Raw genomic sequence first — 40,493 nt, forward strand, 5'->3', positions numbered from 1 at the left:
TGCCGCTCTGGCGGGTTTGCAGCGTCAACTGGTTACGCGGGCTGGTAAGCCCGCGTAACCCTAATAATTGGCCTCGTAGCCGTTGCCGTCGCCGGTGGGCTCTTCGTAGTAGTCCGAATCGCTCGAATCGCTTGAGTCATCGGAATCGTCAGAGCTGACCGATGAGGTTGCGGTACCGTTTGCGTAATCGTCAGACGTGTTGTTGTTCAGGTCGCCGATCGTAGAGCTGGAACCGTCGGAAAGACCCATGGTGTTGGGACCCTTGGGATCCTTGCCAGCATCGACGCGCTCCATCATTTCCTTGAGCTCGTCCTCGTAGACAAAGACGTAGCTCACACCGTCGATCATGGTGCTGTCGTCGGCGTACGAGGGCAGGTTGGCCGAGTAGATACCGTCGACATCCATACCGCGCATGGCGTTGACCGTAGCCACGATATCCTGAACGCTCATATCGGTTACGAGCATATCGGACAGCGAATTAACCAGGCCAAAGATCTTCGTGGCATCGAAGTTATTGAGAATCTGGTTGGCAAGGGCGCCAAGCACCTGACGCTGGTGGCGCATGCGCGTGTAATCGCCGTCGGCATAGGTGTAGCGGCAGCGGGCATAGGTAAGGGCGGTGGCACCGTCCATATGCTGCTGGCCAGCGGTAATCTTAATATCCAGGTGCTCGGGGTCGTCAACATCATCGGTTGCGTTAATGTCGATACCGCCAACCGAATCAATCAGCGCCTGCATACCGTCGAAGCTGACCTCGGCATAGTGGGAAATCTGAACACCGCACAGCTCGTTGACCGCCTCGACCATGGCCTCGGCGCCGCCAACGGTATGGCAGGCGTTGATCTTCATGGTCTCGCCCTTGTACTCGACCTTGGTGTCGCGCGGAACGGAAATGAGCGTCGCCTGCTTTTGCGTGGGGTCGATGCGTGCCAGGATAATCGAGTCGGCACGATACGTATCCTCGCCCGGACGGCCGTCGGTACCAAGAAGCAGCACGTAGAACGGATCCTTTGCCTCATCGGTGTCAACCAGAACCCGACGCAGATTGTCGGTAATGACATTAGAATCGCCGAGCTTGCCCATAATGGTGGCAAACCACAGGCCGGCAGCGGTAGTGGCACTCAACAGCACGCCAAGCACGACAATGAGCGCGACGTGACGAATCGTGTGGCTACGACGACGTTGGCGAGCGCGCTCGGAATAGCGAGCCACGTTATCGCGACTGTAGATCTTGGCCTGCGCACCAGTTGAGGGTCTTCGGGTGGTGGTATCTGCGAGGGGCTTTTTATTAAACATAGGCAACCTGTATTAGTAGATGACGGGATCGGGGACGGTAGCATGCTCGACATGCGCGCCGAGCGCCTGCAGCTTTTCGACAAACTGCTCGTAGCCGCGCTTGATGTGATGGATAGCCGAAACCTCGGTCGTCCCGTCGGCGATCAAGCCCGCTACGACGAGGGCCGCTCCGCCGCGCAGATCGGGCGAGGTAACCTGTGCACCCGAGAAGCCCTTGACGCCATGAATCATGGCATGATGGCTCTCGATACGAATGTCGGCACCCATGCGCACCAGCTCAGAGGCAAACATAAAGCGATTCTCGAAGATGTTCTCGGTAATAACGGAACTGCCGTCGGCAAGGGCGGAGAGCACCATAATCTGCGCCTGCATGTCGGTCGGGAAACCGGGGAACGGAAGCGTCTGGATGTCGACCGGCTTGATACGCTCGGCACGGTTCACATGGACGCCATCCTCGACGCGCTCGCAGTCGATACCCATGAGCTCCATCTTCTTGAGCACCATGCCCAAATGAATGGGGCAAAAGCCCGTGACATCGACACCGCGATCGTCCGCCATCAACGCACCGGCGACGATAAAGGTACCGGCCTCGATGCGGTCGCCCACCACGCGATGGATAACGGGATGGAGCTCTTCCACGCCTTCGATAGTCACGACGGGCGTACCGGCGCCAACAATCTTGGCGCCCATCTCGTTGAGCATGTTAGCGAGATCGACGATCTCGGGCTCGCGGGCGGCATTGTCGATAACCGTGGTGCCCTGTGCGCGCACAGAGGCCATGATGAGGTTCTCGGTTGCACCGACGCTGGCAAACTCGAGCGTGACGGTGGTACCGCGCAGGCCCTGAGGCGCATTGGCGTTGATATAGCCGTGGGCGGTATCGAACTCAACGCCCAAGGCCTCAAGACCCAAGATATGCATATCGATCTTGCGAGCGCCCAGGTTGCAGCCGCCGGGCATGGCGATCTTGGCGCGATGGAAACGGCCCAGCAGGGGTCCCATCACGGCGGTGGAAGCACGCATCTTGGCAACGAGCTCGTAGGGCGCCTCCCAAGAATCGACCTGGGAGGTATCGATCTCGAGCGTGTGCTCGTCGAGAACATCGATCGTGGCGCCCATACCCTTGAGCACCTTGCCCATCACGTGGACATCGGAAATATCAGGCACGTTCTGCAGCGTCGTCTTGCCCGGCGCCAGAAGCGTTGCCGCCATGAGTTTGAGCGCGGAGTTCTTGGCGCCCGAAACAGGCACGGAACCTCCGATGGCGTGGCCACCCTCAACGCGGATAATATCCAAGGTCTACCCTTTCAAAAAGCATGCCCGGGGTGGCTGGGCCATCCCGGGCATGATGTGTTCGCAAATGGTCGAACGCTAAAACGTTTGACTATTGGGCAAGCTTGAGCTTACACCATGCGATTTCATTATAGAGGTAGGCGCGGCGTGCATCATCCTCCGACAAATTACCCAGCTTCTCTTCAAAACCTTGAATATCAGCTTTAACCTTATCGGCGTCGACGGTCGCCAAATCGCAAGCGCGCTCGGCGAGGACGGTCACGACATCGTCCGCAACCTGGGCATAGCCGCCGGCCACGGCAAACGTGTGGTCGACAGTGCCCATGGCCTTATCGGAAACGCGAACGTAACCGCGGTCGATTGTGCAGATTTCGCTGGAGTGAGCAGGCAGAACGCCAAACTCACCATCCGTGGACGGAATCGACACAAACGCAGCGTCGCCCTCATAGGCGCAGCTCACGGGGCACACGATGCGGATACGCATAACCTACTTCTCCCCCATCTTGCGGGCGCGCTCGCGCACGTCCTCAATCGTGGAAGCATAGCGGAATGCCTGCTCGGGCAGGTCATCGGCCTTGCCGTCAACAATCTCGGCGAAGGAGCGGACGGTATCCTCGACGCGGACGTAGACACCGGGGTTGCCGGTGAACTTCTCGGCGACGTGGAAGGACTGGGAAAGGAACTGCTGGATCTTACGGGCACGGTTGACCGTAAGGCGCTGCTCCTCGGACAGCTCGTCCATACCCAGAATGGCGATGATGTCCTGAAGGTCGGAGTACTCCTGCAGGAGCTCCTGGACCTTGACGGCGACACGGTAGTGCTCCTCGCCGACGATCGAGGGATCGAGAGCGTCGGAGGAAGACGCGAGCGGGTCGATAGCCGGGAACAAACCGAGCGACGAAATGCTACGCGAAAGAACCGTAGTGGCGTCCAGGTGCGTAAACGTCGTGGCAGGCGCCGGGTCGGTCAGGTCGTCTGCAGGGACGTAGACAGCCTGGACGGAGGTAATGGAACCCGTCTTGGTCGAGGTAATGCGCTCCTGGAGGTCACCCATCTCGGTAGCCAGCGTAGGCTGGTAACCGACGGCGGACGGCATACGACCCAGCAGTGCGGAAACCTCGGAACCGGCCTGGGAGAAGCGGAAGATGTTGTCGATGAACAGCAGAACGTCCTGGCCGCGATCGCGGAAGTACTCAGCGGTGGTAAGGCCAGCCAGACCGATGCGCAGACGCGCTCCAGGCGGCTCGTTCATCTGACCATAGACCAAGCAGGTCTTGTCGATAACGCCAGACTCGCTCATCTCGAGATAAAGGTCGGTGCCCTCGCGGGTACGCTCGCCGACGCCGGTGAACACCGAGGTGCCGCCGTGCTCCTGGGCGAGGTTGTTGATGAGCTCCTGAATCAGAACGGTCTTGCCAACGCCGGCGCCGCCGAACAGGCCGGTCTTGCCGCCACGGATGTAGGGCTCGAGCAGGTCGACGGCCTTGATGCCGGTCTCGAAGATCTCGGTCTTGGTGGTGAGCTCGTCAAAGCGGGGCGCTGCATGGTGGATGGGGTAGAACTCCTCCACCTCGGGCATGGGCTTGCCGTCGACGGGCTTGCCCATGACGTTCCAAATGCGACCGAGCGTCTTGGGACCAACGGGCATCTTCATGGGCTCACCGGTATCGGTAGCGATGAGGCCGCGCTGCAGGCCGTCGGTCGAGGACATGGCGACCGTGCGGACGACGCCGCCCGGAAGCTGGCTCTCGACCTCGAGGATCGTGCTCAGATGACCGATCGGGGTCTCGGCCTCGACCGTGAGCGCGTTGTAGATCGGGGGCACCGCGCCGTCAAACTTGACGTCGACGACAGGGCCGATGATACGCACGATGCGACCATCACCGGCAGTCGTCTTCTTGGTGGCTTCCTCGACCGCAAGCTTTACGGTGTTATTAGCCATTACTGTTCCTCCAATGCTGAGGCTCCGCCGACGATCTCGTTAATCTCGGTCGTGATCGAAGCCTGGCGCACGCGACTATACGTGCGGGTAAGGGTCGAGATGATCGCGGTGGCGTTTTCCGTCGCGGAGTGCATGGCCTTGCGGCGTGCACCCTGCTCGGCAGCCGCCGAATCGATCAGGGCCTGGTAGATGACCGTCAGGATATAAGACGGCACAAGCTTGCCGAGAACATGCTCAGGAGAGGGCACGAACTCGAACGTGGACGAGATGCGCTTAGGGGCGTCGGTCTCGTTCTTACGCGGACCGTGGGCCATAGCGATCATCTCGGGGTCGAGCGGCAACAGATGCTCGACGCGAAGCTCCTGATCCACGCGGTTCTTGGCGTGGTGGTAGACAAGCTCGACACGGTCAAGCTCACCGGCACGATACGCATCGCAGATATGAGAGGAAATCATGCGGGCCTGATTGAAATCGGGCTCAGAGGAGTTGCCCTCAAAGTGCATGACAACGTTTGCGCGGTCACGGAAATACGTGGCCGGCTTACGCCCGCACGCGATGATCTCGCACTCGATGCCGTCGTTCGCCCAAGAAGCGGCGAGCTTTTCGGCCGTGCGCTCCACCGTCGTATTGAAACCGCCGGCAAGGCCGCGGTCCGAGGCAATAACGACAATCAGGCCATGCTTGACGCTCTCATGCTTCTGCAGCATGGGATCGGTGCCCGAACAGGAGGCGTCGCCGGCGACCGTCAACATGACGTCGGTCAGCGCCTCCTTATAGGGCTCGGCCTGCTTGGAGCGATCGAGGGCACGACGGATCTTGGCCGTAGAGACCATCTCCATCGTGCGCGTGATCTGCTTGGTCGTGGTAACCGAGGAGATTCGCTTCTTAATGTCGCGAAGGTTGGCCATGGGGCTTAGTTCTCCTCTGATCCAGAAACATCCGAATGGTGCTTGGCCATGAACTGCTGCTTGAAGTCGCCGATGACGCGCAAGAGCTCAGCCTTGGTGTCATCATCGATCTTCTTGGCGCGAACCTTGTCGAGCAGCGAGCCAAAGCCATTGTCCATGTACTCGATGAGCTCGGCACGGAAGGGCAGCACGTCGGCGATCTCCAGGTCATCCAGGAAGCCCTCGTTGCCAGCGAACAGCGTAACGATCTGCTCGCCAACCTCAAACGGCTTGTAACGCGGCTGCTTCAGGAGCTCGGTCATGCGAGCACCATGGGTCAGCTGCTTCTGAGTAGCCTCGTCGAGGTCGGAGCCGAACTGCGTAAAGCCAGCGAGCTCCTGGTACGAAGCGAGGTCCAGACGGAGGTTGCCGGCGACCTGCTTCATGGCCTTGGTCTGCGCATCGCCACCGACGCGGGACACGGAGATGCCCACGTCGACTGCCGGGCGCTGACCCTGGAAGAAGAGCTCGGACTGCAGGTAGATCTGACCATCGGTAATGGAAATGACGTTGGTCGGAATGTAGGCCGAGACGTCGCCGTCCTGGGTCTCGATGATCGGCAGTGCCGTCATGGAGCCGTAACCGTTCTTCTTGGACATCTTGACGGCACGCTCGAGCAGACGAGAGTGCAGGTAGAAGATGTCGCCAGGATAGGCCTCGCGTCCGGGCGGACGATGCAGCGTCAGCGACATCTGACGGTAGGCCACAGCCTGCTTGGACAGGTCGTCGTAGATGACGAGCACGTGGCCGCCGGGGTTGGTCTCGCTGGCGGGCTTGCCGTCCTCGCCGTTGTACATGAAGAACTCGCCGATAGCGGCACCGGCCATAGGCGCGATGTACTGCATAGGGGCGGAATCGGCAGCGGTGGCCGAAACGATGATGGTGTAGTCGAGCGCACCGTGCTGAGCGAGGGTCTCGCGGATGTTGGCAACCGTGGAGGCCTTCTGGCCGATGGCGACATAGATGCAGACCATGCCCTTGCCGCGCTGGTTGAGAATAGCGTCGATGGCGATGGCGGTCTTACCGGTCTTACGGTCGCCGATGATGAGCTCACGCTGACCGCGGCCAATAGGCACCATGGAGTCGATAGCGAGCAGACCGGTCTGAACCGGCTCGCACACCGGGGTACGGTCGATGACGCCGGGGGCCTTGAACTCGATGGGGCGACGGTGCGTAGCGACGATGTCGCCTAGGCCGTCGATGGGCTGGCCGAGCGGATTGACGACGCGGCCGAGCATGGCGCGGCTCACGGGGATATCCATAATGCGGCCAGTGGTGCGGCACTCGTCGCCTTCCTTGATGGAGTCGACGGCACCGAACAGAACGGCGCCGACCTCGTCACGGTCAAGGTTCTGGGCAAGGCCGAAGACGGTCTCACCGGTATCGGAGCTCTTGAACTCCAGAAGCTCGCCTGCCATGGCGCTCTTGAGGCCGGAGACGCGCGCGATGCCGTCGCCTACCTCGTCGACCGTTGAAACCTCATGCGTATCGACCGTCGCGGAGAGGCTCGTGAGCTGCTCCTGCAGTTTCTTGGCGATATCCTGGGCATTGAGGGTTTCGGACATTAGGCTTCACCTCCGTACGAATTAGCAGAGTTTGCGAGGGTCTCCTGCGCGATGCGCAGCTGCGTCTTGACGGAAATATCACGACGCTCGCCGCGGGCCTCGAGCACCAGGCCGCCCACGATAGACGGGTCGACCTGCTCGATAAGGAATACCTTGCGGCCGAAGTCCTGCTCGCATTTCTTAGTGATGGTTTGACGCAGCTCGTCGTCGAGCGGGATCGCCGTGGTGACGGTCACGCCCACTACATCCTCGTCTTCCTCGGCAACATACTTAAAGGCAGCTGCCACCTTGGGAAGAAGGTCGAGCTGGTCGCGCTTGGACATGGTGTCGAGCACGGCGATGATCTCGGGGCTGGCAGAAGCCAAGCGCTCGATCATCTCGAGGTCCTCGAACACATGGTTCTCGGCCTTAGCGGCTTCCAGAAGGGAGCGCGCGTAGGTCTCGAGCACCTTGTCCTGATAGCGGCTAGTCGGCATTCAGGCTACCTGCTTCCTGGATGTAGCGCTCGATGAGCTTCTTCTGCTCGGCATCGTCCTCGAGTGCCTCGCCCACGATCTTGGTGGCGACGGCAACGGACAGGTCGGCGATGGAGCTCGCGGCACCGGCGTAAATGGACTTGCGCTCGTCCTCGACGGTCGTATGGGCCTTGGCGATGATCTCCTCGGCCTCCTTGTGAGCAGCCTCGATGATACGGGCGCGCTCGGACTCGGCGTCCTTACGGGCCTCGAGAACGATGTCGGCAGCCTGACGACGGGCGTCGGTGACGATCGAGTCGGACTCAGCGCGCTTGGCGATAGCCTCCTGCTTGGTCTTCTCGGCCTCGTCGAGGCTCTCCTCGATCTTCTTGCCGCGCTCCTCCATGGTTTTCATGATGCCCGGCAGGGCGACCTTGGCCAGCACGATCCAGATAATCAGGAAGGCGATAAGCGCCGGGATGAACTCCGCCATCTTAGGGATGAGGATGTCCGCACCGGCAGCGCCGTCCTCGGCGAACGCGGAAACCGGCATGAGCAGCGCGGCCGCGGACGCGGAGAGTGCGATCGCGCTCTTCTGGGATGAAAGATTCATACTTGACGCTCCGTGCTATTTAACGATCAGCGCGACAACGAAGCCGATCAGAGCCAGAGCCTCGCCGAAGGCGGAGCCCATAATGAAGACGGTGAACACGCGGCCCTGGACCTCAGGCTGACGGGCCATAGCACCCGTAGCACCCAGAGCAGACAGGCCGATAGCAAGACCAGCGCCGATAACACCGAGACCGTAACCGATAACTCCCACGATTCCTCCTTTGTCGTGCGTGTCTTATTTCACGCAGGATAACCTTTTTATAACTGCCGGGCTCCATGGGTACGGGCACCGGCGGTTTAACGAATTACCTTACCTTTAAGGCGCGAACGGAAGACTACTCCTCCTCCGCGACCTCCTCTGCCTCGGAGACATACACGGCGGTAAGGACCGTGAAGACGTAAGCCTGGATGGCGCCGACCACAAGCTCGATCGCATAGATCAGGATGAGGATGGCAAGCCAGGCCAGCGAAGGCAGGGCGCCAACGGCGTGGGCCGCGGAAACCTGCTGAAGCAGCGGCTGCATGAACATGCTCGCCATGATGGCGAACGAGCCCATGACCACGTGTCCTGCGAACATGTTGCAGAACAGACGGACGGCGAGCGTGATGAGGCGCAGGAAGGTCGAGAAAAGCTCGACGACCCACACGAGCACGTTCATCGGGAAGCTCACGCCCTGCGGGGCGAGGCTCTTGATGTAGCCGATCACGCCGTGAGCCTTGCATCCGTAGTAGATGAAGTACACGAAGGCGAAAATGGCGAGCGCGGCGGTGGAGCCGATTGCGCCGGTGCCGGGCTTCATTCCCGGAATCAGGCCGATCATGTTATTGATCAGGATGAACAGGAAAAGCGAGCACAGGAACGGGAAGTGCTTCTTCCAGTTCTCACCCACGACACCCTTGCCGATATCGTTCTCGACGTACTCGATGATGTACTCGAAACCGTTGACGAAGAAGCCCTTGGGAACCAGGGTCTGCTTCTTCTTGAACACGGCCAGGACGATCAGGAGCACGATCGTGGAGACGATCAGCCAAAACGAGTACTGCGTGATGCCGCAGCTCAGATCGCCCACGACAGGGGTGGAGCTGAACTCGCTGACCAGATGATTAATCTCATCAGGCAGCTTTTCAAAAATTTCCACGACTTACCTTTCGACCTCATGAGGATCTCGCAGCGCCTTGGCGACACGAACCGCGCAGGCGGCCATAAAGGCCACGAAGCCGATCGCCTCGCCCAGGAGGAACATGCGAAATGCCTCTCCGAACAACACAAACACAACCAAGGTAAAGACGAGCAGGGCGATTGCCGAGACCGCCAGACTCACCATACCCTTGAGCATGTCCGCATTCTGTTTATCGTCAAGAACCGGCTTGAGCGTAAAGACAAAGGGAAGGAAGGCAATTGCGCCCGCGATGGCGCCTGCAACGATAGCGAGCAGATCGGCTATCTGAAACACTGGCGTCCTCACTTTCCTTTTTAACGCTTCACAGAACAGTTCCCGCCAAACATTGGTGACTATTGTACGAGCCAATCGCTAAAGTACAACCGAAAAAGCATCGGTTAATACGCACCTGTTCGTTTTCTTAAGACCTTCTTTATGCCGCAGGTACGGTAATACGTTTTTCTCGAACCCTGCAGGGCAAAACGTCCGTTAACAGGAGTGCGCGCGGTCGCCTTTTGTTCGTCCGCGCGCACCGTTTCTTCGTATTTGCAGCCGCGGCCGTTTAGCCCAGCGACTAGAGCGTGCCGTAGATGCGGTCGCCGGCGTCGCCGAGGCCGGGAACGATGTAGGCAGCCTCGTTGAGATGGTCGTCGATGGCGCAGGTATAGATATGCACATCTGGGTCCTTCTCGGTCAGCGACTTGAGGCCCTCGGGGGCCGCGACGATGCACAGCATGCGGATGTCCTTGACACCGCGCTCGCGCAGGTAGCTGATGGCCATCTCGGCCGAACCGCCCGTGGCAAGCATGGGGTCGACGACCAGGCAGATGCGCTGGTCGATATCCTTGGGCATCTTGCAGTAATACTCGTGCGGCTCGTGGGTGACCTCGTCGCGCTCCATGCCGATGTGACCCACGCGAGCGGAGGGCACCAGGTCGAGGATGCCGTCGACCATGCCAAGGCCCGCACGCAGGATGGGCACGATGGCGAGTTTCTTGCCGGCAAGCTGTTTGAACGTGGCGGTAGTGATGGGGGTCTCGACCTCGACGTCTTCCATAGGCAGGTCACGCATGGCCTCGTAGCCGTCAAAAAGCGCGAGTTCGCGCACGAGCTGGCGGAACTGGTTGGTGCCGGTGTTTTTGTCGCGCAGGATCGACAGCTTGTGCTGGACGAGCGGGTGATCGACAAGCGTCACACGGGACGCATCGTAGGTGACGGTCATGGATTGATTGCCCCTTTCGTTGCGGCCGCAAAACGGCCTTGCTGACAAGGCGCGCAGCAATGTTGCCGCCGCACGCCATGCATTAGTTTAGCGGTTTGTTGTATCGAGCAGCCCATCGCAGCCCTACTGTGAGGTGCTGAGCGAGCGCCTGACTGCATCACGCCAGCCCGCAAGGTTTTGCTCGCGGCGCTCGGCGGACATGTGGGGAAGGAAGGTCCTAACGATCTGGGCATTTTGCTCCAGCTCTTCCAGGTCTTCCCAATAGCCGACGGCAAGACCCGCCAAGTACGCGGCACCGATTGCCGTGGTCTCCACCGTCTCGCATTGCAGCACGGGGATATCCAGCAGGTCGGCCTGGAATTGCATGATGAACTCGTTGCGCGAGGCACCGCCATCGACAGACAGGCGCTCAATCGAAAGCCCCACGTCCTGCTCCATGGCGCGCAGCACGTCGTAGCTCTGATATGCCATGGATTCGCAGGCGGCACGTACGATGGTCGCACGGCTCGAGGCGCCGGTCAGACCGCACACGATACCGCGAGCATGCGGGTCCCACCAGGGAGCACCCAAACCCGCAAAGGCGGGAACGAAGTAGCAGCCCTCGTTGTCGCTAATCGAAGCAGCGAGTTGTGCCGACTCGCTCACGCTCGAGATGATGCCCATGTTGTTGCGAAGCCAGTTCATCGTTGAGCCGGCGGCAAAAATAGAGCCCTCGAGCGCATAGCTGACTTTGCCGTCCGCAGCGATACCGATGGTGGAGACCAGGCCATTCTTGGATTCGACGATCTCGTCGCCGGTGTTCATGAGCATAAAGCAACCCGTGCCATAGGTGTTTTTGGTCTGGCCGGGACGGAAACAGCAGTGGCCGAACAGCGACGCCTGTTGGTCACCCGCCACGCCCATGATGGGCGGCATGTTGGTCATGATGTCGCTCGCGACGCGGCCGTAGTCGCCCGAGCTCCAGCGAACCTCGGGCATCATGGAACGTGGAACGTCAAAGAGTGCCAGCAGGTCGTCGTCCCAATCGAGCGTATGGATATTAAAGAGTGCCGTGCGGCTGGCATTGGTGTAGTCGGTGGCAAAGACCTGGCCGCCGGTGAGGTTGTAGATGAGCCAGGTGTCGATGGTGCCAAACATGAGGTCGCCCGCCGCCGCGCTTTCGCGTGCGCCGTCGACGTTGTCGAGAATCCACTGCACCTTGGAGGCCGAGAAATACGGGTCGAGCGTGAGTCCCGTGCGGGAGCGCACCAGCTCCTCGCAACCCTGTTCAACCAACGCGTCGATTGCCGGCGCGGTACGGCGGCACTGCCACACGATGGCGTTATAGATCGGCTGACCGCTCACGCGGTCCCAGACCACCGTGGTCTCGCGCTGGTTGGAGATGCCGATGGCGGCAATGCGGTCGGAGTGGATACCGCTCTTAAACTGGACTTCCATCATGACGGCGATCTGGCTGGCAAGGACCGCCATGGGGTCTTGCTCCACCCAACCGGGACGCGGAAAACTGGTTTTGACGCTGCGACGTGCCTGCGCGACGATGCATCCGTACTCGTCGACGATGGTCGCAAGTACCGAGGTGGTGCCGCAGTCGAGCGCCATGATGTAGGAACCGCCAAAGTTAAACGAGGCATCTTCCATGCCCAGGCTGCCCAGATTCAACGACATCGCTTACACCTTTCTATTGCATCGGGTCGGACAGGACCCGTTCGATCTCTGATGCGGGAAGTGCGCCTTGGCGCAGGATCTGGAGCCCGCCGTGCTGGAACGACACGATGGTCGAGGCGTCGCGACACGGGGTCTCACCGGCGTCGACGGCAACATCGACCCCCTCCAGGATGCGACCCTCGACGGCGGCAAAGCTTGCCGGCGAGGGCGCGCCATGCGTGTTAGCGCTGGTGCAGGCAAGAGGGCTGCCGCAGGCGCGGATGAGCGCCTGCACCACGGGCGAGGCCGAAGCGCGAAGTGCCACCGTGTCGTCGGCGGCGCGCATAAAGGTCGGCACGCAGGGGGCCGCCTTGACCACGATAGTCAGGGCGCCCGGCCAGCATCGTCGGGCAAGCACGCGGGCCTCTTCCGGGATATCCACGCCATAGCGGTCGAGTGCTTCGACGCCATCGACCAGCCAAGCGACGGTTTGCGTGAGTTCACGTTGCTTGAGAGTGAAGATACGGCGATAGCCGGTGCCGAGCGCAGGAACTGCGGCGCCATTGACGGCAGCCTGCGGATCGCGCGGCCACGATGGGAATTCGCTTGTATCTTGGGGCACGGCGTCCGAGAAGGCGTTGACTGCCACGGCGACACCGTAGACGGTCTCGGTCGGGATCAAAGCCAGGCCGCCGCGGCCGAGCACCTCGGCCGTGCGCTCGACGGCAAGCCGATGCGGCTCGCGCGTTCCCTCGTATACCCGATAGACCGTCTGCATGTGTATGCCAGCCCCTTACGCTCTGGTGCAAGTTTGTTTACTGTGGGGCATTCTCGCACGAAACGTTCAACCTATTTGCCCAGAGCGCATGTTGGTTTGGTGAGCGGCTCTAGTAGTCGGTGAAAGTGAGGGGGTTATTGGACTGCGACGAACTTCTTTGGCCTGCCGGCGTGGCGTTCTTGGGCGGCGTAGCGCTCGATGCTGTCTATCGTTATCATCCGACGGCCGTCGACGAGTTCAACATCGAGCTTTCCGGCTTTGACCAGCGCGGTAATCCGCGGAGCGGAGACTTTGAGGTCCAGCGCTGCGTCTTTAAATGTTCGGCACGCCGCTTCCCGAGCGTCCTCGTGGTCGATTTCGACTGAAAGGGCCACGACCTCGGCCGAGCGTTCGTACCCTGCCGGAGTCAAACCGTTGTTGAGGTCGTCGGCCAAAAACGCCATCAGTGCCTCGGTAGCATGGGCAATCGCTTCTTCGCGCGTATCGCCATCGGCAAAGGCGCCGGGAATCTGCGGGAAGCTAGCGCAGTAACCGTCGTCTTCTTTTATGAGAACGCAGTCATAGGTAAATCGCTGCCTCATTTTGCCTCCAACTACCATCCAGCTTGGCGACGAATACTTGCCCACGTGCCCTTCTTTGGTCGATCACCACCAGAGCCGTTCACGGTGACAACACGGTCACCAGAAACATACTTAGCATGACTACCGACTTGCGCGACCTTCACGAATCCATCGTGCTTGAGTAGGGCAATGATTTCCCGAAAGGTAGGAGGTTGCATGGGCCGACCTCTTTCAGCCGTCATAATTATAAACTACTTTATAATTTTTGCTAACCAGTTAATAAATATTACTGGCGTTGCTTGGGCTCGGTGACGATGGCTCGGACAATGCGGGGGCGATCGGTGAGGTCGTGGACGATACGCACGTCCGAAAGGCCTGCTTGACGACAGAGCTCGGCCGCGGCGTCGAGCGCGCCCTCGTAGAGCTCGCAGGCAAACAGGCCGCCGGCACGCAGCATGTAGGGCGCCGCGTTGAGCAGGCGGCGGAAGATATCGAGACCGTCGGCACCGCCCTCGAGCGCCAGATCGGGCTCAAAGTCCTTGACCTCATGCGGCAGCGAGCGCATGACGTCGGTCGGGATGTAAGGTGGGTTGGAGACGAGCACATCAAAGGTGCCCCACTCTTCGCGGGGAATGGAACTCACCAGGTTTGTGAGGCTGAAGGCGACCTCGTCGGACGTGAGGCCAAGCGCATCACGGTTTTTGGTGGCCAGATCGATGGCGCGCGGCTCGATATCGGTAGCAGTGCAGGTAACGTGGCCGCGGCGCTCCCAGGCAAGGGAGAGCGAAATGCAGCCCGTGCCGCAGCCGACCTCGAGAACGCGGGCAGTGCGGGGCTCGGCTGGGGCAGATACGTTGGCCTCGGCGGCATCTTGCGCGGGAGTCGCCTGTTGGTCGTTGTCCTCAATGGCGATGCCGTATTCGTCGAGCTCGGGCTCGGGGGTTTCCATGGCCTCTGCTTCTGCCGCTTCGGCTTCTGCCGCCTGCGCGGCGGCTTCCTCGGCCTCGCGATCGGCCAGTTCCTCGGCATAAGCGCGACTGCCCAGCACATCGCCGCCTAGCGCCGCCTCGTCGGCAGCTGTGAGGTTGGCGGCACGGCGCTCGGCCGTCGCTCGCTCGTCGGCCAATGCGGCCTCGGCTTTGCGTGCCTGCTCGACCTCATCGTTCCAAGGCAGCTCAACACGCTGACGGGCAGCGGCCTCGGGGCTCAGTACCTCGGCATCCAGATAATTGAGGACTTCCTCGACGAGCATCTCGGTCTCGGGGCGCGGAATGAGCACACCGGGGGCGCACGCGACGTCGATCATGCGAAACTGCGTGCTGCCCGTGATGTATTGCAGCGGCTCACCCTTAGCGCGGCGGACAACGGCCGCATGCATGGTCTCGAGCTGGGCCGCGTTAAGCGTCTCGTCCATACGCATATATAGGTCAATGCGCGCCAGGCCCGTGGCGGCGCACAGCAGCCACTCGGCAGAAAGACGGGGGTGCTCCTCGCCGCGCTCGGCCAGGTACTCCTTGGTCCACTCGAGACAACGCTTGATGGTCCAAATCTCGTTTGCCATGGGGCCCTCCCCTCTTAAGCGCCGGACGGCGCGCGAATGTCGGAGCAGATTGTAAGCGAGGCCAGCGCTTGGCAAGGGGCGATTGAAGGCGATTATCGAGAATCAGCCCAGAATTTTGCTTGGAGCCTGCCTAGAGTGTTCATTCGCTGACGTCTAAATTTGCATTCGTCAAGCTTTTGGCAAGGTTGCCCCAAAACTGACCAATATCTAACCAAGAACTTGCCAAATCACTTGACGCGCGACGCACCAAAAAGGACCCCGCGACTTCGCGAACGATATTTTGAGCATTATTTTCAATAGCAGATGCACACCGTTAATTGCTTTAAGCAGGTAAGCAGCTCAAAGGCCATCACAGCTGATTGAATAACACCTCAAAGCAATATGCCCAACCTAGTCATTTAAGAACGTCCCCAATGACCACCTCTAAGGCGCCGCAGGTTGAGCATAAGTCAGCGAAAACGCCCCTAAGCGAGCAAGGTGACGTGAAATGAAAGGGCGCTGACCTTCTGGTCGCGCCCTTGAAATTGAACGTCAGATTGCCGCTTAGGGGCGTTTGCAGCGTCGAGCCGTTACGCGGTTTGGCAAAACCGCGTAACCCACTACACAGCCTGTGCCAGCTTCTCGGCACGCTCGGCGGCGGCGAGCGCCTCGATGACGGTGCCGAGCTGGTCGCCCAGGAGGACGCCATTGTAGGTGGAGTTGAAACCGATGCGGTGATCGGTCACGCGGTCCTGGGGCTGGTTATAGGTACGGATCTTCTCGGAACGGTTGCCGTGGCCGATCTGGCTCTGGCGCTCGGCACCAAGCTCTGCCTGCTGCTTCTCGAGTTCCATCTCGTACAGACGGGCGCGCAGCATCTGCATGCAGACCTCGCGATTCTGAATCTGGGAGCGCTGCTCCTGCGACTGCACCACGGTATTGGTGGGCAGGTGGGTGATGCGCACGGCGGAGTAGGTGGTGTTAACGCACTGACCGCCAGGGCCCGAAGCGCAGTAAGTGTCGATGCGCAGGTCAGACTGGTTGATCTGGACGTCGATCTCCTCGGCCTCGGGAAGCACGGCGACGGTTGCCGTGGAGGTCTGGATACGGCCCTGGGACTCGGTCTTGGGAACGCGCTGGACACGGTGTACGCCGGACTCGAACTTCATGACGGAGTAGACGCGGTCGCCCTCGACCTTGAACTCGATGGACTTAAAGCCGCCGGCCTCGCTGGGGCTGGAATCGAGCACGGTGGTCTTCCAGCCACGCGACTCGCAAAAGCGCTGATACATCTTGTACAGGTCGCCGGCGAAGATGGCCGCCTCGTCGCCACCGGCGGCGGAGCGAATCTCGACGATGGTGTTCTTGTCGTCGTTGGGGTCGCTCGGGATGAGCATGTACTTAATGTCTTCCTCGAGCTGGGGAAGCTTGGCCTCGTTTTCGGAGATGTCCATCTGGAGCATCTCCTTCTCATCGGCATCGGTCGTATCGTGGAGCATTTCCTTGGCAGCCTCGATGTCATCGAGCGCGCCGATGTACTCGCGCGAGGCGGCAATGAGGTCGGACTGGTGCGCGTACTCCTTGTTGAGACGCGTGAACTCCTTGATATCGGAGGCGACGGCCGGGTCGGAAAGCTTCTTCTCGAGCTCCTCGTAGGCCTTGATAATCTTTTCGAGCTTGTCGCGCATGGCGGGACTCCTTTATATGCGTGAAGGTGAAAATCGGCAGAGCTGATGGGGCGCACGGCGCCACTGCAGGGGTAAGCCCGGCTAGAACATGTCGATCTTCAGATACATGCGCATCCCTTCGCGTATGGGGTACATAGTTGCGGTCTAACCCATACATGATAGCGTGCGCAGGCAAACCTGCATATAACCCGCACGGAATGAGTAGACGTAGCCGTTGGGGACGTTCCTTAACGGCTAGTCGCTTAAGAACGTCCCCAACGGCTAACAAAGGAACTGTCGCTTTGTCGAATTCTAGAGCGTTTGGAGCAGAGCGATGAGGAAGCGGACACCCTGGAGGTAGGCTCGGCGGGTGATGCGCTCGTTGGTGCCGTGGACGCCGCGGTCGCATTCGTCATCGTCGACCACAAACGCCGAAAAACGAATGCATTCGGAGCAAATGTGCTGGTAGTTGGCAGCGTCGGTCGCGCCGATCACGGTCGAGGGAACGATACCGATAGGAGCTCCGCCCGCCGCTGATGATCCGTTTTCCTCCGTCCCCTTTGGATCGCGGAAATAGCGGGCGGCGATGGAGCGAACCGCCTCGAGGCCGGGACCACCGATGCGCGGGGACGGCGAGGGCTCGGAGCTGCCGGGGCCCAGCTCCACTTCGACACGACCGGCAAGGTCCGCCCCGGCAACCGCCTCACGGCAGCGCGCCACAACGTCGGCCACGCCCGTGCCCTCGAGCATGCGGAAGTTGATATTGGCCCACATATCCTGTGGCATCACGTTGGCGCCGGTGCTGCCACCCTCGATCTGCGTGGGCGCGCAGGTGGTCGTCACCAGCGGATAGAGCTTCTTGCTGGCGAGGCAGTCGCGGACAATGACGTCCCCGTTGGCGGCAATCTCATCCGCCGTGTAGAGCCCCAGCTCGACGAGCTGTGCGGCAAGCAGATCGGTCACGCGCGTCGGCCACTCGATATCGCAGATTGCGGCGATAGCGCGGCTCAGTACCTCGAGCGATGTGCCGCCGTAGGGGTTGGACGAATGCCCGCCCTCACTCTTCGTCTTGAGCACAATATCGGCGTAGCCCTTCTCGGCAAGGTCGGCATGCATAAGCCAGCCCTCGCCCGCGCCGTACTCGGCAGCCGAAACAATACGGTAGTCACCCTCGTCGATCAGGTATTCAAGTTCAATACCGCGCTCCTCGAGCACGCGACCGATCGCCCGCGCGCCGTACTGCGTGGTTTCCTCGTCCTGGCCAAAAGCCAGCAGCAGGGTTCGCTCGTGCTCCCAGCCGTGCGTCAACGCATACTCAACCGCCTCGAGAATACCTGCGACCTGGTCTTTCATGTCGATAGCGCCGCGACCCCAAATGTAGGTGTCGTCCACCTGTCCGCTAAAGGGGGCGTGCGTCCAGTCGGCCTCGGTACCCGGCACCACGGGGACCACGTCCATGTGGCCCATGAGCATGACGGGTTTGAGGGCGGAGTCGGAACCGCCAAGCGTCACCAACAGCGAATGGCCGACAAGCTCGACCTCGCCCGCCGCAAATATGTGCGGCCAGGCCTGCTGCATATACGCGCGCAGGTCGTCGAAGGGCTGCCAATCCACCGCCTCGGCATCCATGCTCGAAATGGTCGGAAACGACAGCACGCGGCCCAAGTGCTCGCACGCGCCGGCCTCGTCTATATCGGCAAAATCGTCCTCATGCGCAAAGAAGCGCCAAACCTCGGCCATGACATCCTTTCGATTGTGACGACAAAGGCCGCCCCACGGGAGCGGCCCTGCAACGTAAGCGTTTGCGGTCGGTTATTTGTCCTCGAGATAGCGAGAGAGGAACTCACGAGTGCGCTGGTGTTTGGGGTTGCCGAAGAGCTCGGCCGGCGCGGCATCCTCGAGCACCACGCCCTTGTCCATAAAGACCACGCGGTCGGACACCGTGCGGGCAAAGGCCATCTCGTGCGTGACGACGACCATGGTCATGCCGTCGGCGGCGAGCTTGCGCATGACCTCGAGCACCTCGCCCACGATCTCGGGGTCGAGCGCGGAGGTCGGCTCGTCGAACAGCATGATCTGCGGATTCATACATAGGGCACGAGCGATGGCCACGCGCTGTTTTTGACCACCGGACAGGCGACCAACGGCGGCGTGCGCGAACTTTTCGAGTCCCACGCTCGTCAGATGCTCCATCGCGACCTTCTCGGCCTCGGCCTTGCTCATCTTTTTGAGCGTGACGGGCGCGAGCGTGCAGTTGTCGAGCACGTCCATGTTGTTGAACAGGTTGAAGCCCTGGAACACCATGCCGATGTCCTCGCGCAGTTTATTGATATTGCAGCGCTCGGCAGTAAGGTCCTGACCGTGGAACCAGATATGGCCCGCGTCCGGGGTCTCGAGCAGGTTAAGGCAGCGCAGAAACGTCGACTTGCCCGAGCCCGAGGCGCCGATGATGGTGACGACCTCGCCGGGATTGACGGACAAGTCGATGCCCTTGAGTACCTCGAGTGAGCCAAAGCTCTTGCGCAGGCCCTCGACGCGGATAAGCGGCTCTTGGTTTTGCACGGCTGCCGCAGTGCCGGTAGTGGCGGTATCTGCCATGATGATTCTCCTCGTCTTAAGCCTAGTTAGAGCTGGGCAGCGTGGCAGGAGCCTCGGCGCCGAGCTTTTTGCCAAAGGCCTCGAGCAGGCGGCTCGCCACGAGCGTCAGGATCAGATAGACCACGAGCGCCACGCAGTAGACCTCCATCTGGCGGTAGTACACGCCGGCGACGGTGGTGGTGGCGTACATGAGGTCGAACACGCCGATGACCGAGAGCACCGACGAGTCCTTGATGTTGATGATGAGCTCGTTGGTGAGCGCCGGGATCGCGTTTTTAATACCCTGAGGGAACACGACCTTGCGCATAGCCTGCCACTGCGACAGGCCCAGCGAGCGCGCTGCCTCGGCCTGGCCGGGATCGATGGACTCGATGCCGCCGCGCAGGACCTCCATCATGTAGGCGGTAGAGTTGAGCGAGATGGTGACGAGGCCGGCGGTGAAGGTACTCCAGATCTGGTTGGCCTGGGCGGTCTCGAAGCCCATGCCGCGCAGAACGGTAAAGCCCGCGTAATAGATGAGCAGGCCCTGGACCATCATGGGCGTGCCGCGCACGACGGTGGAATAGACGGTCGCAAAGCCTCGGCCAATGCTCTTAAAGAAGCGCACCAGGTCGTTGTCGACGCGATCGAAGGTCTGGGTGCGCAAGAACACAAAGAGCAGCGCCAAGAAGAAGGCGATGACCGTGCCGAAGGTGGCAAGCGCGATGGTGATCTCGATACCGCGGATAAAGAAGTCGCCGCTCTTGTAGGTCATGTAGACCAAGCTCGACAGAAAGTCGCTGGGATTGGAGTCCGAGACAATGCTCACCTGCACCAGGTCGACAAACGACATGACGCAGCGGTCGATAAAGAAGATCGCCGCGATGGCAACCACGACATAGCTGCCCAGGCGCGCGCCGCGACGGAAACGCTCGGATGCAAACGGCGACGTTTCGCGATAGTCGCTCCAGTGCATAACCTTGGTGACGAGCGCTGCCGCCGACACGACGATCCAGGCCCAAAGAATCGCCCAAAGGCAATCCTGGAAGATGCCGGTGGGCGCCAAAAAGCTCAGCGGCGTGGGGTTGCGCTGGCTAAATGCCAAGCCGAGCGCCGCGATAACGCTCGTGCCCAGGTACACATAACGGTGGTCGGCCTTGATAAAGGAGGCCAGACGATTGATGCCTTTCATGCTGCCTCCCTATGCCGGCTGACGGTCGAGGCACGCGTCCCACATCTGGTCGCGCTCCTCCTGGCTGATGCCCTTGAGTGTCTTGTCGATGAGCTTAAGCAGTTTGTCCGATCCCTTGCGGCAACCGACATTCGCCGTGACCTCCTGCTTAAAGCCCTCGCCCTCGGCAAAGTGGATGGGGACGATACCGGGATTTTGGGCCATATAGCCCTTTTCGTTCTCAGTGTTGTAGGTCACGGCGTCGCACGTGCCCTGCAGCAGATTCGAGAACACCGTGGGGACCGAATCGACCGGGTTCTTGTGCACAACGCCCGGAATCTCGTCGATGACGGTATCGAGCATCGTGTCCTTTTGGCCGAGCACCGTGGCACCGCTGAAGTCGCTGAGCTTGGTGGCGTTTTGGTAGGGCGAGCCCTCTTTTACGAACAGGCCAAAGTAGCCAATGAAGTACGGGTCGGAAAAGCCGACGGACTCCTCGCGCTCGGGCGTGGCGCTCATGCCGGCGATGATGAGGTCAATCTGGCCGTTGTTGAGCGAGTCGATAAGGCCCGAGAAGCTCTGCTTGACGGCAACGGGCTCGCCGCCGAGAGCCTTGCAGACGATCTTGGCGATCTGCACGTCGTAGCCATCGGCGTAGGCTCCCTGCACGTTATCGATGGGGATCGTGAACTCGCTGGCCTCGGAAACCTGCCAGTTGTACGGGGCGTAGGCCGCCTCCATGCCAATGCGGATCTTATCCTTGCCGATCACAGAATCGGACAGGTCGTCGCGACCGCCGCCCGTCGTGGACTGAACTACTTCCAGCGTGGAGGGACGCTGGCAGCCGGCAAGTGCGCCGGCGACGACAGAAGCGCTCGCAGCGAGAGCGCTACCCAAAAAGATGCGACGGCTGCATACCGGCTGTGGATGCGCGTCGCGTTGATGGGGAGAATGCATAATCTGCCTTCCCTGTTGAATCGTATGCTGACGACTTAACAGGATATACGCCAGCGACCAGCAGCGCAGCACAAGCTCGAAAAATTAATAGACGCACGGTAGTCATTGGGAGCGTCGATGTTTTGGCAATGCCAGCGGGCGCCACCCAGAGCGAACAAGTTAGCATGAAAAAGGCAAGGCATAGACCTTCTGGTCATGCCTTGCCTTTTGAATGACAAATTGTCGCTCTGGGTGGCGCGCAGCGTCGACCGGTCCGTCGTTCGTTAGAACGGCGGAACCTCTAGAGCAGGGTAACGCTAAAGCTGCGAACGTCCGTCTCACCCGGTGCCAAGGTAATGGTGTTGACCTTGTGCTCAAAGACGTCGTCCTCGGTGTCCATGGTGGTATGACCGGTCCAGGGCTCGAGCGCCACAAACGGGGCGTCGTTGGCGGCAGACCACACGCCGATGTACTTAAAGCCCTCAAAGTCGATCTTGACGCCGTGGCCCGACTTGCGGCCGCGCAGCGTGAGCGTGGAACCCGGGACATCGGTGAACATGATGGCATCGTTATCGAAGCTGCGGTGCGTGATGAGCAGCACGTCCGAGTTATCGGGAGCCTTGTAGCTGCCCTCGAACGTCATAAGACCGTCGGGCGTGATGATGGGGGCCTCGTTAGTCCAAGCCTCGGTAAACGCCAGCTCGTAATCCTCGAACGCCTCGTCTTCGGCACCGGGGGCGGGCACGTTGAATGCAGGATGACCGCCCACCGAGAACGGCAGGGCCACGTCGCCGGTGTTGGTGACGGCAAAGGTCTGCGTGAGCGTGGCGTCGCCGGTCAGGGCATAGGTCATGTTGAGCTTAAAGTGGAACGGGAACGCCTTGAGCGACTCGGGCGTGTCAGTGATCTCGTACGTTACCGAGGAGCCGTCCTCCGAAACCTCGACCAACTTGTGCTCGACGATGCGAGCGAGTCCATGGCGCGGCATCTCGCAGGTGCCGGCCGCAGATGTCGCCATGTTGTTGCGCAGCGATCCCACGATGGGGAACAGGATAGGCGCATGCTTGCCCCAAAAGGCCGGGTCGCCCTGCCACAGATACTCGTTGCCGTTGAGGGCAAGGCTCGTGAGCTGGGCGCCCATGGAATCGATGGCCGCGGTGAGGCCGCCGCGCTTGATGGTAGTGACGGTGGACATGCTACTTCCTCCAATAGTAAACAACGGTGTCGAGGGCTATTGTCCCACTCTTGGCGGCGGGGTTGAGCGACAGGTGCAGTTATTGAGCAATAGCGTAAAGGTCAAACCCGCCCTGCGGCGTGCTATCGACCGTATCGGGCGCCTGTGAATTAAAACTCACCGGAACCATGCGCTTTGAGGCACGGTAACGCGTGCCGTCGGTGGCGACGGGCGGCTCATCGACCGTGAGCTCGTAGTCGCCGGGCTTGAGCTCGATGCCGTCACCTTCGGAATTGACGTATTGGTACTCGTCGATCGCTTGCCCCTTGAGCGTGCGACCCACGATATGGACGAGCATCTGGCTGTCGCCGCGCGCGGTGTCCCACGTCGCGCCGTCCTTGACCTCGACCGATACATGCACCGAGCGCGTGCGGCTGAGCGATTGTTCGACGGACATCTCGACCTTGGCGGCGTCTTTTCGTTGTTGTTCAACATGGCTCCAGACGTTTCCAATTACCGAGCATGCGATAACGCCGGCCATGAAGGCGATGAGGATGGGGCCGAGCGGAGAGCGACGGCCCGCGTCCTCCTCGCGAGCCAGGTCGGGGCGACGTGTGGGCGCGGGTGCTTGGGCACCCTGCGAGGGCACGTCGAGAATGCTGAAGGATGCCGTACTGCCGGGGTCGATGTTATGGCGCGGCTGCGGGATCTTGGCCGGCGAGATGGACATGTCCGCCGGCTCACCGAGTGTGGCCGTGGCATCGACCTTAGCTTCATCGGCCTCGGCTTGGGCCCAAGCCTGCTCAAAGGTCAGGGGCTCGGCGGCATCGGAGGCGGCGTCAGGCTCGACAGCAGCATCGTTGCCGGCCTCGTCCTCGTCGCTCGACACGTCACGCGGCGCGGGCTCGTCCCACTCCTCGTCCGGAGCCTCGCCCTCGCTATACCACCATTCAAAGTTATCGATATCCATACGGGGCGCCCCTTAAGCCTCGCAAATAAACACTTGCCAGCCTTATACCCCCAGATGGCACGGGAGCTCGCCGGCACAGACAGGAAAAGCGTCACAACATTCGACGCTTTTCCTCGTTTTCGAGATTTTCATCAAATGTTGTGACGGTTTGGGCAGCAGCCACACCACGAATGTGACAAAGGGACTGTCCCTTTGTCACATCTGGAGGGTAACAGGGATTTGGATGCAGCAAAAGTCCTCTTGGTGGGACTCGTCGTAGCTCGTGGTATCGAGGTAGCAAAAGTCGAAAGCGTTGCCAACGGGCTGGAGCGCGTGCTCGTCCATGCAGGCAACGATGGCGCGGATGCCCTCGGGCTCGTACGGCATACCCCAGCGGCTCATGCACAGGTATGTGCCCTCGGGCAGCACTTCGATGCCGATCTCTGCCAGCTCGGCGGGATCGCTCGGCAGCAGTTCCTCGGCACCGCGCGGCAGCACGGCAAAGGAGCCCGCGCCGGCGATAGGGTCGTCGGAATGCAGCGCCTCACGACGCAGCATGGCACCCCAGCCGCGCATAGGGCGCGTGCCCGTCAACGCACGCATGCGCAGGATGGCCCGCATGAGCGTGGGGTGAAGCATCGAGCGGCCGCGCTCGATATCGCCTGGAAACTCCTCAAAGACCACGTAGCGACGCTCAAACTGCTTGAGCTCCGGCCTGCCCTCGCGCTCGCGCCAGTAAACCGCCTCGTCGTAAAAGTTCAGGCGCTCCTGCACGCTCGCGCGCTCGGCTTTGAGGCCGGCGATCTGTTCATCGAGCGCTTGCACCCGCGAGCGCAGGTGATCGGTCATCTCGCCAATGTCGAACGTCGAGGTCAGGCGGTCAATCTCGTCGAGTTCGAGCCCTAGGTCGCGCAGCATGCAGATCAGACGCATGAGCGGGATCTGCGTGGGCGAATAGAAACGGTAGCCCTTTTCGTTCACCACGGCGGGCTTAAACAGACCGATCTTGTCGTAGTAGATGAGCGTTTGGCGCGAAACATTGAACAAGCTCGCCATCTCGCTAATCGCATACATGCCCGTCTGCATAGATCCTCCCGACACATCCTTTGACGCGAAAAGCCCGCCGCCCACAGGGGCAGCGGGCTCAAACACTCCTCGTATCCTACCCTAAAGACGCCTATGACCAGCGCTTATAGTTTGCACATGACACGCCGACGGCCTCGAGCGCCTTGGCGGCGATGTGATGCACCGCGTCATCGAGCGTGGCGGGGCCGTTGTAAAACGTGAGCATGGGCGGCATGAGCATGACGCCCGGTACGCGCGCCAGGCGCGCCATGTTGTCGACATGAATGGCGCTGAAGGGCGTCTCGCGCACCATGAGCACCAGGCGGCGCTGCTCTTTCATCTGCACGTCGGCCGCACGCAGCAACAGATTGTCGCTGTAGCCGCTCGCGATGCCGGCGAGCGTCTTCATGGAGCACGGGGCCACGATCATGCCGTCGACCGGATAGGTGCCGCTTGCGATGGCGGCGCCGATGTTCTTGTTGTCGTAGACCACATCGGCATGCGTGGCAAACTCGTCGAGCGTCATGCCGAGCTCCTGCTCGATGGTGATCTCTCCCCCGCGCGTGACGACAAGCGCCGACTCGGCACCGGCCTGACGCAGGCATTTGAGGCACTCAAGGCCCAGCGCGGCACCGCTGGCGCCAGACACGCCAACGACAATGCGACGGGGACGGACAGAAGACTCAGGCATGACAACTCCTAACAACAAAATGGCAGCTATAGGTCGGGCAATGTCAGCGAGCGCGCGTCTGGCGAGGCAAGGTGCCCCGAAACAAGAAGGCATAGGGCTTATGCCCATGCCTTCGCAGTTGAGGGGCAGATTGCCCGCCAGGCGCGGGCGCAGCGTCGAGTGGTCCGACGTTCGGTAGAACGCCGGAACCTTAGAAAGCAATCTCCTTGGCCCACTTGTCTGTGTCGATCTCCATGAACTGCGAGCGAATGAAATTCTTCTTGAGGTCGAACGGAACCGTGCAGTCGAAGATGGCCTTGCAGGCGATGCCGTGCTCGCGAATCGTGGGGTCGAACGCAGGGTCGTTGGACGGGTCGAGCACGTGGCAGTGGCAGCCGGGGATGGTGATGAGGTCGACGTCGGCCTGGAAGCGCGTGGTCATGGCCCACATCACGTCGCTCATATCAAAGATGTCGACATCCTCGTCAACCAAGATCACATGCTTGAGCTCGGAGAATGCCGAGAAGGCGAGCATGGCGGCGTTGCGCTGACGGCCCTCGTCATTTTTGCTCGACTTCTTAAACTGCATGATGGCAACGAACTTGCCGCCGCCGCAGGGTGCAGCGTGGACGTTGAGCAGGCGGCCCGGGATAGCGGTCTCGACCATCTTGTAGATGGAAGCCTCGGTGGGGATACCGGCCATGGACACGTGCTCGTGCGAAGGGCCGATGCAGCTCTCCATAATGGGGTTGACACGCGTGGTGACGGCGGTGATCTTGATCACCGGGCAGACCTTGGCGCCGCCGGTGTAGCCGGGGAACTCGGGCATGGCGTAGCCGTGGCCGTTGACGTCCTCGTTGATGGTCTCGTCGTGCATGAGGTAGCCCTCGAGCACGTACTCGGCATTGGCGATGCACTTCTGCGGAACGGTGACGCAGTCGGCAAGCTCGACGGCGTGGCCGCGCAGGGCGCCGGCGATCTGCAGCTCGTTAAAGCCGAGCGGCGTGGTTGGCGCCTCGAAGCCACAGCACATGTACACGGCGGGGTCCAGACCGATGGAGATGGAGATGGGCATGTCTTCGCCGCGCTGGCAGTACTCGTCAAAGAACGCGCCAAGGTGACGGCTGCCCGGAGTGATCCACATGGCGAGCTTGTCCTTGTCGACGCAGGAGAAGCGGTGGATGGTCACGTCGGACTGGGAGCCGTCGGGGCTCGTGCCATAAGCGAGGCCCATGGTGATGTAGGGGCCGCCGTCGACGGGCGTGTTGGTGGGAGCGGGAACGATCTTGCGCAGGTCAAAGCCCTCGTCGGTCGCCTTGTACACGACCTCTTGGCAGTCGACGTGCGCACCCTCGGCGATCTGCTCGGGCGCGATCAGGTTCTCGAAGCGCTTGCCGATCTCGAGGCCCAGGTGCTCCTCGTCGAGGTCGAGCAGGGCGGCAACGCGCTTGCGGCTGGCAAGCATGCCGATGCAGACCTTGGCATCGTCAAAGCCCTTGACGTTGTTGAAGACCATCGCCGGGCCCTCTTTGGTCGGACGCATAACGGTGCCGCCGGCACCGACGCGACGATAGACGCCCGAGACCTCGGCGTCCGCGTCGACCTGGGTGTCGGTCTCGAGCAGCTGGCCCGGCATCTCGCGCAAAAAGTCGAGCGCGGAGCGCAGATCGTGGATCTGGGAAGCATCGGTAGTGGACATAGCGTGCTCCTTTCGGGAGAGTGTCCGGCGGCGGGAGTGCCGCCGGCTTGGTAACGTAATGGGGCCGCAGCGCTCATAGATGGGGCGCTCGGGCACTCGCAGTTCAAGCACTCGGCTAATTACAGCCAAGCACTCGACTGCTTACATCAGGCCAAAGAGGTGGAACCAGGCGGCCTCGACCAGCACGACGATAAAGACGACCGCAGTGAGGGGAATGCCCATGCGCATAGCCTCTTTGGAGGTGTAGCCGCCAGCGTCCTTGCCCTCGCCGATAAGGATCGGCAGGTTATGGAACGGCAGGATGTAGTGGATGTTGATGGACGTGAAGACGATGAGCGCCACGGCGAGCGGGCTCACGCTGGAGCCGGCCGCAAAGCTGATGAACGCCGGCACGCACACGCCGAGCACGGCCATGACCGAGCCCATGAACATGTGGATGATCATGGAAAGCGCGGCGACAAGCAGGGCGAACAGGAAGATGTTCTCGGGCACGGAGCTGGGAAGCACAACATCGGCGATCCAGGCGTTCATACCGGTGGCACCGCCCACGGAGCCCACGGCCATGGCGGCCGTCAGGAACATGAGGGACTTGATGTCGACGGCATTCCAGCTGGCGGGGGTGAGGACCTCGCCGATGATGGGCATGGCAAGAGAGACGCCGATGGCCAGGGTGACCCAGCCGATGTAATCGCCCGAGACGGTGAGCCACAGCGCAATGGCGATGACAAGCCACACGATGGTGCGAATCTCCTTGACGGAGAGCTTGCCGAGCGCGGCCTGCTTGGCCACGATCTGCTCGCGATCGTAGACGAGCTCCTTGCTGGGCTTAAAGAGGAAGAGGCCCAGGAACAGGGTGCACAGCAGCGCGACCAGCATAGGCACGCTCATGCACAGGAACCAGTCGACAAAGGACGGGCTCATGCCGCCGGCCTCGGCGCTGTACTGCGCAACGAGCGGGTTGAGCGTGGAGTCGCCCGTCAGGAAGAACATGGAGCCCGGGGCGGCAGCGGCAAACACGAGGAAGCCGAGCTTGCCGCGGTCGTCGTCACCGTAGCCGGCGGACTCGGCGATGACCGAGACGACGGCGAGGATGAGGAAGGCGCGGGGGAACGGATGCGGGATCAGCAGCGACAGCACAAAGGTGAGCGCGAAGATTGAGATGATGAGCGACTTGGCATCGCGCACGAACTTGAGCATAAACGCATAGGCGATGCGCTCGCCCAGGCCCGACTCCTTGACCGCGCTGGCGATGAGGTAGGCGCCGATGACGAGCCACATGGTGGCTTTGGTCCACGAGCTAAACGTGGAGGCGACCGTCGCCGAGATGCTCGCGGCACCCGTGTCGTCCACGCACACCTTGAACAGAACGAGCAGCGCGCAATAGAGCAGGCCCACAAAGCCCGGCTGTGCCACGCCACACGCCCAGAACACCACCGTGGCGAGCGTCAACGCCAGACAGGTCTGACCGCCGACCGTAAGCTCGACCGTCGAGCTCAGCTCCGCCAAAGGAAGAAACTTCACCAGCAAAAAGACAACGATACCCAGCACAAAGCCAATTTCGCGCTTGGTGATCTTAAACGCCTTCTTTTCCGCTTCCATCTCCCCACCTTTCTTGTTGGGGGCGCTCCGGATTCGCGGCCACGTTGCCACTTAAAAAGGGGCGCCCGTTATCGGACACCCCTTACGTTGCGCTGTGTTGTGGCAATACAGTCAAGCGGGATTTTTGGATGAGAAGCGATCCTCTGGACAAAAAGCGTCACAACATTCGACGCTTTTCCTCGTTTTCGAGATTTTCATCAAATGTTGTGACGGTTTGGATGTGGCAAAGGGACTGTCTTTTTTCACATAGCGAGGGCTGCGCGGATGGAGGGGACCTCCAGGGCCTCGCGGAGCCAGGGTGCCAGCTGCTCGGGGCGACCCTGCAGGTAGCCGCCGAGCTCGGATGGGGTCACGCGTCGTACCTCCGAGATCTCCTCTTGGTTGATGTGCAGCTCGCCCGGCTCAACATGGGCTGCGAACACCTCGCACCACTCGCACTCGCAGCGGCCGTCGCCGTGGTCCTCGCGGTACACCACGCGTCCGAGGTACTTGAGCTGATCGGGATCGCGCGTGATGCCGAGCTCTTCGTTGATGCGGCGCGCCGTCGCGGCGACAACGTCCTCCCCGGGGAGCGGATGGCCGGCACAGCTATCGGCCAGCACCCCGCCCCACAGGCGTTTGAGCGGACTGCGACGACAGAGCAGCAGGCGTGCGTCTTCGCCCTGGCCCTCGACCAGAAGCGTCAGAAATGCCTGATGCAGAATGCCCTCACCGGCATGGGCATCGATGCGGTCGACGGGGCCAAGCGTCTCGCCGGTCGCGGCATTGACCGCCACGACCTCGGCGCCCGCGCCGCCCTCATCCCAGCCGGCGCGCAGAATGCGGGCTGCGGCCTCCTCGAGCGCGGCGATGAGCTCCTTGGTGGTGTCGAGCACGCGCTGCAGGTCGCCCCCGCTCGCCTGTTCAACATGAAAGCCCGTGCTCGCAACGACCGGCACGCCAAAGCGCGTGGCCAGCGCCGCCGCGATATCGTGCGCCGGAATTTCGTCTCGATGGCACGGAACAGCCAGGATGCTCACTGTCGCCGTGCGGCCGGGCTCGGGACGCGGAATGGCCTGCGCCGTGGCGCCCAGGTGCGCGAACTCCGGCGAGCAGGCGTACACCGCCATGCCTCGCGGCGTCACCGTCAACTGGGCCTCGAGCGCAAACTTGCCCTCGCCTGCTGCAACCTTTGTCGTGTGCATACCCATGGGATCTCCTGTCGCCCGCAATGTACCTGAGACCATTTTCACCTGTATTGCGACTATACAGGCAAGCACAGCCTGCGACAAAGGGGGCAGGCACCTGGCACATTCTGTTAGAGTTGCAGGGATTGAATCCCGCTTATTCATGCGACATTGGAGTGACAACCTTGACCGCCGCAACCACGTCTAAAAGTAAGTCAACCGCCGCCGCGCTCTCCCCCGCGCGCACCAAGCTCTGCCTGGCGCTGCTCGTGCTGTTGGGATTCTCGCTCGGCTGCTCAGAGTTCGTGGTCATCGGCATCGAAAGCGACTTGGCAACGGAACTCGGCGTATCACTTGCCACTGCGGGCCAGCTCATCAGCGTGTTCGCGCTCGTCTACGCCATCGCCACGCCGGTGCTTGCGCTCAGCACGGGGCGATTCCGCCGCTACCAGTTGCTCGTGTACTACAGCATCGTCTTTGTGCTCGGCAACCTGGTCATGGCGTTGGCGCCCAACTTCCAGGTGCTCTTTATCTCGCGCATTGTCCTGGGATCCGTCTCGGGCGCGCTGCTCGCCGTGGGCGTGACGTACATCCCCGAGCTGCTGTCCCCGCAGCAAACTTCGCTTGCCATCTCGGTCGTGTACGGCGCGTTTTCCGTGGCGATGGTCTTTGTCACTTCGATCGGCAAGTTCGTGGCCGACACGCTCGATTGGCACGTGGCCATGTACGGTACGCTGACCTTTGCCGTTTTGATCTGCGGAGCGCTCGTGGCGTTTATGCCGCGCGCCGGACAGACCGACGAACCCGCTACCTTCCGCGAGCAGGCGGGTCTGCTACGCGAACCGAGCATCATCACCGGCATGCTTATCTTTTTGTTTGGCGTGGGCTCGGTCTATGTATTCTACGGCTACGTTACGCCTTATCTTGAGCAGGTGCTGGGTATGGGCACTGTTCAGGCGAGCACCACGCTTATGGCCTACGGCGTGTTCTGCCTGATCTCGAACATCCTGGGCGGATGGATCGACGCACGTTTTGGCATGAAGGCACTGCTTGTGACGTTTGTGCTGCAGGCTGCGGCGTTGCTCGGGCTGTTTGCCGTGGGCGGCACCATGCCGCTCGCGCTGGTCTTTGTCTTTAGCTTGGCGCTGCTCATGTACCTGTTCTCAGTCTCGTGCATCACACACTTTATGGACGTGGCACGCAGCCGCCATCCCAAGTCGATGGTACTCGCAAGTTCGGTTGAGCCCATGGCGTTTAACGTCGGCATCTCGTTTGGCACCGCAATGGGCGGCGCCGTGGTAAGTGGAGTTGGCATTTCCTACGTAGGCGCCGTGGGCGCTGCGTTCTCGCTTGTAGCCTGGGCGCTTGCGCTAGTGACGATCAAGCTCGCCCGCTGGGAGCGCCGTCGTCAATCAGCACAGCCCCGGATGCAGGCATAGGGACGAACACAGCCCAAGGTGGCGAGCAACCAGTGAAAACCGTCCCATACTAGTAGTGTTTATCCGCCTGCAAGCTCCGGCAGTGCAATTTCGTGTATTTCAGATACACGCTTTTCTACGATTTCGTGTATTTTAAGTACACGAAATCGTACTAAACTATGTATCTGAAGTACACGAAATCGGAAAGGTGGCCCCATGCGCAGATCAATCGAATCCGTTATCGAATCATGGGCGACAAAGGACGCCTCACGCCCCCTCCTCATCCGTGGTGCGCGACGCGTAGGCAAAACGTACGCTGCCGAGGAAATCGGCAGGCGAATCGCCGGCGATGCGTTTGTCAAACTCGACTTTCAGACCGATCTTGAACTGATTGCTCCGCTGTTCGACTGTCCCACCGACGACGTTGACACCATCGTGGCGCGAATTTCAGACTATAAACGCACCCCCATTCGCAAGGAAACCGCCTTCATCCTGTTTGACGAGGTGCAGCTCTGCGAACGGGCGCTCAACTCGCTTCGCTTTTTCTCGGGTTCGGGCTGGCGCATATGCGCGACCGGCAGCCAACTCGGTGTCGCCACGCGCAAGCGCAAGTTGCCTTTTCCCAGCGGCGTTCGTCAAGAGACCATGCATCCCATGTCGTTCGAGGAGTTTCTCTGGGCGCTCGATGAGGAGCAGATGGCCGATGCTGTTCGTACCCACGCCGGCACGCTCGATGCTTACGCCGCGCACCAAGCCGCGCTCAGCCTGTTTCATCGATACCAGGTCGTAGGCGGCATGCCCGCCGCCGTCAACGCATATCGCAAGACGTTATCCATCGAAGACGCGCGCGTCGAGCAGCGCGAAATCGACGAGACCTACACCGCCGATATGACCGACCCCGAAAACGGGATCAGTGGCGTGGCGGCGCGCAAGGTATGGCGCTCCATTCCGTCCCAGTTGCTGAGATCGTCCACAAAGAAATTCAAGTACTCCGAGGTCGAACGCGGAGGCCGTCGCGCCAAGCTTATCGAGCCGCTCGACTGGCTCGAAGGCGCCGCCATCATATCGGTCAACAACCTGACCGAAGGCATCGAACCTCCCCTCGTTCCCTTCGACGACGAAGACGGAAGTTTCTTTAAGGTCTATCTTCTCGATACGGGCCTCATGTTCTACAAACTCGGTATCAACCCGCGGCTCTGGCTCGACCTCAAAGAGGATTCCGCCATAGCACTGTCTTCCGACTTTCGAGGTGCCCTGGCCGAAAACTCGGTCATGCAGGCATTTTCGAGCAATGGTTTGCGGACGTACTATTGGGTGCCGCCGTCGTCTTGGAAGACGAGCGGTGAGCTCGATTTTCTACTTCAGACCGACCGTATGGAAATTGTGCCCGTCGAGGTAAAGTCCGCACGCAACGTGCGCGCAAGAACCCTCGGGTCGTTTATGGACAAAGCCCGGTCGCCATATGCCTACATTTTGTCCGAGAACAATTTTGCCCGCAGCGAAACTGATGACGGGCGCGAGCTGCGCCACCTCCCCTTGTACGCAGCGGGTTTTATCGGAGCAAACTGTCTCAAGGGCAGCCTGTAAGCCCCGCGCGACCGCCCAGAAAGGAAACCGCTCATGCAACGCATTCTTTTTATCTGCTGTGGAAATATCTGTCGCTCGACGATGGCTGAGTCCGTGTTTACCGAGCTAGCGCGCCGCGCTGGACGCGCGGGCGAGTTTGTCATCGATTCTGCAGCAACCTCAACCGAAGAGATCGGCAACCCGCCGCATCATGGCACGGTCGCCAAGCTGCGCGAAGTCAGGATTCCCGTCGTCGCACATCGCGCACGTCAGGTGCGGCGCGCGGAGTATGGCAACTGGGATCGCATTGTCTATATGGATGCTGAGAACGCGCGCGGTCTGCGTCGCATCTTTGACGACGACCCCGACGGCAAGATTACGCGCTTGCTCGATTGGACCGAGCGCCCCGGCGACGTGGCCGATCCCTGGTACACCGGCAACTTCGATGCCACCTACCGCGACGTGCTCGCCGGTTGCACCGCTATGCTCGAGCAGCTGTAATCGATGAAATGCAGAGTTTTTAGAGCCACAAATCGGATGAAATGCAGAAATTTGACCTTACTCGCACGCAGGACAACGACGATAACGCCTAAGCACGGGCATAAACGAGATCGGGATTCCCATATACAAATCGAGCGTGGATTTTCTCCCACTTTGAGCGCGAAATTGCGTCCAAAACGGGAAAAATCCACGCTCATTATCTCGGCGGGAGAAAATCCTCGCTCGACTACTCGTCGACGATCTCGGCGAGCCAGACGTTCAATGTATCGACCTCGGGGCAGCAGAACTTTGCCGTGCCGGGCTCGTTGCCGGGCACGGTTCCGCCGTAACGCAAGATGTCAATGTAAGGAAAGCCCACATGGCAGGCCATAGCGCACATCTTGCCGCGGTCTCGGTCAAAGTCAAAGACATCGCCTGGCTTGTGACCATGATGGCAGCGGCACGTTCCCAACTGGTCCACGCAGCTAATGCGGATACGCGGACGCTTGCCACGCGGCGCGCCGAGCGGCTTGCTCTCGCCTGCAGGCTTGGCGCCGCCCTCGTCAGCGTTACTCATGGTCAATCACATCCAGGCAGGCCTCGATGGGAAGGCCAGCCGACTTGTCCTCTTGGTCGGCATTGCGCTCGATAAGCTCGGCCACCACACGCATGGCATCGGCCGTGGCACGCTGGAGGCTCCAACCGTTCATCACGCGGCCCATGAGCACGGCCGAGAACGTATCGCCCGTACCCGGGAAGTACACCGGGATCAGCTCAAACGGAATCTCAAAGTATTCCCCCGCCACATGGTCGTAGCCGATGACGGCACTCGCCCCATCGACCTTCGCACTCGTAATGACAACCGACTTGGTGCCCAACGCGAGCATGGCGTCCACGAGCGTGCGGGCCTCATCGGCCGTAATCTCTTCGGCGATAGGCGTATCGGTGAGCAGGCACGCCTCGGTATAGTTGGGCACCGCGTAGTCGGCGCACTCGACCAAGCTGCGCATGAGTCCGATGGTCGACTCGGGCACGCCGGCATAGAGCTTGCCGTTATCGCCCATGATGGGATCGACGAACACCCTGGTGCCCTTTTGAGCGCGGCGGTGGCAAAAGTCCGAGATGATGCGCGTCTCCTCCTCGGTCACGATAAAGCCGGTCGAGATAGCATCAAATTCAAAGCCGAGCTCCTCCCAGATAGCGAGGCTCTGGCGCACGTACTCCGTGGTGTCGTGAATGTAGAACTTGGGATAGTTGAGCGTATCGGAAACGAGCGCCGTCGGCAGGTTGTGGATGCGATAGCCCATGTGCGACAGTACCGGCAGCATGGCCGAGAGCGCGACCTTGCCGTAGCCGCACATATCGTTGATCAGCAGCAGCTGAGTGTTCTTCATGAGTGTCCCCCTTGGGTCGGGCGCGGCGCGATGTCGCCATAATGCGACTAAGTGTAGCGCAGTGCAATCTAAGTCTTGCCTTCGGATGTAAGACCAAGTTTGGGCGTAATTTTGTTCTTAGAGTTTTTCTGACGCTTCTTATTGCAGAAACTTGGCCTTAGAAGGCGCTATAAAATTCTAAGAACAAGTTTTGGCTCAAATTTGTTCTTAGGACACTAACGATGCTCGCACCCATCACACCCGGACGACAGGGAAACGTCAGGCACAACCTTTCAGGAGCCCTCGCCTATGATTCGTTTAGACCCGCCAATATGGATTCATTCTTTCCAATCAATTTATCCGCTGATTCCATGCGGCTTGTCTCCGATTGCCGCGCCATACTCGGCGAGGTTGAGGGCATGTCTCGCTTTGTTCCGAACATCGACATGTACCTTTCTATGTACGTTCGCAAGGAAGCGCTCTTGTCCTCTCAAATCGAGGGTACGCAATGTACGTTCGATGATGTTCTTGACCCGTCAAACGAATCCAATGCGAGCCGGGACCTAACCGACGTCGTCAACTACACTCGAGCGGTGCAGCAGGCGACCACGCTCATGGAGGAACTGCCACTCTGTATGAGGCTGCTCAAATCCGTCCATGCCACATTGCTTGGAAATGGCAGAGGCTCCGACAAGACGCCGGGCCAGTTCAGGACGACTCAGAACTGGGTCGGACCAAACGGCTGCACGCTCAATGAGGCCCCGTATGTCCCTCCCAACACGGAGGATATGAAGGAGGCACTTGGCGACCTCGAGCTTTTCATCAACGAGCGTGACGACATCGATCCAGTCATCAAGGCCGCTTTGGTGCACTACCAGTTTGAAACCGCGCACCCGTTCCTCGACGGCAACGGACGCCTCGGGCGTCTGCTCATCCTCCTTTCGCTCATACATGATGGGGCGCTCACCAAGCCGGTCATCTACCCCTCGTATGAACTCAAACGACACAGGAGCGAATACTACGATTGGCTTATGCGCGTAAGGCAGAGAGGCGATTTTGAGGGATGGGTTTCGTTTTTCAGTACCTGCTTGCTTGCAAGCGCACGCGAGGCGCGGGATTCGATGCGGAAGCTTGTCGACCTCCATTCGGAAACCGAAAGGCTGATTCGCGAAAAGGCGGGAAGGGCTACGACGAACGCCCTTATGCTACTCGACCTTCTCGAGGGCAATCCGATCGTCGACACCGCCTTTGTGTCTGAACGAATGCAGATTAGCAGATCGAGCGCAAACAACCTTATATCCCAATTTACCGATTGGAGCATTCTTGTCCAACGTGATACGAGCAGGAAACGATACCGCACGTTTTCATATGAGCCATATCTCGCCATCCTCCGAACCGGCGACGAGCCGCTCTAAGTCTCGGAAAGCCAAGGGGCGAGACCGGCAGCTGCCAGTCTCGCCCCCTTAATGAACCTATCGAAAACTCCGGGATACGCCGTGGCCCGCTGAATCTACGCTGCGAAGACTGTCCAAGATTCCCCTGGCACCGGCACCCCAGCACTGCCACAAAATCGATTCGGTACCTTGACAATCAGTTAGGTACCTCTAGAATCACTTAGGTACAAAACAATTTCTCTACCTAACTAAAGAAAGGAGCAACACCATGTGCGACGAATGCATCGACCTCTGCCCCCATACGCCGGGCGGCGACCCCATCGAGCCTGCAGATTCGCCCGAGGCGCAATCGCAATCGGATGCACTTGCCAAGCGCATCCTTAACGGGCTTGGCTTCTGCGGCCATTACATGCACTTTCATGGCGGAGGCGTATCCGGCAAGGCGCCCATCATCTGCCTGCTGGCCAAGCAACCCGGCGGCGAGATGTCGCAGCAGGAGCTCGGCATGCACTTTGACCTCAAGCCGGGATCGCTTTCCGAGATCCTGTCCAAGCTCGAGCTCAACGGCCTCATCGAGCGCAGCCGTAACCCCAAGGATCGACGGCAACTCACCATTCGCCTGACCGAAACCGGCCGGGAAAACGCCCGCATCGACCAGGCGGCCCGCATCCGCTTTAGAGAACGGGCCTTTAGCGCGCTCACCCACGACGAGCGCGAGGACCTCGCCGAAATGCTCGATAAAATCCGCGTAACCTGGGAGGAACTGGATGATTAAAACCCTCATGGGAAGCATCCGCGACTATATGAAAGTCACTGTTGCCACGCCGCTGCTCGTGCTTGGCGAGGTGCTCTGCGAGATGCTGATTCCATTTATCACCGCCAACCTGATCGACGCCATCAAAGACGGCGCCACCGTAGCCGAGATGCTTCCCACCGCAGGCTTTTTGGTGCTCATCGCGCTGACGTCGCTTGCTTTTGGCGCCGCGGCTGGTGTCACCTGCAGCCATGCGAGCTGCGGATTCGCCAAGAACCTGCGTCACGACCTGTTCTACAAGATCCAGACGTTCAGCTTTGCCAACATCGATGAGTTCTCGAGCTCCTCGCTCGTCACGCGCCTGACCACCGATATCAACAACGTGCAGCAGGCCTTTATGATGATCATCCGTATCGCCGTGCGCGCGCCGCTGGTATTGATCTTCGCCTTTACCATGGCGTTTATCATGGGCGGCAGCGTCGCCATGGTCTACCTGGTCATCATTCCGCTGCTGGGCTTTGGACTGTTCTTTATCATCTTTAAGGTGCGCCCCATCTTCTCGCGCGTGTTCCACAAGTACGATGCCCTTAACGAGTCCGTCGAGGAAAACGTCACCGGCATGCGCGTGGTCAAGAGCTATGTGCGCGAAGACTTTGAGAAGGAGAAGTTCGCGACCGCCGCGCGCGACGTCCAGATGGACTTCACCCGCGCCGAGAAGCTGCTCGCCTTTAACAACCCCATGATGAACATCTGCGTCAACGGCGCGTTTGTCATCATCATCTACCTAGGCTCCAAGCTCATCATCACGAGCCAGGGCACGCTGTTCGACGTGGGCCAGCTCTCCTCGACCTTTACCTATGGTTTCCAGATTCTCATGAGCCTGATGCAGCTGTCGATGATCTTTGTCATGGTGACCATGGCCGACGAATCGGCACACCGCATTGCCGAGGTGCTGGCCGCCGAGCCCACGATCGCCAATCCCGCCGAGCCCGTGCTCGAGGTTGCCGACGGTTCCATCGACTTTGACCACGTGAGCTTTAAGTATTCCGCGCATGCGAAACGCCAGGCGCTCGACGATATCGACCTGCACATTACGAGCGGCGAGACCATCGGCATCATCGGCGGCACCGGCTCGGCCAAGTCCACGCTCGTTAACCTCATCGCCCGCCTGTACGACACCACCGAAGGCGCTGTGCGCGTGGGCGGCGTGGACGTGCGCGACTACGACCTGGACGCGCTGCGTCACCAGGTCGCCATGGTGCTGCAGAAAAACGTGCTGTTTAGCGGCACCATCGCCGAGAACCTGCGTTGGGGCGACCCGAACGCCACCGACGAGGAAGTCCGCGAGGCAGCGCATCTGGCCTGCGCCGACGAGTTTGTCGACGGTTTCCCCAAGGGCTACGACACCTGGATCGAACAGGGCGGCTCTAATGTTTCGGGCGGTCAGAAGCAGCGCCTGTGCATTGCACGCGCCCTGCTGCGTCGCCCCAAGATCTTGATCCTGGACGACTCCACCAGCGCCGTCGACACCAAGACCGACGCAAAGATCCGCGCAGGACTGGCAAGCTATCTGCCCAACACGACCAAGCTCATCATCGCCCAGCGCATCAGCTCCGTGCAGGACGCAGACCGCATCATCGTCATGGAGGGCGGCCGTATCGCGCAGATCGGCACCCATGACGAGCTGCTTAAGACGAGCGAGATCTACCGCGAGACCTTTACCTCGCAAAACAAGATGTCTGCCGAAGGTACGCAAGACGCCGACGACGTCTCTGGCGACGCGAACACGGCGGCAGACAACACCGACATGACCGCAACGCAAGCTCAGACCCAGGAAGGAGGCGAGGCCCATGAGTAAGGCAACGACCGCCGAGCGCGCGCTCAACCGCAAGGGCGGCACCATGTCGCGCCTCATCAAGACGCTCTTTGGCTTCTATCCCGTGCTTTTGCCCCTTGTCGTCGCCGGCGTGGTGCTCTGCGCCATCATCAACTCCATCGGCGCGACCTTCCTGCAGAGCGCCCTGCAGATTATTAGCGAATCGTGGCAGTCGGGCGATTGGGAAGCCGCACAGCCCAAGATTCTGCAGCTCGTGACCACCCTCGCCTGCATCTACGGCGTCGGTGTCCTGTCCTCGCTCTTCTGGAACCGCGCCATGGCTATCGTCACGCAGGGCTCGCTCGAGAAGCTGCGCGAGATGATGTTCAACCGCATGCAGGACCTACCGATCCGCTACTTCGACACGCACCAGCGCGGCGATATCATGAGCCACTACACCAACGACATCGATACGCTGCGCCAGATGATCAGTCAGTCGCTGCCCAACCTGCTCATGACGATCATCATCATTGTCACGGTGTTCTTTATCATGCTGTACTACAGCGTGTGGATGTGCCTGGTCATCATCGCCGGCATCGCCTTTATGACCTTTATGACCAAGCTGCTCGGCTCCAATTCCGCGCGTTTCTTCATTGCGCAGCAGACCGAGCTCGGCGTGGTCGAGGGCCATATCGAGGAGGTCATGAACGGCCAGAAGGTCGTCAAGGCGTTCTGCCACGAGTCTGCCGCCGAGGCCGATTTTGACGAGCGCAACGAGAAGCTCTTCGAGGTCTCGCAAAAGGCCAACATGTACGCCAACATCCTCATGCCCATCCTTATGAACCTGGGCAACCTGCTCTACGTGCTGGCGGCCCTTGCCGGCGGCATTTTCCTGGCACTGGGCGTGCCCAACCTGAGCATCTCGGGCATGGCGCTGTCCATCGCCGTCGTGGTGCCGTTCCTCAACATGACCAAGCAGTTCTGCGGACAGATCGGCCAGATCTCGCAGCAGATCAACGCCGTGGTCATGGGCCTCGCCGGCGCCGACCGCATCTTTGAGCTCATCGACGAGAAGCCCGAGGCCGACGAAGGCTACGTGACGCTCGTCAACGCACAGGTGAACCCCGAGACTTGGGAGTTCGAGGAGGCTGACCACCACACCGGCATGTGGGCATGGAAACATCCGCACCGCGCAACCGGCGAGATCGAGTACGTACCGCTGCGCGGCGACCTGGTCATGGACAACGTCGACTTTGGCTACACGCCCGACCACGAGGTGCTGCACGGCGTGTCCGTGTTTGCCAAGCCGGGCCAGAAGGTCGCGTTTGTCGGCGCCACCGGTGCCGGCAAGACGACCATCACCAACCTCATCAACCGCTTCTACGACATCGCCGACGGCAAGATCCGCTACGACGGCATCAACGTCAACAAGATCCGCAAGGCCGACCTGCGCCGAAGCCTGGGCGTCGTGCTGCAGGACGTGAACCTGTTCACCGGCACCGTGATGGATAACATCCGCTACGGCAACCTGGATGCGACCGACGCGGAGTGCATCGCGGCGGCCAAGCTCGCGGGCGCGGACGACTTTATCACCCGCCTGCCCGACGGCTATGACACCATGCTCACCGGCAACGGCGCCCAGCTGTCGCAGGGCCAGCGCCAGCTGATCTCGATCGCCCGCGCTGCCGTCGCCGATCCGCCGGCAATGATTCTGGACGAGGCAACGAGCTCCATCGACACCCGCACCGAGGCTATCGTGCAGGCGGGCATGGATAAACTCATGGAGGGCCGCACGACGTTTGTCATCGCGCACCGCCTGTCCACCGTGCGCAACTCCGACGCGATCATCTGCCTGGACCACGGCCGCATCATCGAGCGCGGCAACCACGACGAGCTGATCGCCAAGCGCGGGTATTACTACCAGCTGTACACGGGTGCGTTTGAGCTGGAGTAGGAACGGTTACTGACGGAGGGTTCCCCGGGGACGGGCGGGGTATTTCCTCCG

The 40,493-nt window shown here is 60.6% G+C and carries 38 protein-coding genes; 7 read left to right on the forward strand and 31 right to left on the reverse strand.

The genetic code is table 11. The features are described 5' to 3' along the window. Nucleotides 1-60: 60 nt before the first annotated feature. The 29 genes from DW850_RS07815 to DW850_RS07955 form a co-directional block, all read right to left on the reverse strand. The gene (locus tag DW850_RS07815) at nt 61-1,296 is read right to left on the reverse strand and encodes an LCP family protein (RefSeq protein ID WP_089573100.1); all 1,236 of its coding nucleotides are present in this window, start codon (nt 1,294-1,296) and stop codon (nt 61-63) included. A gap of 12 nt (nt 1,297-1,308) precedes the next feature. Further along, nucleotides 1,309-2,592, reverse strand: a complete 1,284-nt coding sequence (murA, locus tag DW850_RS07820; RefSeq protein ID WP_089573101.1) for a UDP-N-acetylglucosamine 1-carboxyvinyltransferase — start codon at nt 2,590-2,592, stop codon at nt 1,309-1,311. Between the two features lie 88 nt (nt 2,593-2,680). After that, nucleotides 2,681-3,073 (reverse strand): ATP synthase F1 subunit epsilon, encoded by a 393-nt coding sequence (atpC, locus tag DW850_RS07825; RefSeq protein ID WP_117630038.1) that lies wholly within the window; start codon nt 3,071-3,073, stop codon nt 2,681-2,683. Between the two features lie 3 nt (nt 3,074-3,076). Next, nucleotides 3,077-4,531: a F0F1 ATP synthase subunit beta gene (gene atpD / locus DW850_RS07830; RefSeq protein WP_055286334.1), complete on the reverse strand. Its 1,455-nt coding sequence runs from the start codon at nt 4,529-4,531 to the stop codon at nt 3,077-3,079. After that, entirely contained in the window at nt 4,531-5,439 is a 909-nt protein-coding gene (gene atpG / locus DW850_RS07835) for an ATP synthase F1 subunit gamma (RefSeq protein WP_006235716.1), read from the reverse strand. The genes atpD and atpG overlap by 1 nt, the downstream gene beginning before the upstream one ends. A 5-nt stretch (nt 5,440-5,444) precedes the next feature. After that, nucleotides 5,445-7,043, reverse strand: a complete 1,599-nt coding sequence (atpA, locus tag DW850_RS07840; RefSeq protein ID WP_035138794.1) for a F0F1 ATP synthase subunit alpha — start codon at nt 7,041-7,043, stop codon at nt 5,445-5,447. Continuing rightward, nucleotides 7,043-7,519 (reverse strand): FoF1 ATP synthase subunit delta, encoded by a 477-nt coding sequence (locus DW850_RS07845; RefSeq protein WP_006235713.1) that lies wholly within the window; start codon nt 7,517-7,519, stop codon nt 7,043-7,045. Before DW850_RS07845 ends, atpA begins: the two co-directional genes overlap by 1 nt. After that, complete coding sequence (atpF, locus tag DW850_RS07850; RefSeq protein ID WP_006235712.1) at nt 7,509-8,111, reverse strand: F0F1 ATP synthase subunit B; 603 nt, start codon at nt 8,109-8,111, stop codon at nt 7,509-7,511. Before atpF ends, DW850_RS07845 begins: the two co-directional genes overlap by 11 nt. Nucleotides 8,112-8,126: 15 nt before the next feature. Then, nucleotides 8,127-8,321, reverse strand: coding sequence for an ATP synthase subunit C (locus DW850_RS07855; RefSeq protein WP_022094262.1), 195 nt, complete (start codon nt 8,319-8,321; stop codon nt 8,127-8,129). 124 nt (nt 8,322-8,445) lie between these two features. Further along, nucleotides 8,446-9,249: a F0F1 ATP synthase subunit A gene (atpB, locus tag DW850_RS07860; RefSeq protein ID WP_022094263.1), complete on the reverse strand. Its 804-nt coding sequence runs from the start codon at nt 9,247-9,249 to the stop codon at nt 8,446-8,448. A gap of 3 nt (nt 9,250-9,252) precedes the next feature. Further along, a complete protein-coding gene (locus DW850_RS07865; RefSeq protein ID WP_035138788.1) occupies nt 9,253-9,564 on the reverse strand; it encodes a hypothetical protein in 312 nt (103 codons plus the stop codon). A 280-nt stretch (nt 9,565-9,844) separates the two neighbouring features. Continuing rightward, entirely contained in the window at nt 9,845-10,492 is a 648-nt protein-coding gene (gene upp, locus DW850_RS07870) for a uracil phosphoribosyltransferase (protein ID WP_040359658.1), read from the reverse strand. Between the two features lie 123 nt (nt 10,493-10,615). Beyond that, nucleotides 10,616-12,157: a glycerol kinase GlpK gene (gene glpK / locus DW850_RS07875; RefSeq protein ID WP_117630039.1), complete on the reverse strand. Its 1,542-nt coding sequence runs from the start codon at nt 12,155-12,157 to the stop codon at nt 10,616-10,618. Between the two features lie 13 nt (nt 12,158-12,170). After that, complete coding sequence (locus DW850_RS07880; RefSeq protein WP_117630040.1) at nt 12,171-12,914, reverse strand: L-threonylcarbamoyladenylate synthase; 744 nt, start codon at nt 12,912-12,914, stop codon at nt 12,171-12,173. Nucleotides 12,915-13,048: 134 nt separating this feature from the next. Continuing rightward, the gene (locus DW850_RS07885) at nt 13,049-13,540 is read right to left on the reverse strand and encodes a type II toxin-antitoxin system HicB family antitoxin (protein ID WP_128620077.1); all 492 of its coding nucleotides are present in this window, start codon (nt 13,538-13,540) and stop codon (nt 13,049-13,051) included. After that, the gene (locus DW850_RS10520) at nt 13,507-13,716 is read right to left on the reverse strand and encodes a type II toxin-antitoxin system HicA family toxin (protein ID WP_117786760.1); all 210 of its coding nucleotides are present in this window, start codon (nt 13,714-13,716) and stop codon (nt 13,507-13,509) included. Before DW850_RS10520 ends, DW850_RS07885 begins: the two co-directional genes overlap by 34 nt. A 44-nt stretch (nt 13,717-13,760) precedes the next feature. Further along, entirely contained in the window at nt 13,761-15,035 is a 1,275-nt protein-coding gene (locus DW850_RS07895) for a HemK/PrmC family methyltransferase (protein ID WP_089573107.1), read from the reverse strand. A gap of 599 nt (nt 15,036-15,634) precedes the next feature. Further along, nucleotides 15,635-16,702 carry a peptide chain release factor 1 gene (gene prfA / locus DW850_RS07900; RefSeq protein ID WP_055252487.1) on the reverse strand — a complete coding sequence of 356 codons (1,068 nt, stop codon included), beginning with the start codon at nt 16,700-16,702 and terminating at the stop codon, nt 15,635-15,637. A 291-nt stretch (nt 16,703-16,993) separates the two neighbouring features. Beyond that, a complete protein-coding gene (locus tag DW850_RS07905; protein WP_117786761.1) occupies nt 16,994-18,421 on the reverse strand; it encodes a M20/M25/M40 family metallo-hydrolase in 1,428 nt (475 codons plus the stop codon). Nucleotides 18,422-18,493: 72 nt separating this feature from the next. Further along, nucleotides 18,494-19,279, reverse strand: a complete 786-nt coding sequence (locus tag DW850_RS07910; protein ID WP_117786762.1) for an amino acid ABC transporter ATP-binding protein — start codon at nt 19,277-19,279, stop codon at nt 18,494-18,496. A 22-nt stretch (nt 19,280-19,301) separates the two neighbouring features. Then, nucleotides 19,302-20,450, reverse strand: coding sequence for an amino acid ABC transporter permease (locus DW850_RS07915; RefSeq protein ID WP_117786763.1), 1,149 nt, complete (start codon nt 20,448-20,450; stop codon nt 19,302-19,304). A 9-nt stretch (nt 20,451-20,459) separates the two neighbouring features. After that, on the reverse strand, nt 20,460-21,386 hold the full coding sequence (locus tag DW850_RS07920; protein ID WP_117637677.1) for a transporter substrate-binding domain-containing protein: 927 nt from the start codon (nt 21,384-21,386) through the stop codon (nt 20,460-20,462). Nucleotides 21,387-21,666: 280 nt separating this feature from the next. After that, nucleotides 21,667-22,560 carry an aldose 1-epimerase family protein gene (locus tag DW850_RS07925; RefSeq protein WP_117786764.1) on the reverse strand — a complete coding sequence of 298 codons (894 nt, stop codon included), beginning with the start codon at nt 22,558-22,560 and terminating at the stop codon, nt 21,667-21,669. A 79-nt stretch (nt 22,561-22,639) separates the two neighbouring features. After that, nucleotides 22,640-23,509, reverse strand: coding sequence for a hypothetical protein (locus DW850_RS07930; protein ID WP_117786765.1), 870 nt, complete (start codon nt 23,507-23,509; stop codon nt 22,640-22,642). A gap of 195 nt (nt 23,510-23,704) precedes the next feature. Continuing rightward, entirely contained in the window at nt 23,705-24,574 is an 870-nt protein-coding gene (locus DW850_RS07935; RefSeq protein ID WP_117786766.1) for a MerR family transcriptional regulator, read from the reverse strand. Nucleotides 24,575-24,665: 91 nt separating this feature from the next. After that, on the reverse strand, nt 24,666-25,244 hold the full coding sequence (locus DW850_RS07940) for a UbiX family flavin prenyltransferase (RefSeq protein ID WP_055252424.1): 579 nt from the start codon (nt 25,242-25,244) through the stop codon (nt 24,666-24,668). A gap of 190 nt (nt 25,245-25,434) precedes the next feature. Then, entirely contained in the window at nt 25,435-26,922 is a 1,488-nt protein-coding gene (locus DW850_RS07945; RefSeq protein ID WP_117648415.1) for a UbiD family decarboxylase, read from the reverse strand. Nucleotides 26,923-27,063: 141 nt separating this feature from the next. Beyond that, entirely contained in the window at nt 27,064-28,521 is a 1,458-nt protein-coding gene (locus DW850_RS07950) for an SLC13 family permease (protein WP_199569341.1), read from the reverse strand. Between the two features lie 242 nt (nt 28,522-28,763). Further along, nucleotides 28,764-29,711, reverse strand: coding sequence for an isopentenyl-diphosphate delta-isomerase (locus tag DW850_RS07955; RefSeq protein ID WP_117637683.1), 948 nt, complete (start codon nt 29,709-29,711; stop codon nt 28,764-28,766). Nucleotides 29,712-29,872: 161 nt separating this feature from the next. Here DW850_RS07955 and DW850_RS07960 point away from each other — a divergent pair, with 161 nt between their 5' ends. The 3 genes from DW850_RS07960 (at nt 29,873) to DW850_RS07970 (ending at nt 33,172) form a co-directional block, all read left to right on the forward strand. Further along, complete coding sequence (locus tag DW850_RS07960) at nt 29,873-31,126, forward strand: MFS transporter (protein WP_233540644.1); 1,254 nt, start codon at nt 29,873-29,875, stop codon at nt 31,124-31,126. Nucleotides 31,127-31,321: 195 nt separating this feature from the next. After that, nucleotides 31,322-32,692 (forward strand): ATP-binding protein, encoded by a 1,371-nt coding sequence (locus DW850_RS07965; protein ID WP_117635560.1) that lies wholly within the window; start codon nt 31,322-31,324, stop codon nt 32,690-32,692. 33 nt (nt 32,693-32,725) lie between these two features. Next, nucleotides 32,726-33,172: a low molecular weight protein-tyrosine-phosphatase gene (locus DW850_RS07970; RefSeq protein ID WP_117635561.1), complete on the forward strand. Its 447-nt coding sequence runs from the start codon at nt 32,726-32,728 to the stop codon at nt 33,170-33,172. Between the two features lie 226 nt (nt 33,173-33,398). On the opposite strand, the gene DW850_RS07975 is transcribed toward DW850_RS07970, so the two are convergent. After that, nucleotides 33,399-33,728 (reverse strand): TIGR04076 family protein, encoded by a 330-nt coding sequence (locus DW850_RS07975; RefSeq protein ID WP_199408661.1) that lies wholly within the window; start codon nt 33,726-33,728, stop codon nt 33,399-33,401. Next, nucleotides 33,721-34,545 carry a PfkB family carbohydrate kinase gene (locus DW850_RS07980; protein WP_117779396.1) on the reverse strand — a complete coding sequence of 275 codons (825 nt, stop codon included), beginning with the start codon at nt 34,543-34,545 and terminating at the stop codon, nt 33,721-33,723. The genes DW850_RS07975 and DW850_RS07980 overlap by 8 nt, the downstream gene beginning before the upstream one ends. 221 nt (nt 34,546-34,766) lie before the next feature. Here DW850_RS07980 and DW850_RS07985 point away from each other — a divergent pair, with 221 nt between their 5' ends. From DW850_RS07985 to DW850_RS08000, 4 genes are all read left to right on the forward strand, one after another. After that, complete coding sequence (locus DW850_RS07985) at nt 34,767-35,939, forward strand: Fic family protein (RefSeq protein WP_117786768.1); 1,173 nt, start codon at nt 34,767-34,769, stop codon at nt 35,937-35,939. Between the two features lie 247 nt (nt 35,940-36,186). Further along, the gene (locus DW850_RS07990) at nt 36,187-36,693 is read left to right on the forward strand and encodes a MarR family winged helix-turn-helix transcriptional regulator (protein WP_117582977.1); all 507 of its coding nucleotides are present in this window, start codon (nt 36,187-36,189) and stop codon (nt 36,691-36,693) included. Next, nucleotides 36,686-38,530: an ABC transporter ATP-binding protein gene (locus DW850_RS07995; protein ID WP_233540645.1), complete on the forward strand. Its 1,845-nt coding sequence runs from the start codon at nt 36,686-36,688 to the stop codon at nt 38,528-38,530. The genes DW850_RS07990 and DW850_RS07995 overlap by 8 nt, the downstream gene beginning before the upstream one ends. Further along, nucleotides 38,523-40,442 (forward strand): ABC transporter ATP-binding protein, encoded by a 1,920-nt coding sequence (locus tag DW850_RS08000; RefSeq protein ID WP_117786769.1) that lies wholly within the window; start codon nt 38,523-38,525, stop codon nt 40,440-40,442. Before DW850_RS07995 ends, DW850_RS08000 begins: the two co-directional genes overlap by 8 nt. The last annotated feature ends 51 nt before the right edge of the window (nt 40,443-40,493 follow it).

It is taken from the genome of Collinsella sp. AM36-4AA, assembly GCF_003467795.1.
GTDB lineage: Bacteria > Actinomycetota > Coriobacteriia > Coriobacteriales > Coriobacteriaceae > Collinsella.

Excerpts from the sequence above, each read along its gene's own strand:
- DW850_RS08000 (WP_117786769.1), top strand. The coding sequence starts at position 38,523 with ATGAGTAAGGCAACGACCGCCGAGCGCGCGCTCAACCGCAAGGGCGGC.
- DW850_RS07980 (WP_117779396.1), bottom strand. The coding sequence starts at position 34,545 with ATGAAGAACACTCAGCTGCTGCTGATCAACGATATGTGCGGCTACGGC.
- DW850_RS07815 (WP_089573100.1), bottom strand. The coding sequence starts at position 1,296 with ATGTTTAATAAAAAGCCCCTCGCAGATACCACCACCCGAAGACCCTCA.
- DW850_RS07930 (WP_117786765.1), bottom strand. The coding sequence starts at position 23,509 with ATGGATATCGATAACTTTGAATGGTGGTATAGCGAGGGCGAGGCTCCG.
- DW850_RS07955 (WP_117637683.1), bottom strand. The coding sequence starts at position 29,711 with ATGGGTATGCACACGACAAAGGTTGCAGCAGGCGAGGGCAAGTTTGCG.
- DW850_RS07915 (WP_117786763.1), bottom strand. The coding sequence starts at position 20,450 with ATGAAAGGCATCAATCGTCTGGCCTCCTTTATCAAGGCCGACCACCGT.
- glpK (WP_117630039.1), bottom strand. The coding sequence starts at position 12,157 with ATGTCGTTGAATCTGGGCAGCCTGGGCATGGAAGATGCCTCGTTTAAC.
- DW850_RS07965 (WP_117635560.1), top strand. The coding sequence starts at position 31,322 with ATGCGCAGATCAATCGAATCCGTTATCGAATCATGGGCGACAAAGGAC.
- DW850_RS07950 (WP_199569341.1), bottom strand. The coding sequence starts at position 28,521 with ATGGAAGCGGAAAAGAAGGCGTTTAAGATCACCAAGCGCGAAATTGGC.
- DW850_RS07975 (WP_199408661.1), bottom strand. The coding sequence starts at position 33,728 with ATGAGTAACGCTGACGAGGGCGGCGCCAAGCCTGCAGGCGAGAGCAAG.
- DW850_RS07945 (WP_117648415.1), bottom strand. The coding sequence starts at position 26,922 with ATGTCCACTACCGATGCTTCCCAGATCCACGATCTGCGCTCCGCGCTC.
- upp (WP_040359658.1), bottom strand. The coding sequence starts at position 10,492 with ATGACCGTCACCTACGATGCGTCCCGTGTGACGCTTGTCGATCACCCG.
- DW850_RS07920 (WP_117637677.1), bottom strand. The coding sequence starts at position 21,386 with ATGCATTCTCCCCATCAACGCGACGCGCATCCACAGCCGGTATGCAGC.
- DW850_RS07925 (WP_117786764.1), bottom strand. The coding sequence starts at position 22,560 with ATGTCCACCGTCACTACCATCAAGCGCGGCGGCCTCACCGCGGCCATC.
- atpF (WP_006235712.1), bottom strand. The coding sequence starts at position 8,111 with ATGAATCTTTCATCCCAGAAGAGCGCGATCGCACTCTCCGCGTCCGCG.
- atpA (WP_035138794.1), bottom strand. The coding sequence starts at position 7,043 with ATGTCCGAAACCCTCAATGCCCAGGATATCGCCAAGAAACTGCAGGAG.
- DW850_RS07985 (WP_117786768.1), top strand. The coding sequence starts at position 34,767 with ATGCTCGCACCCATCACACCCGGACGACAGGGAAACGTCAGGCACAAC.
- DW850_RS07880 (WP_117630040.1), bottom strand. The coding sequence starts at position 12,914 with ATGCAGACGGTCTATCGGGTATACGAGGGAACGCGCGAGCCGCATCGG.
- atpG (WP_006235716.1), bottom strand. The coding sequence starts at position 5,439 with ATGGCCAACCTTCGCGACATTAAGAAGCGAATCTCCTCGGTTACCACG.
- DW850_RS10520 (WP_117786760.1), bottom strand. The coding sequence starts at position 13,716 with ATGACGGCTGAAAGAGGTCGGCCCATGCAACCTCCTACCTTTCGGGAA.
- DW850_RS07940 (WP_055252424.1), bottom strand. The coding sequence starts at position 25,244 with ATGCCTGAGTCTTCTGTCCGTCCCCGTCGCATTGTCGTTGGCGTGTCT.
- DW850_RS07970 (WP_117635561.1), top strand. The coding sequence starts at position 32,726 with ATGCAACGCATTCTTTTTATCTGCTGTGGAAATATCTGTCGCTCGACG.
- DW850_RS07910 (WP_117786762.1), bottom strand. The coding sequence starts at position 19,279 with ATGGCAGATACCGCCACTACCGGCACTGCGGCAGCCGTGCAAAACCAA.
- DW850_RS07990 (WP_117582977.1), top strand. The coding sequence starts at position 36,187 with ATGTGCGACGAATGCATCGACCTCTGCCCCCATACGCCGGGCGGCGAC.
- DW850_RS07905 (WP_117786761.1), bottom strand. The coding sequence starts at position 18,421 with ATGGCCGAGGTTTGGCGCTTCTTTGCGCATGAGGACGATTTTGCCGAT.
- atpC (WP_117630038.1), bottom strand. The coding sequence starts at position 3,073 with ATGCGTATCCGCATCGTGTGCCCCGTGAGCTGCGCCTATGAGGGCGAC.
- DW850_RS07935 (WP_117786766.1), bottom strand. The coding sequence starts at position 24,574 with ATGCAGACGGGCATGTATGCGATTAGCGAGATGGCGAGCTTGTTCAAT.
- DW850_RS07895 (WP_089573107.1), bottom strand. The coding sequence starts at position 15,035 with ATGGCAAACGAGATTTGGACCATCAAGCGTTGTCTCGAGTGGACCAAG.
- DW850_RS07995 (WP_233540645.1), top strand. The coding sequence starts at position 36,686 with ATGATTAAAACCCTCATGGGAAGCATCCGCGACTATATGAAAGTCACT.
- DW850_RS07845 (WP_006235713.1), bottom strand. The coding sequence starts at position 7,519 with ATGCCGACTAGCCGCTATCAGGACAAGGTGCTCGAGACCTACGCGCGC.
- prfA (WP_055252487.1), bottom strand. The coding sequence starts at position 16,702 with ATGCGCGACAAGCTCGAAAAGATTATCAAGGCCTACGAGGAGCTCGAG.
- atpD (WP_055286334.1), bottom strand. The coding sequence starts at position 4,531 with ATGGCTAATAACACCGTAAAGCTTGCGGTCGAGGAAGCCACCAAGAAG.